General features: G+C 64.0%; 58 protein-coding genes and 1 pseudogene (1 of these 59 cut by a window edge). 29 read left to right on the top strand and 30 right to left on the bottom strand.

Translation table 11 applies throughout. The annotated features are described in order from the left end of the window. Window positions 1–27: 27 nt before the first annotated feature. From QA649_RS31035 to QA649_RS31005, 7 genes are all read right to left on the bottom strand, one after another. Window positions 28–1,434: a hypothetical protein gene (locus tag QA649_RS31035; RefSeq protein WP_283020536.1), complete on the bottom strand. Its 1,407-nt coding sequence runs from the start codon at window positions 1,432–1,434 to the stop codon at window positions 28–30. A gap of 648 nt (window positions 1,435–2,082) precedes the next feature. Further along, complete coding sequence (locus QA649_RS31030) at window positions 2,083–2,868, bottom strand: fumarylacetoacetate hydrolase family protein (RefSeq protein ID WP_283020535.1); 786 nt, start codon at window positions 2,866–2,868, stop codon at window positions 2,083–2,085. Continuing rightward, window positions 2,868–3,887, bottom strand: coding sequence for a 2-dehydropantoate 2-reductase (locus tag QA649_RS31025; protein ID WP_283020534.1), 1,020 nt, complete (start codon window positions 3,885–3,887; stop codon window positions 2,868–2,870). The genes QA649_RS31030 and QA649_RS31025 overlap by 1 nt, the downstream gene beginning before the upstream one ends. A 103-nt stretch (window positions 3,888–3,990) precedes the next feature. Then, complete coding sequence (locus QA649_RS31020) at window positions 3,991–4,419, bottom strand: CBS domain-containing protein (RefSeq protein WP_183241135.1); 429 nt, start codon at window positions 4,417–4,419, stop codon at window positions 3,991–3,993. Window positions 4,420–4,596: 177 nt separating this feature from the next. Further along, window positions 4,597–5,919 (bottom strand): oxalate/formate MFS antiporter, encoded by a 1,323-nt coding sequence (oxlT, locus tag QA649_RS31015; RefSeq protein WP_283020533.1) that lies wholly within the window; start codon window positions 5,917–5,919, stop codon window positions 4,597–4,599. A 261-nt stretch (window positions 5,920–6,180) separates the two neighbouring features. Continuing rightward, a complete protein-coding gene (gene oxlT, locus QA649_RS31010) occupies window positions 6,181–7,467 on the bottom strand; it encodes an oxalate/formate MFS antiporter (protein ID WP_283020532.1) in 1,287 nt (428 codons plus the stop codon). A 244-nt stretch (window positions 7,468–7,711) separates the two neighbouring features. Then, window positions 7,712–7,852 (bottom strand): hypothetical protein, encoded by a 141-nt coding sequence (locus tag QA649_RS31005; RefSeq protein ID WP_283020531.1) that lies wholly within the window; start codon window positions 7,850–7,852, stop codon window positions 7,712–7,714. Window positions 7,853–8,199: 347 nt separating this feature from the next. On the opposite strand from QA649_RS31005, the gene QA649_RS31000 reads away from it, so the two are divergent. Beyond that, the gene (locus QA649_RS31000; protein WP_283020530.1) at window positions 8,200–9,528 is read left to right on the top strand and encodes an Hsp70 family protein; all 1,329 of its coding nucleotides are present in this window, start codon (window positions 8,200–8,202) and stop codon (window positions 9,526–9,528) included. Window positions 9,529–9,769: 241 nt separating this feature from the next. Here QA649_RS31000 and QA649_RS30995 read toward each other — a convergent pair whose 3' ends face one another. Continuing rightward, window positions 9,770–10,213: an SRPBCC family protein gene (locus QA649_RS30995; RefSeq protein ID WP_283020529.1), complete on the bottom strand. Its 444-nt coding sequence runs from the start codon at window positions 10,211–10,213 to the stop codon at window positions 9,770–9,772. Between the two features lie 159 nt (window positions 10,214–10,372). Beyond that, the gene (locus tag QA649_RS30990; protein ID WP_283020528.1) at window positions 10,373–10,810 is read right to left on the bottom strand and encodes a DUF2147 domain-containing protein; all 438 of its coding nucleotides are present in this window, start codon (window positions 10,808–10,810) and stop codon (window positions 10,373–10,375) included. Between the two features lie 147 nt (window positions 10,811–10,957). Between QA649_RS30990 and QA649_RS30985 the strand changes: the two genes are divergently transcribed. Beyond that, window positions 10,958–11,515 carry a DUF2975 domain-containing protein gene (locus QA649_RS30985; protein ID WP_283020527.1) on the top strand — a complete coding sequence of 186 codons (558 nt, stop codon included), beginning with the start codon at window positions 10,958–10,960 and terminating at the stop codon, window positions 11,513–11,515. Window positions 11,516–11,526: 11 nt separating this feature from the next. Beyond that, a complete protein-coding gene (locus QA649_RS30980) occupies window positions 11,527–11,769 on the top strand; it encodes a helix-turn-helix transcriptional regulator (protein WP_349254083.1) in 243 nt (80 codons plus the stop codon). Between the two features lie 84 nt (window positions 11,770–11,853). Here the strand turns inward: QA649_RS30980 and QA649_RS30975 are convergent, their stop codons facing one another. The 4 genes from QA649_RS30975 to QA649_RS42990 all read right to left on the bottom strand — a co-directional run bounded on the left by QA649_RS30975 (window position 11,854) and on the right by QA649_RS42990 (window position 14,793). Then, window positions 11,854–12,543 (bottom strand): hypothetical protein, encoded by a 690-nt coding sequence (locus tag QA649_RS30975; protein WP_283020525.1) that lies wholly within the window; start codon window positions 12,541–12,543, stop codon window positions 11,854–11,856. 78 nt (window positions 12,544–12,621) lie between these two features. Beyond that, entirely contained in the window at window positions 12,622–13,101 is a 480-nt protein-coding gene (locus QA649_RS30970) for a hypothetical protein (protein ID WP_283020524.1), read from the bottom strand. Between the two features lie 52 nt (window positions 13,102–13,153). Next, window positions 13,154–14,197 carry a hypothetical protein gene (locus QA649_RS30965; RefSeq protein WP_283020523.1) on the bottom strand — a complete coding sequence of 348 codons (1,044 nt, stop codon included), beginning with the start codon at window positions 14,195–14,197 and terminating at the stop codon, window positions 13,154–13,156. Between the two features lie 326 nt (window positions 14,198–14,523). Then, window positions 14,524–14,793 carry a hypothetical protein gene (locus QA649_RS42990; RefSeq protein WP_349254038.1) on the bottom strand — a complete coding sequence of 90 codons (270 nt, stop codon included), beginning with the start codon at window positions 14,791–14,793 and terminating at the stop codon, window positions 14,524–14,526. A gap of 304 nt (window positions 14,794–15,097) precedes the next feature. Between QA649_RS42990 and QA649_RS30955 the strand changes: the two genes are divergently transcribed. From QA649_RS30955 to QA649_RS30945, 3 genes are all read left to right on the top strand, one after another. Further along, complete coding sequence (locus QA649_RS30955; protein WP_283020522.1) at window positions 15,098–15,307, top strand: cold-shock protein; 210 nt, start codon at window positions 15,098–15,100, stop codon at window positions 15,305–15,307. 113 nt (window positions 15,308–15,420) lie between these two features. Beyond that, on the top strand, window positions 15,421–15,675 hold the full coding sequence (locus tag QA649_RS30950) for a transcriptional regulator (RefSeq protein WP_283026144.1): 255 nt from the start codon (window positions 15,421–15,423) through the stop codon (window positions 15,673–15,675). 54 nt (window positions 15,676–15,729) lie between these two features. Then, on the top strand, window positions 15,730–15,954 hold the full coding sequence (locus QA649_RS30945; RefSeq protein ID WP_283020521.1) for a hypothetical protein: 225 nt from the start codon (window positions 15,730–15,732) through the stop codon (window positions 15,952–15,954). 386 nt (window positions 15,955–16,340) lie between these two features. On the opposite strand, the gene QA649_RS30940 is transcribed toward QA649_RS30945, so the two are convergent. From QA649_RS30940 to QA649_RS30925, 4 genes are all read right to left on the bottom strand, one after another. Then, on the bottom strand, window positions 16,341–16,523 hold the full coding sequence (locus QA649_RS30940; RefSeq protein ID WP_283020520.1) for a hypothetical protein: 183 nt from the start codon (window positions 16,521–16,523) through the stop codon (window positions 16,341–16,343). Window positions 16,524–17,021: 498 nt separating this feature from the next. Beyond that, window positions 17,022–18,299, bottom strand: coding sequence for a formyl-CoA transferase (frc, locus tag QA649_RS30935; RefSeq protein WP_283020519.1), 1,278 nt, complete (start codon window positions 18,297–18,299; stop codon window positions 17,022–17,024). Between the two features lie 63 nt (window positions 18,300–18,362). Beyond that, on the bottom strand, window positions 18,363–20,093 hold the full coding sequence (gene oxc / locus QA649_RS30930; protein ID WP_018647741.1) for an oxalyl-CoA decarboxylase: 1,731 nt from the start codon (window positions 20,091–20,093) through the stop codon (window positions 18,363–18,365). Window positions 20,094–20,158: 65 nt separating this feature from the next. Further along, window positions 20,159–20,854 (bottom strand): GntR family transcriptional regulator, encoded by a 696-nt coding sequence (locus QA649_RS30925; RefSeq protein ID WP_164936202.1) that lies wholly within the window; start codon window positions 20,852–20,854, stop codon window positions 20,159–20,161. A 349-nt stretch (window positions 20,855–21,203) separates the two neighbouring features. Here QA649_RS30925 and QA649_RS30920 point away from each other — a divergent pair, with 349 nt between their 5' ends. The 5 genes from QA649_RS30920 (at window position 21,204) to QA649_RS30900 (ending at window position 27,381) form a co-directional block, all read left to right on the top strand. Beyond that, the gene (locus QA649_RS30920) at window positions 21,204–23,333 is read left to right on the top strand and encodes an acetate--CoA ligase family protein (protein ID WP_283020518.1); all 2,130 of its coding nucleotides are present in this window, start codon (window positions 21,204–21,206) and stop codon (window positions 23,331–23,333) included. A gap of 142 nt (window positions 23,334–23,475) precedes the next feature. Continuing rightward, on the top strand, window positions 23,476–24,318 hold the full coding sequence (locus QA649_RS30915) for an IclR family transcriptional regulator (protein ID WP_283026143.1): 843 nt from the start codon (window positions 23,476–23,478) through the stop codon (window positions 24,316–24,318). A 113-nt stretch (window positions 24,319–24,431) separates the two neighbouring features. After that, complete coding sequence (locus QA649_RS30910; RefSeq protein WP_283020517.1) at window positions 24,432–25,400, top strand: tripartite tricarboxylate transporter substrate binding protein; 969 nt, start codon at window positions 24,432–24,434, stop codon at window positions 25,398–25,400. Then, window positions 25,397–25,882 (top strand): tripartite tricarboxylate transporter TctB family protein, encoded by a 486-nt coding sequence (locus QA649_RS30905; protein WP_283020516.1) that lies wholly within the window; start codon window positions 25,397–25,399, stop codon window positions 25,880–25,882. The genes QA649_RS30910 and QA649_RS30905 overlap by 4 nt, the downstream gene beginning before the upstream one ends. Continuing rightward, on the top strand, window positions 25,882–27,381 hold the full coding sequence (locus QA649_RS30900) for a tripartite tricarboxylate transporter permease (protein WP_283020515.1): 1,500 nt from the start codon (window positions 25,882–25,884) through the stop codon (window positions 27,379–27,381). Before QA649_RS30905 ends, QA649_RS30900 begins: the two co-directional genes overlap by 1 nt. Here QA649_RS30900 and QA649_RS30895 read toward each other — a convergent pair. Then, window positions 27,378–27,974, bottom strand: a complete 597-nt coding sequence (locus QA649_RS30895) for a LysE family transporter (RefSeq protein WP_283020514.1) — start codon at window positions 27,972–27,974, stop codon at window positions 27,378–27,380. The genes QA649_RS30900 and QA649_RS30895 overlap by 4 nt on opposite strands. Window positions 27,975–28,077: 103 nt before the next feature. Between QA649_RS30895 and QA649_RS30890 the strand changes: the two genes are divergently transcribed. The 7 genes from QA649_RS30890 (at window position 28,078) to QA649_RS30860 (ending at window position 35,906) form a co-directional block, all read left to right on the top strand. Then, complete coding sequence (locus tag QA649_RS30890; RefSeq protein ID WP_283020513.1) at window positions 28,078–28,935, top strand: LysR family transcriptional regulator; 858 nt, start codon at window positions 28,078–28,080, stop codon at window positions 28,933–28,935. Window positions 28,936–28,980: 45 nt separating this feature from the next. Continuing rightward, window positions 28,981–29,781, top strand: a complete 801-nt coding sequence (locus tag QA649_RS30885) for an NYN domain-containing protein (RefSeq protein WP_283020512.1) — start codon at window positions 28,981–28,983, stop codon at window positions 29,779–29,781. Window positions 29,782–29,866: 85 nt separating this feature from the next. Further along, window positions 29,867–31,669 carry an adenine deaminase C-terminal domain-containing protein gene (locus QA649_RS30880; RefSeq protein ID WP_283020511.1) on the top strand — a complete coding sequence of 601 codons (1,803 nt, stop codon included), beginning with the start codon at window positions 29,867–29,869 and terminating at the stop codon, window positions 31,667–31,669. A 155-nt stretch (window positions 31,670–31,824) separates the two neighbouring features. Then, a complete protein-coding gene (gcl, locus tag QA649_RS30875) occupies window positions 31,825–33,609 on the top strand; it encodes a glyoxylate carboligase (protein ID WP_283020510.1) in 1,785 nt (594 codons plus the stop codon). Window positions 33,610–33,620: 11 nt separating this feature from the next. Further along, complete coding sequence (gene hyi, locus QA649_RS30870; RefSeq protein WP_283020509.1) at window positions 33,621–34,406, top strand: hydroxypyruvate isomerase; 786 nt, start codon at window positions 33,621–33,623, stop codon at window positions 34,404–34,406. Window positions 34,407–34,518: 112 nt separating this feature from the next. Next, on the top strand, window positions 34,519–35,406 hold the full coding sequence (locus QA649_RS30865; RefSeq protein ID WP_283020508.1) for a 2-hydroxy-3-oxopropionate reductase: 888 nt from the start codon (window positions 34,519–34,521) through the stop codon (window positions 35,404–35,406). Between the two features lie 116 nt (window positions 35,407–35,522). After that, the gene (locus QA649_RS30860) at window positions 35,523–35,906 is read left to right on the top strand and encodes a DUF1236 domain-containing protein (protein WP_026312767.1); all 384 of its coding nucleotides are present in this window, start codon (window positions 35,523–35,525) and stop codon (window positions 35,904–35,906) included. Window positions 35,907–35,963: 57 nt separating this feature from the next. Here QA649_RS30860 and QA649_RS30855 read toward each other — a convergent pair whose 3' ends face one another. From QA649_RS30855 to QA649_RS30845, 3 genes are all read right to left on the bottom strand, one after another. Further along, the gene (locus QA649_RS30855) at window positions 35,964–36,326 is read right to left on the bottom strand and encodes a VanZ family protein (protein WP_283020507.1); all 363 of its coding nucleotides are present in this window, start codon (window positions 36,324–36,326) and stop codon (window positions 35,964–35,966) included. Between the two features lie 77 nt (window positions 36,327–36,403). Continuing rightward, window positions 36,404–37,000: a thiamine pyrophosphate-dependent enzyme gene (locus QA649_RS30850; RefSeq protein WP_283020506.1), complete on the bottom strand. Its 597-nt coding sequence runs from the start codon at window positions 36,998–37,000 to the stop codon at window positions 36,404–36,406. Between the two features lie 8 nt (window positions 37,001–37,008). Then, on the bottom strand, window positions 37,009–37,554 hold the full coding sequence (locus QA649_RS30845) for a thiamine pyrophosphate-binding protein (protein WP_283020505.1): 546 nt from the start codon (window positions 37,552–37,554) through the stop codon (window positions 37,009–37,011). A 242-nt stretch (window positions 37,555–37,796) separates the two neighbouring features. Between QA649_RS30845 and QA649_RS30840 the strand changes: the two genes are divergently transcribed. Together QA649_RS30840 and QA649_RS30835 are read left to right on the top strand one after the other, a co-directional pair. Further along, entirely contained in the window at window positions 37,797–38,846 is a 1,050-nt protein-coding gene (locus tag QA649_RS30840; RefSeq protein WP_283020504.1) for a hydroxyacid dehydrogenase, read from the top strand. Window positions 38,847–38,964: 118 nt separating this feature from the next. Beyond that, on the top strand, window positions 38,965–39,405 hold the full coding sequence (locus QA649_RS30835) for a flagellar basal body protein (RefSeq protein ID WP_283020503.1): 441 nt from the start codon (window positions 38,965–38,967) through the stop codon (window positions 39,403–39,405). Window positions 39,406–39,480: 75 nt separating this feature from the next. Here the strand turns inward: QA649_RS30835 and QA649_RS30830 are convergent, their stop codons facing one another. Further along, window positions 39,481–40,422: a dehydrogenase gene (locus QA649_RS30830; RefSeq protein WP_283020502.1), complete on the bottom strand. Its 942-nt coding sequence runs from the start codon at window positions 40,420–40,422 to the stop codon at window positions 39,481–39,483. A 165-nt stretch (window positions 40,423–40,587) separates the two neighbouring features. Here QA649_RS30830 and QA649_RS30825 point away from each other — a divergent pair, with 165 nt between their 5' ends. Next, on the top strand, window positions 40,588–40,800 hold the full coding sequence (locus QA649_RS30825) for a hypothetical protein (RefSeq protein ID WP_283020501.1): 213 nt from the start codon (window positions 40,588–40,590) through the stop codon (window positions 40,798–40,800). 3 nt (window positions 40,801–40,803) lie between these two features. Here QA649_RS30825 and QA649_RS30820 read toward each other — a convergent pair whose 3' ends face one another. The 3 genes from QA649_RS30820 to QA649_RS30810 form a co-directional block, all read right to left on the bottom strand. Then, window positions 40,804–41,379: a GNAT family N-acetyltransferase gene (locus QA649_RS30820; RefSeq protein ID WP_283020500.1), complete on the bottom strand. Its 576-nt coding sequence runs from the start codon at window positions 41,377–41,379 to the stop codon at window positions 40,804–40,806. A gap of 6 nt (window positions 41,380–41,385) precedes the next feature. Beyond that, entirely contained in the window at window positions 41,386–43,743 is a 2,358-nt protein-coding gene (locus QA649_RS30815) for an Orn/Lys/Arg decarboxylase N-terminal domain-containing protein (RefSeq protein WP_283020499.1), read from the bottom strand. Window positions 43,744–43,809: 66 nt separating this feature from the next. Continuing rightward, a complete protein-coding gene (locus tag QA649_RS30810; protein WP_183241221.1) occupies window positions 43,810–44,289 on the bottom strand; it encodes an Lrp/AsnC family transcriptional regulator in 480 nt (159 codons plus the stop codon). 143 nt (window positions 44,290–44,432) lie between these two features. On the opposite strand from QA649_RS30810, the gene ald reads away from it, so the two are divergent. Beyond that, on the top strand, window positions 44,433–45,548 hold the full coding sequence (gene ald, locus QA649_RS30805) for an alanine dehydrogenase (RefSeq protein ID WP_283020498.1): 1,116 nt from the start codon (window positions 44,433–44,435) through the stop codon (window positions 45,546–45,548). Between the two features lie 3 nt (window positions 45,549–45,551). Here the strand turns inward: ald and QA649_RS30800 are convergent, their stop codons facing one another. From QA649_RS30800 to QA649_RS30780, 5 genes are all read right to left on the bottom strand, one after another. Beyond that, entirely contained in the window at window positions 45,552–46,187 is a 636-nt protein-coding gene (locus QA649_RS30800) for a DsbA family protein (protein ID WP_283020497.1), read from the bottom strand. A 191-nt stretch (window positions 46,188–46,378) separates the two neighbouring features. Then, window positions 46,379–48,289 carry an NAD(P)-binding domain-containing protein gene (locus QA649_RS30795; protein ID WP_283020496.1) on the bottom strand — a complete coding sequence of 637 codons (1,911 nt, stop codon included), beginning with the start codon at window positions 48,287–48,289 and terminating at the stop codon, window positions 46,379–46,381. Continuing rightward, a complete protein-coding gene (locus QA649_RS30790; RefSeq protein ID WP_018647711.1) occupies window positions 48,286–48,927 on the bottom strand; it encodes a TetR/AcrR family transcriptional regulator in 642 nt (213 codons plus the stop codon). Before QA649_RS30790 ends, QA649_RS30795 begins: the two co-directional genes overlap by 4 nt. Continuing rightward, a complete protein-coding gene (locus QA649_RS30785) occupies window positions 48,924–49,790 on the bottom strand; it encodes an AMP-binding protein (RefSeq protein WP_283020495.1) in 867 nt (288 codons plus the stop codon). The genes QA649_RS30790 and QA649_RS30785 overlap by 4 nt, the downstream gene beginning before the upstream one ends. After that, a complete protein-coding gene (locus QA649_RS30780) occupies window positions 49,679–50,416 on the bottom strand; it encodes an AMP-binding protein (RefSeq protein WP_283020494.1) in 738 nt (245 codons plus the stop codon). The genes QA649_RS30785 and QA649_RS30780 overlap by 112 nt, the downstream gene beginning before the upstream one ends. Window positions 50,417–50,589: 173 nt before the next feature. Here QA649_RS30780 and QA649_RS30775 point away from each other — a divergent pair, with 173 nt between their 5' ends. The 7 genes and pseudogenes from QA649_RS30775 to QA649_RS30745 all read left to right on the top strand — a co-directional run. Beyond that, a complete protein-coding gene (locus QA649_RS30775; protein ID WP_283020493.1) occupies window positions 50,590–51,849 on the top strand; it encodes an ABC transporter substrate-binding protein in 1,260 nt (419 codons plus the stop codon). An 83-nt stretch (window positions 51,850–51,932) separates the two neighbouring features. Then, entirely contained in the window at window positions 51,933–52,835 is a 903-nt protein-coding gene (locus QA649_RS30770; RefSeq protein WP_018647708.1) for a branched-chain amino acid ABC transporter permease, read from the top strand. Beyond that, on the top strand, window positions 52,832–53,851 hold the full coding sequence (locus tag QA649_RS30765) for a branched-chain amino acid ABC transporter permease (RefSeq protein ID WP_283020492.1): 1,020 nt from the start codon (window positions 52,832–52,834) through the stop codon (window positions 53,849–53,851). Before QA649_RS30770 ends, QA649_RS30765 begins: the two co-directional genes overlap by 4 nt. Before the next feature lie 2 nt (window positions 53,852–53,853). Beyond that, window positions 53,854–53,952 (top strand): annotated as a pseudogene (locus tag QA649_RS30760) (ABC transporter ATP-binding protein); the annotation flags it as partial. 304 nt (window positions 53,953–54,256) lie between these two features. After that, window positions 54,257–54,577: a hypothetical protein gene (locus QA649_RS30755; protein WP_283020490.1), complete on the top strand. Its 321-nt coding sequence runs from the start codon at window positions 54,257–54,259 to the stop codon at window positions 54,575–54,577. 35 nt (window positions 54,578–54,612) lie between these two features. Continuing rightward, a complete protein-coding gene (locus QA649_RS30750) occupies window positions 54,613–54,843 on the top strand; it encodes a hypothetical protein (protein ID WP_283020489.1) in 231 nt (76 codons plus the stop codon). A 266-nt stretch (window positions 54,844–55,109) separates the two neighbouring features. Next, window positions 55,110–55,158, top strand: the 5' end (the start) of a protein-coding gene (locus tag QA649_RS30745; protein ID WP_283020488.1) for a hypothetical protein. 419 nt of this gene lie beyond the right edge of the window; only the first 49 of its 468 coding nucleotides appear in the window; its start codon is at window positions 55,110–55,112; its stop codon lies beyond the right edge, outside the window.

Here is a 55,158-nt window from a genome sequence, read left to right as displayed (position 1 = left end):
CTGCGCTCTACCCATCCTACGAGAAGATCACCCGATCCGGTTCAAACTATTCCGGATCGTCGCGAAGATGCCGCCGATGTCCTTGCGCAAGGCATCGAGCGCGTTGAAATTGTCGAAGACGCGGGCGAGGCGGTCTTCGACCTCGCGCTTGCTTTTCGTCAGCGCATCGACGCGCGAGTCGAGGGTGACGCCGGCGTTCGCCTCGATCTCGCCGACGGTCTTGGCGAGCAGGTCGCGGGTGGTGCTGACCTCGGCGATCATCGCCTCGATGCCGAACACCGGAGCTTTCAGCGGGACGAGGTCGGCCTGTGACTTCGACAGCTCGGTCTTGAAAGCGTTCAGCGTCGCCAGCGTCTCCTGCAAGGCGCCGAGGCGCTGGCGCGACTGGAGGACGAAATCGTTCAGCGCATTCTGGCGCTCGGTGAGGCTCTTGCCGTCGCCGTCGGTCTCGACCTCCGCGATCGCGCGTTCGAGCTGGCCCCGGCGCTGGCCGAGCTCCTCGAAGTCGAGCCTGATGCCTTTCAGGATGTTGAAGCCGTCGTCGATGCGGGCGAGGCGCTGCTCGATCTCGATCTTGTTCTTCGACAGCGTCTCGACGCGGCTGCCGAGCGGCGCCTCGCCGCCGGTCTCGAGCTCGTCGATGCTTTTTTCGAGGCGGTCATGGCTGAGGCTGAGCTCGCCGATCAGGGCGTTGATGCCGGCGTCGTTTGATCGTAGCGGCGCCAGCTCGGCATGGGATTTCGCCAGATCCTCCTTGTACTGGTTGAGGGTCGCGAACGTGTCCTGGACCGCGCTCACCCGCGTCAGCAGCGCCGACACGTCGCGCGCGATGTCCTTCAGGCGATCGGCGAGGTTGTTCTTGCGGTCGTCGGTCTCGAGGTCGTGCAGGGAGCGTTCGACCTGGTTCTGGCGGTCGCGAATCTCGGTGAAGACGGGCTCGACCGCGCGGCGCTGATCGGCGACCTTGCCGACCATCTCGCGCAGCGCCTGCTGGCGGCGGCGGATCTCGGCGAGCTGGTCGTGCATGTCGGCGGCTTCGTTGCGGCCCTGCTGCAGCAGCGCGCGCTGCTCGGTCTCGCCGAGCTTGTCGTGAAGGGCGGAGACGGCCTCCCGTGGATCGCTCTCGATCAGGTGCTGGACGGTGGCGTCGAGGTGGTTTTGCAGGGCATGGGCGACGACGACGTCTTCCCGGGTCTTCTTCAGGCGGTCGCGCAGCGTGTCGAGCCGCCGGTCCTGGCGCGAGAGCCGCCAGGCGGTTGCGCCGATCAGCGCCAGACCTGCAGCCAGGATCGCGCCGGCCGCGATGCGCTGCGGCACGGAAAGGGCCGCGAACCACGCCGGCAGGTGACCGACGTCGTAACCGAACGCCTGCTGGGCGAGGATCGCGATGACGGCGAGCAGGGCAAACCAGGCAACCAGAAAAAACAGCCACATCGTGAATTCCTCACGCCGGCACATTGTCGCCATATTTGCTATTGGAGAGCGGAACCGAGATCAAGGGGCGCGGGGCTTGCCGGATGCGCTTGGTCGCGCGAATCCACGACTGGTTGCGCCAACTGACGGTGGAAGGGTCTGCTGGAGTTGCCGAGTTTTCCCGAAGGCGCGAGGGCCCGTAGACCACATGAGCGCAGCGATGTGCGGGACCGCGTCACGGTCTGTCCCGTATGTCGCTCCGCTCATCATCCGGGCTACGGCGTCGTGCTCGCTCTCACTTGCCGAGGAAGTTCGAGCGCATCTTGTCGGCGAACCAGACCACGAAGATCGCAGCGAATGAGAGAGCAAAGTACAGAGCCGTCCACAAAAGTGCATTGGCGGCATTCGACATGGCGTCCTCCCTGGCATCAGAAAACCGATCTGTTGCTGGGAAGGATAATGGCGGCCGCGACGGCGCGATTTGCGCAGGATCAATATTGCCGCGCTGCGGCGAGAATAGCCGCCGAGCCTTCATTCCGGAGCACGATGCGGCTGCGCCGGCCGTAGCCTGTAGCCCGGATGGGGCGAAGCGCAATCCGTCTGTCCATCGTCATGCGAAGGCCCCGGATTACGCTTCGCTCCATCCGGGCTACGGCACTGCGTCTGCCGCTACAGCCGAAACTCGTTGGTGAGTTCGCCGATGCCGTCGATCGCAACGGTGACCGTGTTCACCGGCTCCTTCATCACGCCGACGCCGACCGAGGTGCCGACGGCGATGAGGTCGCCGGGGAGCAGGGTCATGTCGTGGGAGATCCTGCTCACCAGCTCCTGCGCGGTGAAGATCATGTCCGAGATCGGATAGTTCTGCCGCTCGGCGCCGTTGAGGATGGTGCGCACCGTAAGCTTTGCGGGATCGAGGCCGGTCGCGATCACCGGGCCGAACGGGCCGTAATCGTCGATGCCCTTGGCGCGCGCCCATTGCGGGAAGGTGGGATCGCTGGTCAGGATGTCGTTGGCGGTGATGTCGTTGACGCAGGTGTAGCCGAAGATGAAGCTGTCGGCCTCAGCCGGCGACACGCGGGCGCAGGTCTTGCCGATGACGATGCCGAGCTCGCCCTCGTAAGTCGTCTTGCCGTCGTAATAGGAGGGGCGGCGGATCACGGCGCCCGGCGTCGTGATGCTGGTGGTGGCCTTCAGCAGATATAGCGGCTCCGGCGGCTCGGGCTGGTTCAGCTTGGCCGCGAGCGCGTGGAAATTATTCCAGAGCGCAACGATCTTGCTGGGCACGCAGGGCGCGAGCAGCTCGACCTCCGACAGCGCCAGCGACCTGCCGGTCGCGGCATTGCGGCCGAACAGCTCGCCCTCGTGCACGCTGATGCCGGAGGATGTCAGCGTGCCGAAGCCGGTCGTGCCGCCATGGCGAAAGCGCAGCCAGTGCTTGATCTCGCCCGCCATCACGCCACCGCCAGTGCGCGAGGATCTGATGGCGCGGAGGTGCCGTCATAGAGGCCGGCGATGCGGGCGCGCTGGCTCACCATCGCCAGCACCGAGTCGAGCGCGGGCGTCGGAATGCCGGTGAGGCGGCCCATCTCCTGCACCACGGTGACGAGCGGGTCGATCTCCATCGGGCGGCCGCGCTCGAGATCCTGCAGCATCGAGGTCTTGTGCGCGCCGACCTTGCGGGCGCCCTCGATGCGACGCTCGACGTCGACGCGGAATTTGACGCCGAAGGTCTCGGCGATGCCTTGCGTCTCCACCATGATCGCGCGCGACAGCGCGCGCGTGGCGGGATCGGTGCAGATCACGTCGAGCGTGGCGTGGGTCAGCGCGCTGATCGGGTTGAAGCAGACATTGCCCCACAGCTTCAGCCAGATCTCGTCGCGTATGCGGTCGAGCACCGGCGCCTTCAGGCCGGCGGCGACGAAGAGATCGGCGAGGCGCTGCACGTCGGACGTGATCTCGCCGGAGGGCTCGCCGAGCGGGAAATTATTGCCGTAGACGTGGCGGATCACGCCCGGCGCCTCGATCTCGGTGGCGGGATAGACGATGCAGCCGATGGCGCGCTCGGCGCCGATCTCGCGCCATTGCCGGCCGCCGGGGTCGATGCTCTCCAGCGTCGAGTTCTCGTATTGGCCGCCGTGCTTGTAGAAGTACCAATAGGGGATGCCGTTGACGGCGGTGACGATGCGGGTGTGGGGCCCCAGCAGCGGCTGCATCTTCTCGATCACGCCGGTGATCGAATGCGCCTTCAGCGTGATGATGATGTAGTCCTGCACGCCGAGTTCGGCGGGATCGTCGGTGCAGCGCGGATGCACGGTGTGCGTCTCCTCGCCGGCGAGCAGCGTCAGGCCGCGCTCGCGCATGGCGGCGAGGTGCGCGCCGCGTGCGACCAGGCTGACGTCGGCGCCCGCGCGCGCGAGCTGAACTCCGAGATATCCGCCGATCGCGCCGGCGCCGTAGATGCAGATCTTCATGAAATCCTCGCGAGCAGAGACCGGAATTTGGGACGAAAGATCCGGTCCGGCTCGGAAGGATCCGAGCCGGGGCCGGTAGTCGCAGGGGAAGAGTTGCCGCTTGTTAGGCTGCCGCTTGCGGCGTGCCGTTGATGGCCTCGTCCATGGCAGCGGCGATGTCGCGCATGCTGATCACGGAGACGAGGCTGTAATCGTCGATGACCGGCAGGTGGCGGATATGATGCCGGTTCATCAGATGGCGAACGTGCTCGATCGTGTCCGAGGAGGTGCAGGAGACGAGCTGCTGCACCGACACGAGCTGCGAGACCTTGACGTTGACGGCATTGGCGCCGTGCTCGGCGACGGCGCGCACCACGTCGCGCTCGGTGAACATGCCGACCGCGGTGTTGCCCTCGGAGCGGACCACGTCCTTGACTACCAGCGCGCTGATATTGTTGGCGCGCATCAGCTTGGCGGCGATACCCACCGTTTCGTTCATTCGCACCGTGACAACGCGCGGCGTCTTCTTGCGCAGAATGTCTCCGACCAGCATTGCGACCTCCCTGGGTGAATGACAGGAGGAAGTGTGGTATACATAATGCCAATCGTCAAGCGCTGGATTTGGCTGATCCGAAAAATCTTGCGGCAGCAATACTGACGTTTGTCGGCAGGCCAAAAAGAAAAGGGGCGCATCGCTGCGCCCCTTTTGAAAGCTCTCGTGTGTGGCTGCTTACGCCGTCTCGGTCTTGGCGCTGCCGGTCGCCGTGTCGGCGGTCTCGGCTTCCTTGCCGAGGATGAAGGAGCGGCGCAGCGGCTTGATCACGAACAGCGCCATCAGCGCGGCCGTTGCGTTCAGCGCCACCGCCACCACGAACACGGCCTTCCAGCCGTACGTTGCCGAGATCACGCTTGCGAGCGGAACGAGCAGGGAGGCGGTGCCCTTGGCGGTGTAGAGCATGCCGTTGTTGGTCGTTGCGAACTTCGAGCCGAAGGTGTCGCCGCAGGTCGCGGGGAACAGCGAGTAGATCTCGCCGAACACGCCGAAATACACCGCCGTCGCGAGCACGAAGACAACAGGATTCTGGCCATAGGCCGACAGCGCCAGGAGCATCACCGCGGCGGTGCCGAAGGCGATGAACATGGTGTGCTCGCGGCCGATCGTGTCGGAGACCCAGCCGAAGAAGGGGCGTCCGAAGCCGTCGAAGATGCGGTCGAGCGAGATCGCGAAGGTCAGCGCCGCCATCTGGAAGCCGGCGAGCGTCACCGGCGTGTCGGCGATCTTGTAGTCGTGCGCGATCGGGCCGATCTGCGCCGCGGTCATCAGGCCGCCGGAGGCGACCATGACGAAGACGAGGTACATCACCCAGAAAATAGGGCTGCGCAGCACTTGCGGCGGGGTGAAGTCGATCTTGGTCTGCGGCAAATTGAGCTGCTTCTTCCGCGGCGGGATCGATATCCGCGGCGGCTGGATGAAGAAGGCGAGCACGAACACGATCAGGCCCTGGCCGATGCCGAAGGTGAGGAATGCCTGTTGATAGCCGCTCGATGCGATCATGGTCGCGATCGGCACGATGGTGAGGGCTGCGCCCGCGCCGAAGCCCGCGGCGGTCGCGCCGGCGGCAAGGCCGCGGCGGTCGGGAAACCATTTCAGCGCGTTGCCGACGCAGGTGCCGTACACGGCGCCCGCGCCCATGCCGCCGACGATCGCGGCCGCGTAGAGCAAAGTGAGCGAGTCGGCGTAGGAGTTGAGCACCCAGGACAGCGCGATCATCACGCCGCCGAACATGATGACGATGCGCGGGCCGTATTTGTCGACGAACCAGGCCTCCACCGGCACCAGCCAGGTCTCGGTGACGACGAAGATGGTGAAGGCGAGCTGGATCGCGGCGCGTCCCCAATGGTGCGCGGCATCGATCGGATCGACGAACAGCGTCCAGCCATATTGCAGGTTGGCGATCATCGCCATGCAGACGATGCCCATGACGAGCTGAAGCCAGCGGAAACCGGTGCGAAGAGGGGCGGCCGTGACGGCGCCGTCCGTGCTGGAAATCATCAAGAACCTCCCAACGCGCCTGATTGATTGCGACCTGGGATTGCAAGATGACCCAGTGTCGCAAATGTTGTGGCTTATCGTCGCAAGCGCGGCCGGCAGCTTGGTATACCATATTCCAGAATGCAAGTCCTAACTTGGTCCCTGCATCAAGAAATTACGAGTTCCTTTCGGGTTTTACGGAATGCCGAAAGCCCTGCTCAAAACGAAAACGCCCGGCCGTGAGGCCGGGCGTCGTGTTTGGATCAGCTGTGTTGGAGTGTGTCAGAGGGTCGATTTCGCGACCACGACCTTGCGCCAGGGTTTCAGCACCGCGATCGCCAGCAGCGACGCCAGGATGTTGGCGCCAGCCGCGATGATGAACACGCTGTCCCAGGTGCCCGACGACTGCTGCATCAGGTTTGCGACCGGGACGAGCAGCGCGGCGGTGCCCTTCGCGGTGTAGAGCAGGCCGGCATTGGTGGTCGCGAACTTGGCGCCGAACGTGTCGGTGCAGGTCGAGGGGAACAGCGAGTAGATCTCGCCCCAGGCGAAGAACACGAAGCCCGAGAGCAGCACGAACCAGACCGGATCGTGGCCCCAGAGGTAGAGCATCCAGATGCCGAAGCCTTCCATGCCGAAGGCGATGAACATCGTGTTCTCGCGGCCGATCATGTCGGAGATCCAGCCGAAGAACGGACGCGTCAGGCCGTTGAGCACGCGGTCGATGGTCGCTGCGAAGGTCACCGCGGTCATCGTCACCGCCATCAGCGTCACCGGCACGCTGTCGACCTTCCAGTCAACCGCGATCGGCTTCAGGTTCGCGGTGACCATCAGTCCACCCGCGCCGACGATCACGAACATGAAGTACATCAGCCAGAAGATCGGCTGGCGCAGCACTTCGGTCGGCTGATAGTTGCGCCGGGTCTGGATGATATTGGCATTCGCCACCACGCTCGGCACCTGACCCGCTTTCGGCGCGAGCAGGAAGAAGGCGAGGATGCAGATGATGATGCCTTGTCCGAGGCCGAAATAGAGGAAGGTGGTCTGGAATCCACTGTCCTTGATCATGGCCTGGATCGGCGCGACGGTCAGCGCGGAGCCCGCACCGAAGCCCGCGGCGGTGATGCCGGCGGCAAGACCGCGCTTGTCCGGAAACCACTTCAGCGCGTTGCCGACGCAGGTGCCGTAGACGCCACCGGCGCCGATGCCCGCGATGATCATGCCGAGGTAGTAGCCGTTGAGCGAGGTGGCCTGTGCGTTGATCGCCCAGCCGATGGCGCAGAGCACACCGCCGACGAGAACCACGATGCGCGGACCGTATTTGTCGACGAACCATCCTTCGATCGGCACGAGCCATGTCTCGAACAGCACGAACAGTGTGAACGCCCATTGGATCGAAGCGCGATCCCAGCCGAACTTCTTCTGGATGTCGGGGACGAAGAACGTCCAGCCGTATTGGTAGTTGGCGATCATCACCATGGCCGCTACACCGATCGCCAATTGCGCCCAGCGATACGTGTCGCTAACGCGCGCGGCTGTAGGGGCCGTTGCCTGCACCATGTCCGTCATAAAGCCTCCCGTGGCGCCTCTAATTTTCTGCGAGCGCTGGAGGGGCATTCTTGTATGCATTATGCCAAGCTTCAAGCGCTGGTCCGGTCACCGTGCGCAAATGCCGCAGGGCCTTGTCCGGGTGCGGCTGTGACTCAGGACAGCACAAGTAGAAATGGCCCCGTCCTGCGGGGCCATTCTTCAAAAGTCGAATGTTGAAAGTTCCGAAGCCGGCGCGCTGCCTCGGCAGCGCAAAAGCACGGGCTTAGAGGCCGAAGCGCGGCAGGTCGCCGTTGTGATTCGAGATCTCGGCGCTCGCCATCAGGAAGCGGTCGACCGCGGCCAGGAAGCGGGCGAACAGCGAGGAGGAGGAGGGGGCGAGAGCGACGGTGGCGGTCTTGGACATCGGTAATTCCTTTCTTGAGACGGTCAGTACTGCTGTCTCATTTCGAAAGGCAATCTACGTATACCAGATGCCAGTGTCTATGCATGCCATTGCATAGCAGCACGCGCTCTGCCGCATTGCAACATAATATCCCGTTAAAGCGGCCGTTCCGGACTTAAAATTGCCGGTGTGGATACAAAAACAGGGATTACGGCCTCCGGCGAGCAGAATAACCCTGTTCACGCGACCCGGCACGGCGCCCGGTGGGCTGCGAATTCCGACCGCGCTGCAACAAGCCGGCTCTTGGCAGGGCGGGCCAAAGCCGTTAGTGCTCTGCCCCCTTTTCCAATCAACTGTCAGAGTGGTTCATGTCGAGCGCCTCGCCCGCCGTCTCGATCGGCATCGATTTTGGGACCAGCAACACGGTCGTCGCGCTTGCGGCGGACGACCGCCGGGTCGAGGCCATCCGCTTCGATCACGGCGGACAGCGCCACAGCACCTATGTGTCGGCGCTGTGTTTCTGGGAGGACCGGCCGGGTGCCGGCGCCCAGGCTGAAGGCGGCCCGTGGGCGATCGAGACGTTCCTCGAGGGGCGCCACGTCCACCGCTTCCTGCAGTCGTTCAAGACATTCGCGGCGAGCAGCAGCTTCAACACCACGCAAGTCTTCCGGCAGCGCTTCAAGTTCGAGGACATCCTGGCGGCGTTCCTGCGCACGCTGGCGCGCCATGGCGGCGAGAAGTTCGGCTTCGAGACCTCCAACATCACGGTCGGCCGCCCGGTGCGCTTCGCCGGCGGCAATCCCGACGAGGCGCTGGCGATGCAGCGCTACCGGGCCGCGTTCGAGCGCTTGGGTGCCGGCCACGCGCGCTACGTCTACGAGCCCGTGGGGGCGGCATTCTCCTTCGCCCGCAGGCTCGAGCGCGATGCCACCGTGCTGGTTGCGGATTTCGGCGGCGGCACCAGCGACTTCTCGGTAATGCGGTTTTCCCGCGCGGGCGGCACGCTCCGCGCCGAGCCGCTGGGACACGCCGGCATCGGCATTGCCGGCGACACGTTCGACTATCGCATCGTCGACCACGTCGTCTCGCCGCGGCTGGGCAAGGGCTCGAGCTTCCGCTCGTTCGACAAGGTGCTGCCGGTCCCGAGCGGCCACTACACCAACCTCGCGCGCTGGCATCAGCTTGCGATGATGAAGAGCAACGGCGATCTGCGCGAGCTCCGCGAGCTGGCGCGCACCGCGCTGAAGCCGAAGCTGCTCGAGGATTTCATCACCATCGTCGACCTCGATCTCGGCTTCTCGCTCTACCGCGCCGTGTCCGACGCCAAGGTCGCGCTGTCGGGGCAGGACCAGACCGACTTCCGTTTCAAGGGCGGCGGCGTCGACATCGGTGCGACCATCACCCGCAAGGATTTTGAATCCTGGATCGCCGACGATATCGCCCGTCTGGGTGCGACCGTCGACAAGGTGCTGAATGAAGCCGGCATCACCGCGCGCGAGGTGGAGAAGGTGTTTTTGACCGGTGGCACGTCCTTCGTGCCTGCGGTCCGAAAGCTGTTCGCCGACCGCTTCGGTAACGAGCGCCTGATGTCGGGCGACCAGTTCGAGTCGATCGCCTACGGTCTCGCGCTGATCGGCCACAGTCCGGAGCCGGACCGCTGGACCGCGGATGGCGGGCTCAAGCCGAAGGGCGCGTAACGATCGTTCGCAATCGGTTGAATCTGCATTGCTGGCATTGGCAGTTCACAGGGCTCTGCAGCACCTGCCGACTCGATGCGAGTTGTTCTTTCGGAGAGTTCCTCATTCTCCGTCTTTGCGAGCGCAGCGAAGCAATCCAGAATCGTTCTGCCGAGGGACTCTGGATTGCTTCGCTGCGCTCGCAATGACGACGTAGGTGGGCACGCTGCGCTTTGCCCACCCTACGATACTGATGTCGCCGCTATTGGTTGATCTCCGGCTCCACCAGCCGCGCCAGATTCCGCAGCGACTCCTGCCAGCCGAGGTAGCAGGCCTCCGGCGGGATGACGTCGGGGATGCCGGCCTGCGTGATGTCCACTTCGGTGCCGACCGAGACCTTCTTCAGGATCACGGTGACCTGGATTTCGCCCGGCAGATTGGGATCGTCGAACCTGTCGGTGTAGCGCAGGCGTTCGCCGGGGACGAGCTCGAGATATTCGCCGCCGAAGGAGTGGCTGTTGCCCGTCGTGAAATTCCGGAACGACATCTTGAACGTGCCGCCGACCTTGGGCTCGAAATGATGCACCGTGCACGTGAAGCCGTTCGGCGGCAGCCATTTCGCCATCGCATCCGCCTCCAGGAAGGCGCGATACACTTTCTGCGGGCTGGTGGCGAGAACGCGGTGCAGGCGAACAGTGCTGGGCATGGTTGTTATCCCTGTGAACTGGGGGCTCGACATTAACGTCTGTCGCCCCTTCATGCACCGAGGACGAACGAACCGCTTCCAATCCGACACGGCATCGCAAGCATCGCAAATAAAGAGAAGCCGCCGGAACCGGCGGCCTCAGCCTTGTCGATTGCGGGCTCACCGCGTCCAGTCTTCACCTGCGCACAGCGTTCCCATGCAGCCCCGGACGTTGAGATTGCCCGACGGCAGCAGGGTCACCGTGCTTGCATAGGTCTTGCCGTCATCGGCATTGTAGATCCGGCCCGACCATTTGTTGGCGCCGGCCGCCTGCATGTCGATGAAGAGGGAGATGCCGACGATCTTCCGGCTGCGCAACGCAGGATCGGAATTATGGTCGTCGAGCTGCGCCTTCCCCGTCTTCTTGTCGATCGGATCTTTCAGCCAGACGACCCGGCCGCACAGCGCCGTCCCGCAACGGCTGACCTTGATCTTCGCATCGCCCGACTGTGTCAGCCAGACGCCGGCGGGACCGCTGACTGTTGCGGCTTCGGCATTTCCAAGCGGCGAGATGGACAACAGGGCTGCGAGCACGTGCCGGACGAGGGTGGAACGCATGGAAGCTCCATATCGGATCAATTATCATGAATTATTTCATGATAAACAATCAATATATCGCGCTTAGGGTTGAGTCAATCGCGCGGAACATGCATATTGGGGGAGGCAGGTTGCCTCGAAATTGCGGAGTGCTTGGAGATGGATGCGGTGGGGACATCGGTTCGCGAGGCCCGGCAGCGCTGGTTTCGACGTCTCGATCTTGCGTTCTGGGCGATCTGGGCCGCACTGCCGGTGGTGGTGTGGCTCGCCTATCTGCGGAACACGACCGCCTCCGCCTCGATCGCGGCCAGCCTTGGTCCCGACCAGGTGAAATGCGCAGGCCTTGTCGCCAATCCGCTCGAGATGTCGCCCCCGGGACAGCTGTTGTTCTGGGCGCTATTTGCGCTTCAGCTCTCGTTCTTCGCCGTGTTGATCGGCATCCTGCATCGTATGGTGCACCGATTCGCGCGCGGCCGGATTTTCGCGTCGGAGACGCTTCAGGGCGTGTGGTGGATGGGGATCATTCTGGTGATCTGGCCGTTCATCGACCTGATCACCAGCAACGCGGTGGCTTATGCCTTGCACGAGATCGGCGACGTCAAGTTCTTCCTGCCATCCTACAATGTCGACATCGGCACGATCGCGGGCGGGATGTTCCTGATGGCACTGAAATTCGTCATCGAGCACGCCATCCTGCTGCAGTCCGAAAACGAGCTGACGATCTGAGGTGAATGCCTGTGCCGATCGTCGTGAACCTCGATGTCATGCTAGCGAAGCGGAAGCGCCGCCTCGGTGACCTCGCCGACGCCATCGGCATTTCCATCCAGAACCTGTCGATCCTGAAGACGGGCAAGGCCAGGGCGATGCGCTTCTCGACGCTTGCCGCAATCTGCCGCGAGCTCGACTGCCAGCCCGGAGACATCCTCGAATATGTCGCGGGCGAAGAGGGAAGCGATGGGGATGCCGGCGAGGGAAGCTGAGGGCTGAATTCGATCGGTTACTCATGACGGAAGACGCCACGGAAAGGCCTCTCTGACGACCGCGCCGGCCGAACGATCGATCCGTCAGATCGCTGCCACATCCTGCGGCGTCATCGTGAAGGCGAGGCGATAGCGACCGATCGTCGGATTGTTTTGCGCACCCAGGGTGCCAAGCACCCCCGGCGAAAGCTGGTCTGCGACGACGTGTTCGACCGCATCGGCATCGTAGCCGGACAGCAGCACGATCCAGTCGGCGGCCCCGTCCTTTCCTCGAATCTGCTGTTCGGTGGTGGGCGAACTCGTCGGGGGCGTGTCGGTGAGGAGGAGATGGGCGCCGGTCAGTCCGGGCTCCTGCGCCAGGACGCCGAGTGTCTTCGAGAGACGTTCCTGCAAATCCGCCTCTCGGCCGGCCTGCGGTGAAAGCCTAAAGGTAGCGAGAGCGGCCGCGACCCCACCGCCAAAGCTGCCGACGATGCGGCACTGGCTGCGGATCATCCCGAGATGATGCGGCATCATCCTGGTTGACCACGACGTCGGCGCATTGAGGCGGTCGAGATATCCCTTCGACGTCAGCACGTCGTACTGCTCGAGCTCATAGAGCACGAAGAAGCCTTCGGCATCTGTCGTGCTGCTCCAGCGCGATCCGCGGCGGAAGCCGGCAATGCTCATCCGCTCCGGGAAGTGTTCATGGGAATGCCAGTCGCCGAACTCGGCGCGCTGCTCGGGGCGAACGCTCCACCACATCGCGACGGCGGCCTTGCCGAGCAGTGACATGGCAACTCCTCCACCCGAAAGGAAGCCCGGAATTCGCTCGCGCTGTTGAGAGCAGCGATGACGACGAGATGGGCAATATCAAAGTCTGCATAGCTTAGTGGGGCCAACGAAGCTCCAGAACTTGATATAGTGTTCGCCGCGCACGTAAACATCAATCGTCTGCGCGGTGGCTTTGACCCTGGAGCGAACGGCCTTGGTCTTCTGGGGACCCAGCACGAACTTTAGCGGCTGGCCGGTCCGGGCGTCTACCGCGCCTCTGATCTCCACACGGAATCGCGTTCCGTTGCCGGTTCTGACAGTGGTCCCGAGATTGTAGGTTCTGCCCGGTTCGGAAGGCATGGAGACCCAGTAGGGATTTCCTTGCAAGCTTCCTCCATCGCCTTCGGGCCTGAATTCGAAATAAAAGACTTCGTCGCTGCGATTGACATAAAGCCTCGCCCGGTCCGCGTCGGCTGACGTGCTCCAATCGTCTGGTTGCGCGCAGTCGTTCCGGGGAGACGCAAAGGCGCTGCCCTGCTGCAGCAACAGCATCAGTCCAAGAATGAGAAAAATGCGCATGGCGGTCCCCGTTCATGAAATGGTCAATGTCAGGCCATCGAAAGGCGATCTGTCAGTCGTCGAGTACGCCCCCTGGCCACGGAATGCCGTTGGCCTTGCCCGTTCCCAGCGCGATCAGAGCCCTCCGCTGGACGACCTGCGACTTGAAAATACCGGATTGGTCCGGCTGCCCTGCAACCTTGGGCGGCCCGTTGGCGGTCAGGGCACGAACAAAACCAAAGACAAAGAGCAACGCCCGCTCGTCGGATAGCTGCGTGCCGCTCGGGAAACGCGATCTCCAGACATCCGCATTCGCCTTGCCCTCGTCGGCCCCATAAAGGAGGCTTGAGCCTGAGGCAGGGCAGGATCTGAGCCATTTTCCCACGAAGGCGATCATGGCGCCATCATCGCCCTTGAAGCTGTCGCGAAACTGCTTGGCCTGCTTCAGCCACATGTGCCCAAGAAATCCGCCGCTAAAGACCTGATTGTCGACAAAGGTTGCGATTTCGCGCGGCGTCGGAGTTTTTGCGCCCCGCTCCTGGGCCCATTGTGCGGCCCGGCGATAAGCAGATTTGTATTCGAGGGCAACCGCTCGATCCTGAGCCGCTCTGGCTTCCCGGCTGCCCAGAAATGCCTGCAACTCGGCGATTGCGTCGGGTTTTACAATCCAGCGCTTGCCCACGTGGTCTTGCATCACAAGCACCTGCTTGATCGCGGCGCTTGGGGAGGCTGTCTTGACAGCGGCGCGGAAGACATCGCCCCATTTCGGCATCGTCGAGGCAAAGACGCCGTCGTCGACGGGGCCGAAAGTCTTCTGAATGCTGCCGCCAAGGTTGAATTGGATCAGTCCGAGCGACAGGCCCTGCCCATCGAAGTTTCCGGACACGCCGATATAGGGATCAGGAATGCTGTTCTCGATCGCAAAGGCGAGCTTCAGCGCGGCCTGGGCAACCGGGGCCTTCTCGTCGCCTTCCGTAGCAGCCTCCGCGACGGGACTGGACATGCCTAATCCGGTCGGCGAGGACTGCCGGGAGCAAACGGGCGAGATCGCGGTTTGCCCGTGTGTTGCAGAGGAGAGCACGCAGAGGAGGAGCAGGCCAAGAAGCGCTTGTTTCATATCAACTCCCAGGCGGCCAAATCAGATGGCGCGGTTCTTCGTTGGTGATGCAAATGAGACGTTCAATCTGGAGGATAATATTCGGAGCGTAAACGCTAAAATTGTAGCAACCCCGCGCCGCAATGCAATCTCCCGACACGTGTCTTTGCCGGAGGGGCGGTTGCAGTTCGTGCGACACGTCATCGCACGATGTCGTCGTTCGCATCAGTCTGGGGACCGTTGCGGGGGCGTAGATCGAATCCGGCAACAAGGCGCCGGCCGTGCAGCCTTGATCAACCGAAGCCATCGGGGGACTTTCGCTGCGCAGCAAGCTTTGGGCCTCGCCGTCATTCTTTGCCTTCCTCGCCCCGTGTTCGGCCGAGCTTGCGGCCGCCATCCCACGCATCTGCACCGACGTGCCCGCGGGCTTCGACCGGGTGGCCTTTCACCGCGAGTTCAACGCGGCAGTGTTGCAGTTTTTTCGCGAGCAACTTGGCGGTCGAGGCCGCTGAGCGCTGAGCTGAAATCAAGACGAACCGAGGCGGGGAACGGAAGGTCTCGTCCGGGCCTTCAACGAGCGCTGCGGTCAGCAGCGCCTTCTTGTTCTTCTCAAACATGCGCAGAGCTTGCGACACCAATCCGACATGATCGCGTGAGGTGATACGAATTGAGCGCAAATATCGGATCGAGGTCCGCACGGGCTCGAGTCGTTGAACCTGCAAAGGTTCCATTAAAGCTGCGCGATTAAATCTGGCCGAAGCCTTGCTAATGTCGACGGCGAGGTATAGCGTCGCTTTATTCGTTCAGCCGCTGTGCCTTGTTGAATGCGCCCGCGGGCTCCTTTTCCAGAGACATCGACGAATTGAAACGATCTGCGTGAGCGTCACGCGGACTGCGCGCTTGCGCGCTTTGGAGAAGAGAATGGCGACAGGTACAGTGAAGTGGTTCAACGGCCAGAAGGGTTTTGGATTCATTCAGCCCGACGACGGCGGCAATGACGTGTTCGTTCACGTCAGCGCGGTCGAGCGGGCAGGTCTTGCGGGTCTCGCCGAGGGCCAGAAGGTCAACTTCGAGGTCAAGGCCGACAAGATGCGGGGCAAGGTCAGCGCAGAGAACCTCTCGCTGGCTTGAACTCTGTAGCGCCGTTTCACGGATGTACTGAAACGGCCATGCGACCCGCTCGATCCCTGGGATTGAGCGGGCTTTCTCCGTTGCCGGGCAGGGTGAAAGATGAGCGCCAAAAGATGAGCGCGAAGAAAACGGCCGAACCGTCACCCGAATCCGTCGCGCGGGCCGAGCGTCAACGCCTTGCCGCCGAAGAGGGCGCGCGGGCGGTCGCGGATGTCGAAAGGCGCGCTGTCGATATCCGCAAGAACATGGCGCGGCTTCGCGAGCTGCGTGAGGCCAAGGAAGCAGCCGAGCAAGCGGCTGAGGCAAATCTTCGCGCATCGGTGCCCGCGCCTGCACCGAAGAAGCGCACAAGGAAGTCGTTGGGTTAGTCGAGTCCAATAGCGTCGACAAACAATCCGAGGGGGCCGTTCACATGCCAGAGAGTGCGGGCCGTGCCTAGGATCAAGCCGGATGACGGCGGCACAATCACCTTCTTTCTCGCGCTTGGCGCAGGCCGACAGCTATGCCGTCTTGCAACAACGTTTCAGACGCAGAGGCAGGCCTTCAGCTATCTTCAGAAGTATCGAACGGAGTTCGAGCGTATCGCGCGGGCGCGCCTTGAGTCAGGCGAGCTCGAGGACGGGGTCGTCGTCCTCTCGATGCTCTGAAGCATGATCCGGACCCGGAGGGCCGCGTTAGCGCAAGTGCGAAGCGGTTTTCCGAAAGGATCGTGCGTAACCAACAACCTGAAGCGCGATGACGATTCGTCCTAATCTCACCGCGCTTTAGGCCGAAGTCCGGGGCCGATTTCAATCGTTCGACGGCGGTCCCGAATTGAAATGCCGCCCGAAGATCAGGCCATTGTCATCGTGAACCTCGATGGCCAGACCGCGGCCGCTCGCGGACGGCGCAAGATCCTTGGCAGTATCGGCAAGAGACAGCGCGAGCTTCGATCTCGGCAGCTCTCTGCTTCGTCAGACTCAGGCCCTCTTCGTCCACAGCGAGTGCCTTGCCGCCCCAGATGTCGACGTAGTAATGCGGCACCGGCGTTGCCTTATCTGGGACGGTGTCCCTGCTTGGCCTCTCGCGCCAGTCGTTCCGCCTTCAGGCGCTCGCGATTTTCGTGATGGGATTGTTGCGCCTTCGCATAGTCGGACATCGGCTTCTTGGTCTCGACCGGCTTGAATACTTTGTTGGCCTCCCGCAGAGCCCGGGACGCGGGATGATCTCTCAACATCTTGACCTCGATTTGGGTGGACAGGCGCGATCTCGAAATGCGCCGGACCCGGCGTGTTCGGCTCGCGGGCTGGCGGCGGTCGACTTGTCGTTGGATGGCCCGCCTGCGCTCCCACGAGCGCGCCCGTGCAAGATAACGGGGCGGAACCCCGCCTGTTCCCGGGAGGCGACCTTAATTCGGTATCGATTGCTTCTCGGGAGGATCGCAGAGCCACCTGATCTGGCGCCCACAAGAAAGCCGCCGCAATCGGAGGCCGCGGGGGACGACGCCTGGGACAGGACGTTCGCTTTTTCCGATGATGGCATAATACCCCTGTTTTGCCCGACGGGTCAAAAGGCGTTTCGCGAAATCAGAAATATCCTTTGACGCCAGGGGGGTGGCTACTGTGCATGGGGTTGTTTTGCCACTTTTTAGTTTGAGCCCTGCGACTGTGCACCTTCACAAGCAAAAAGGGCCGCCCCTTCGGGCGGCCCTTTCGTCGTTCTCTGACAGACTCGCTTACTCAGCGGCCTGCTTCTGCGGCGGATCGAGCGCGCCCGACTTGTGGATGTCGGCGACCTGGTGGTCCGAGAAGCCCAGCACCGAGCGCAGGATCTCGTCGGTGTGCTCGCCGAGCAGCGGCGAACGCTCCACCTCGCTCGGGCTATCCGACAGCTTGATCGGGTTGCCGACCGAGATGTACTTGCCGCGGGTGGGGTGGTCGACCTCGACCACGGTGCCGGTCGCGCGCAGCGACTGGTCCTCGGCGATTTCCTTCATCGACAGGATCGGGCCGCAGGGGATGTCGTCCTTGTTGAGGATCTCCATCGCCTCGAACTTGGTCTTGGTCATCGTCCACTGCTCGATGCGGGCGAAGATCTCGTTGAGCCGCGGCAGACGGGCCGGCGGCTTGGCGTAGTTCGGATCGGTCTTCCAGGTCGGCTCGCCGATCACGTCGCAGATCTTCTCCCAGACCGGAGCCTGGGTGATGAAGTAGATGTAGGCGTTGGGATCGGTCTCCCAGCCCTTGCACTTCAGGATGCGGCCGGGCTGGCCGCCGCCGGAATCGTTGCCGGCGCGCGGCACGGCATCGCCGAACGGAACGCCTTCGCCGAACTGGCTGTATTCCTTCAGCGGTCCATGGGCGAGGCGCTGCTGGTCGCGCAGCTTGACGCGGGCGAGGTTGAGCACGCCGTCCTGCATCGCGGCGGTGACCTTCTGGCCCTTGCCGGTCGTGGTGCGCTGGTGGAGCGCGGCCAGGATGCCGATCGCGAGATGCAGGCCGGTGCCGGTGTCGCCGATCTGCGCGCCGGTGACAAGCGGCAGGCCGTCGCGGAAGCCGGTGGTCGAGGCGGCGCCGCCGGTGCACTGCGCGACGTTCTCATAGACCTTGCAGTCTTCATACGGTCCGGGACCAAAGCCCTTGATCGAGGCGACGATCATCCTCGGGTTGAGGCTGTGGATCTTCTCCCAGGGGAAGCCCATGCGGTCGAGCACGCCGGGGCCGAAGTTTTCCACCAGGATGTCGCACTTCTTGATCAGCTCGGTGAGGACTTCCTTGCCCTTGGGGTTCTTGGTGTCGAGCGTGATCGAGCGCTTGTTGTGGTTGAGCATGGTGAAATACAGGCTGTCCACGTTCGGGATGTCCTGCAACTGGCCGCGGGTGATGTCACCCACGCCCGGGCGTTCCACCTTGATCACGTCGGCGCCGAACCAGGCCAGCAGCTGCGTGCAGGTCGGTCCGGACTGGACGTGGGTGAAGTCGAGAATGCGAACGCCCGTGAGCGCTTTGGTCATCGTGTTGCTCCGTACTCTGTGTCTGCCCCCGCTAACCGCAGGGAGTAAAGGTTAAGGGGGGACTTACTTCTTCTTCTGCAGAACGCTCTGCGGATTGAGGTTGCCGATGCGGCCGCTCTCCGAGCCCGCGGCCGGATCGATCACCGCGTTGATGAGCGTCGGCTTGCCGGACTTCATCGCCTCGTTCACCGCGCGCTTGAGCTCGTCCGGCGAGGTCGCGTTCACGCCGACGCCGCCGAAGGCTTCCATCATCTTGTCGTAGCGCGCGCCCTTGACGAACACGGTGGTCGCCGGATCATCGTTGGCGCCGTTGACGTCGGTGCCGCGATAGATGCCGTCATTGTTGAAGATGACGACGCAGATCGGCAGGTTGTAGCGGCAGATGGTCTCGACTTCCATGCCGGAGAAGCCGAACGCCGAGTCGCCTTCCACCGCGAGCACGGGGTGGCCGGTCTCGAGCGCGGCGGCAATCGCCTGGCCCATGCCGATGCCCATCACGCCCCAGGTGCCGACGTCGAGACGCTTGCGCGGCTTGTACATGTCGATGACGCCGCGGGCGAGGTCGAGTGTGTTGGCGCCTTCGTTGACGAGGATCGCCTCGGGATACTCCTTGATGACGTTCTTCAAGACGCCGAGCGCGCCGTGATAGTCCATCGGCGACTTGTTGTTCATGAGCTTCGGCGCCATCTTGGCGACGTTCTCTTCGCGCTTGGTCGAGACGGCCTTGGTCCAGTCGGCCGGCGCGGTCCAACCCGCACCGATGGCCTGGTTGAAGGCCGAGACGACCGAGCCGATGTCGCCGACGACGGGCGCGACGATCTCGACGTTGGAGTCCATTTCCTTCGGCTCGATGTCGACCTGGATGAACTTCTTCGGCGTTTCGCCCCAGCTCTTGCCCTTGCCGTGCGACAGCAGCCAGTTCAACCGCGCGCCGATCAGCATGACGACGTCGGAATCCTTCAGCACGGTCGAGCGGGCCGCGCCGGCGCATTGCGGATGGGTGTCGGGCAGCAGGCCCTTGGCCATGCTCATCGGGAGGAACGGCACGCCGCTCTTCTCGACGAAGCTCTTGATCTCTTCATCGGCCTGCGCGTAGGCCGCGCCCTTGCCGAGAATGATGAGCGGACGCTTTGCGCTCTTGAGCACGTCGAGCGCGCGCTTGACCGAAGCGGGCGAGGGGATCTGCGCAGGGGCTGCGTCGATCACCTTGACCAGCGACTTCTGGCCGGCCTCGGCGTTCATCACCTGGCCGAACAGCTTTGCCGGCAGGTCGAGATAGACGCCGCCCGGGCGGCCCGACACCGCGGCGCGGATGGCGCGGGCAAAGCCGATGCCGATGTCCTGGGCGTGCAGCACGCGATAGGCCGCCTTGCACAGGGGCTTGGCAATCGCGAGCTGGTCCATTTCCTCGTAGTCGCCCTGCTGGAGGTCGACGATCTCGCGCTCGGAGGAACCCGAGACCAGGATCATCGGATAGCAGTTGGTGGTGGCGTGCGCGAGCGCGGTGAGGCCGTTGAGGAAGCCGGGCGCCGACACCGTGAGGCAGACGCCGGGCTTCTTGGTGAGGTAGCCGGCGATGCCCGCGGCGTAGCCGGCGTTCTGCTCGTGGCGGAAGGAGATCACGCGAATGCCGGCGGCCTGCGCCATGCGGCCCAAATCCGTGATCGGGATGCCCGGCACATTATAGATGGTGTTGATGCCGTTCAGCTTGAGCGCGTCGATGACGAGATGGAAGCCATCCGTCAGTTCCTGCTCGGTGCCCGGTGCTTCGGACTTGGTCGCGGTATTCAGCATGGGCCTTGTCTCCCTGGTCTCAAGTAACGGGGCGAATTTTTCGCCCTTCTGGTGAACGTTGCTAGTTACGTGAACAGTTCCTGGCCGTGCGCTTCGACGTAAGCGGCAAGGCCGAGGGTGTGGTCGCGGGCGCGCTTCTCGGCGAGCTCGGTGTCGCGCGCTTCCAGTGCTTCGATCATGCCGAGATGCTCGGGCAGGGACGTCGCGGTGCGGTCCTTGCGTCCGATGGTCAGCTGGCGATAGCCGCGCACGTGCAGCAGCAGGTCGTTGGTGAGATCGACCAGCACCGGCGATTCCGACAGCGAGATCAGCGCCTGGTGGAAGGCGATGTTGGCCTTGGAGTATTCCTCCACATGATCCTCGGGCAGACGGTCCTTGCCGAAATCCTTGAAGAAGTCGCGCAGCGCCGTGATGTCCTTCTTGCGCGCGGTGGTGGTGATGAGGCGCGCGGCCATGCTCTCCAGCGCCGCCCAGGCGCGGATCATGTCGACGATCTCGCTCTTGGTCCTGCGCACCACCATGATGCCGCGGCGCGGCACGGTCTTCACGAAACCGTCCTGCTCGAGCATCGCGATGGCTTCGCGGATCGGCGTGCGGCTGACGCCCAGGCGTTCGGACAGCGCGCGCTCGTCGAGCATCACCGGCTCGGGCGTCGAGTAGATGTCCATCTTGAGGATGGCTTCCTTCAAGGCGTCATACGCCTTGTTCTTGAAGCTGCTCTCCGGGGCAATACGAACGATTGCGATGTCTGCCTCGGCCATGTTCGGCAACGCCTTGGTTGGTTTCCGTAGTGACACGACGAATCTCCTCCAGTGGGAGTCGTCTTTTACAGGAATATTAACGGGAAAGTTTTTGGCATACCACATGCCAGAATGTCAAGCTGCCTATTTTTTGCGGCGTTCTAGGGTGCGCGGCGGCTTGACAAGTTGGCTTCTGGCATACCAAATGCCATCGCCAGCCATTTTTGATCCAAGCCGGCGGAGTAATCTCAGGCTTTATGCCACTCCGTTCCGCCGCATGGAACAGAGCGCGGCGAATGGCAAGCATCACGGGCGGCCGCAACACGCGCGCGCTTTGCAAAGAACGAACTTAGGTCAAGGGAGAAGCCACATGTCCAATTCCAAAGATGCCGTCCGCAAGGTGCTTGACCAGGTCAAGGCGGACAACCGCACCAGCCTGACGGCGCCGGAAGGCAAGCTGGTTTGCGACGCCTACGGCATTCCGGTGCCGAAGGAAGGCGTGGCCAGGTCGGCGGGCGAGGCCGGCAAGATGGCTTCGTCCATGGGCTTCCCCGTCGTGATGAAGATCGTCTCGCCGGACATTCTCCACAAGACCGAAGCCGGCGGCGTCATCGTCGGCCTCAAGACGGCTGAGGAGGCCGAGAAGGCCTACGAGACCATCCTCGGTAACGCCAAGAAGTACAAGGCCGATGCCAAGATCGAGGGCGTCCAGGTGCAGCAGATGCTGGCCGGCGGCACCGAGGTCATCGTCGGCTCGATCACCGACGGCTCGTTCGGCAAGCTGGTCGCCTTCGGCCTCGGCGGCGTGCTGGTCGAAGTGCTGAAGGACATCACCTTCCGCCTCGCGCCCGCGACCAAGGAAGACGCGCTCTCGATGCTCGATGGCATCCAGGCACATGAGATCCTGAAGGGCGTGCGTGGCGGTGAGCCGGTGAACCGGACGGCGCTCGCCGACGTCATCGTCAAGGTCTCACAGCTCGTCACCGATTTCCCTGAGATCGTCGAGCTCGACCTTAACCCGGTGTTCGCGACGGCGAAGAGCGCGATCGCCGCCGACGTCCGTATCGTCGTCGACTTCGCCTATGTGCCGAAGCCCAAGCCGCGTCCGACCGAAGAGATCGTGGCGGCGATGAGCCGCATCATGCAGCCGAAGGCGGTCGCCGTGGTCGGCGCCTCCGCGGAGGACGGCAAGATCGGCAACTCCGTGATGAAGAACCTCATCAACGGCGGCTACAAGGGCGAGATCTATCCGATCCATCCCAAGGCTGCCGAAATCCTCGGTTACAAGGCCTACAAGAGCGTCAAGGACGTCCCGGGCGTGATCGACACCGCCGTGTTCGCGATCCCTGCGAAGTTCGTAGCGGCGGCGCTGACCGAATGCGGCGAGAAGAAAATCCCGGGCGCGGTGCTGATCCCGTCGGGCTTTGCCGAAGCCGGTGCGCCGGAGCTGCAGGCCGAGATCGTCGAGGTCGGCAAGAAGTACGACATCCGCCTGATGGGGCCGAACATCTACGGCTTCTACTATACGCCCGCAAATCTCTGCGCGACCTTCTGCACGGCCTATGACGTCAAGGGCCACGCGGCGCTGTCGTCGCAGTCGGGCGGCATCGGCATGGCCATCATCGGCTTCTCGCGCTCGGCGAAAATGGGCGTGTCGGCGATCGTCGGCCTCGGCAACAAGTCCGACATCGACGAGGACGATCTGCTCGCCTTCTTCGAGCAGGACCCGAACACCAACCTGATCGCGCAGCACTGCGAAGACCTCAAGGACGGCCGCGCCTTCGCGGAAGCCGCCAAGCGCGTCTCCAAGAAGAAGCCGGTCGTCGTGCTCAAGGCCGGCCGCACCTCGGCCGGCGCCAAGGCGGCCTCGTCGCACACCGGCGCGCTCGCCGGCAACGACAAGATCTACGAGGACGTGCTGGCGCAGTCGGGCGTGATCCGCGCCCGCAGCCTGCGGCAACTGCTCGAATTCGCCCGCGGCGTGCCGGTGCTGCCGACGCCGAAGGGCGAGAACGTGCTGATCATCACCGGTGCCGGCGGCTCGGGCGTGCTGCTGTCGGACTCCTGCGTCGACAACGGCCTGTCGCTGATGTCGATGCCGCCGGATCTCGACGCGGCCTTCCGCAAGTTCATCCCGCCGTTTGGTGCGGCCGGAAATCCTGTGGATATCACCGGCGGCGAGCCGCCGATCACCTACGTCAACACCGTGAAGCTCGGCCTGTCGGACGAGCGCATCCATTCGCTGATCCTCGGCTACTGGCACACCATCGTGACGCCGCCGATGGTGTTCGCCCGCAACATGGTCGAGGTGAAGAAGGAGATGGAGGCTAAGGGTTTTGTGAAGCCGATCGTGGCTTCGCTGGCCGGCGACGTCGAGGTCGAGGAAGCCGCCGAATATCTCTACCAGAACGGCATCCCGGCCTACGCCTATTCGACCGAGCTGCCGGTCGAGGTCTTGGGCGCCAAGTACAAGTGGGCGCGCGGGGCAGGGCTGCTCTGAGCCTAGCTCTCCTGTCATCCCGGGGCGATGCGAGGCATCGAACCCGGGATCTCGAGATTCCGGGTCTGGTACGCCAGGCCCGCGCTGCGCGCAGTCCCGGCGCACCATCCCGGAATGACGGATGCAAAAGCGGCAGGTCGCGATGAGCAAGAACGTGATCCGGCGCAAATCGCACGAAGCCCGATCGCCATCGGAGGTCGACCACGACGCACGCGACGGCGGCGTGCAATCCGTCGATCGCGCGCTGTCGATCCTCGAAACATTGGCCGAGGACGACGAGGGCTATCGCCTCAGCGATCTCGCCGTCCGCACCGGACTGTCAGCGTCCACCGTGCACCGCCTGCTGGCGACGCTGGAAAGCCGCCGCTTCGTGCAGTTCGATCGCGCCGAATCCAAATGGCATGTCGGCGTGCGCAGCTTCACGGTGGGCGCGAGCTTCGCGCGGCGACGCAATTTCTCCACGCAGGCGATTCCTTACTTGCGCAAGCTGCGCGATCTCACCCGCGAGACCGCCAACCTGGCCGTGGTCGACGACGAGTTCATCATCGTGCTGACCCGCATGGAGAGCCGCGAGATCATGCGCTCGCTGACCCAGGTCGGCGGCCGCGTCGCCATGGTGACGTCGGGCGTCGGCAAGGCGGTGCTCGCGACCTATTCGGACGAGGACGTCGCTGCGGTCATCCGCCATCACGGTATGCCCCGCCTGACCGAAAAGTCGATCGTGCGGCCGGGCGATCTGTTCAAGGAGCTCGAAAAAATCCGCAAGCAGGGTTTTGCGCTCGACGACGAAGAGGCCTGCATGGGCCTGCGCTGTATTGCCGCAGTAGTCTATAACGACTGCGCCGAGCCACTGGCGGCGATTTCGGTCTCCGGCATGACCAGCCGCCTGACCGACGACAGATTGCCGGAAATCGGCCAAATCGTGCGCGAAGTCGCGGGCGAGCTGACCGTCGCGCTTGGCGGGGTGATGCCGGCTTCCAGCTGACCGGGAACCAGGCGCTGTCGCTGGACAGCATCGGCCGTTTTGGCTGATATGCGACCAAACGACACAATGCGGCAAACGATCAACACGTCCGCACGAGCCTGGAGAATGCCCCCATGTTTCAATTTCCCGCGCGCCTTGTCGGCGCAGCCGTCGCGCTGACCCTCGCGGCAGCCGCGCCTGCCTTTGCCCAGCAGCTCGAGCTCAAGCTGATGGCGCCGGCGGCCCCGGGCGGGGGCTGGGACCAGACCGCGCGCTCGATGCAGCAGGCGCTGGTGGCTTCGGGCGTCGCGCGCAGCGTGCAGGTGACCAACGTCCCCGGCGCCGGCGGCAGCGTCGGCATCGCGCAGTTCGTCAACGGCGCCAAGGGCGACGGCAACCAGATGATGGTCAACGGCTTTGTCATGGTGGGTGCGCTCGCCATGAACAAGTCGCCGGTCACCCTGGAGCAGGTGACGCCGATCGCCCGCCTCACCGAGGAAATCCAGGTGATCGTGGTGCCAGCGAATTCGCCGATCAAGAACGCGCAGGATCTCGCCGCCGCAGTGAAGGCCGATATCGCCAAGGTGACCTTCGCCGGCGGCTCGGCCGGCGGCGTCGACCATGTGATGGCGGCGCTGTTCGCTGGCGCCGTCGGCGCCGATGCGAAGAAGATCAACTACATCCCGTTCTCCGGCGGCGGCGAGTCGCTCGCCGCGATTCTCGGCGGCAAGGTCACCGCGGGCATTTCGGGCTTGAGCGAATATGAAGGCCAGATCAAGTCCGGCAAGCTGCGCGCGATCGGCGTGACCTCGGAGAAGCGCATCGCGGGCAGCGACATCCCGACGTTCAAAGAGCAGGGCATCGACCTCGTGATCGCCAACTGGCGCTCGGTGGTTGCGCCTCCCGGCATTACGCCGGAGCAACGCAAGACGCTCAGCGACGCGGTGGAAAAGATGGTAAAATCAGATGCCTGGAAGGAGATCCTCAAGCAGAAGGGCTGGGAGGATGCCTATCTCGGCGGCGACGCCTTCGCCGACTTCCTGAAGAAGGAAACCGTGCGCGTCACCGACGTCTTGAAATCGGTCGGCCTCGTCAAGTCATGAGCTCAGGCGATCCCGCCCAGTCGCCGCGGCGCGTCGATCGCGCCGGCATCGTCATCGCTGCATTGCTGGCGGTGCTCGCCGCGGTGCTGGTCTGGGACTCGCGCGGCCTGCAATCGACCGCGATGTACGGCATGGGCCCGGAGGCGATGCCGGTCGTGATCGCCTGCGGCCTCGCGCTGCTCGCGATCGGCAATTTCATCGACGCGCTGCGCGGTAATCTGCCGCCGCGCGAGAGCGCCGATCCTGTCCCGGTGGCTTTGATCCTCGTCGGCCTGGCATTGCTGATCGCCATCATCGGCTTCGGCGGCGGCTTCATTCTGGCGACGTCGGCATTATTCGTCACGACGTCGGCGGCCTTCGGGCGCCGTGCCGTCCTGGTCGACAGCATCATCGCCCTCGTGATGTCGACCCTCATCTACCTCGCGTTCGACCGCCTGCTGACGCTGAGCCTTCCCGCCGGCCCCCTGGAGCGACTGCTGTGATGGACACCTTTGCCGCCCTGGCACACGGCATGGCGGTCGCCATCCAGCCGATGAACCTGCTCTATGCGCTGATCGGCGTGTTCCTGGGCACAGCCGTGGGCGTGCTGCCCGGCATCGGCCCGGCGCTGACGGTCGCGCTGCTGCTGCCGGTCACCTACAAGCTCGACCCCGGCGGCTCGTTGATCATGTTCGCCGGCATCTATTACGGCGGCATGTATGGCGGCTCGACCACCGCGATCCTGATCAACACGCCCGGCGAGAGCGCCTCGATGGCAACCGCGCTCGAAGGCAACAAGATGGCCAAGGCCGGCCGCGGCGGGCCGGCGCTGGCGACATCGGCGATCGGCTCCTTCGTCGCCGGCACCATCGCCACCATTGGTCTAGCCTTCCTCGCGCCATGGCTGGTCGATTTCGCCGTGCGTTTTGGCCCCGAGGATTACTTCGCGCTGATGTGCGTTGCCTTCGTCACGGTGTCGGCGACCTTCGGCGATTCCCCGATCCGCGGCCTCACCAGCCTGTTCATCGGGCTGACGCTCGGCCTCGTCGGCATCGACAAACTGACGGGACAGGCGCGGCTGGCGTTCGGCGTCCCCGAGCTGCTCGACGGCGTCGAGGTGACGACGCTGGCCGTCGGCCTGTTCGCGGTGGGTGAGGCGCTCTACGTCGCGTCGCGCCGTCACCACAGCGAGGAGAAGCTGGAGCCGGTGCGTGGCTCGCTGTGGATGACGAAGGAAGACTGGAAGCGGTCGTGGAAGCCGTGGCTGCGCGGCACCATGTTCGGCTTCCCGATCGGTGCGCTGCCGGCGGGCGGCGCGGAGATTCCGACCTTCCTGTCTTATTCCACCGAGAAGCGCCTCACGAAACATCCCGAAGAGTTCGGCAAGGGCGCGATCGAAGGCGTCGCGGGGCCGGAGGCCGCCAACAACGCCTCCGCCGCCGGCACGCTGGTGCCGCTGCTGACGCTGGGACTGCCGACCTCGGCGACGGCCGCGATGATGCTGGCGGGCTTCCAGCAATACGGCCTCAATCCCGGGCCGCTGCTATTCGCCGAACGGCCCGATCTGGTCTGGGGCCTGATTGCCAGCCTGTTCATCGCCAACATGATGCTGCTGGTGCTCAACTTGCCGCTGGTCGGCCTGTGGGTGCGGCTGCTCGCGATCCCGCAGCCCTGGCTCTATGCCGGCATCCTCGTGTTCGCGACCATGGGCACCATCGCGGCAAAGCCGTCGGTGGTCGAATTGTCGATGCTGGCGGGCTTCGGCGTGCTCGGCTTCCTGATGCGCCGGTTCGATTTTCCGATCGCGCCCGTTGTGGTCGGCCTGATCCTCGGCCCGATCGCCGAGAGCCAGCTGCGCCGCGCGCTCGCCATCAGCCTCGGCGATCCCATGACGCTGCTGCAGAGCCCGATCTCGGCGACGCTGCTTGGCATCGCGTTGATCGCGCTGCTGGCTCCCTTCGTGCTGAAGGGGCTCGGGCGGTTCAAGGCGAACGAGGATTAGACGAACGCCAATCCGGCGGCGATCAGCACCGTCAATCCGAGCGCGATGTTGAGCACGCGCTCGTTCCTGGACGACAGCGACAATCCGCGCAGGAAGGCTCCAATGTAGAGCCAGATGATGTCGACAATGATCATCACTGCGATCAGCAACATCCACTTGGTGAAGGCATCGTGCGGCGCGTTGTCCTTGATCAGGGTGTACGATGCCAGCAGCGAGGCGAACGCCAGGTAGGCTCTCGGATTCGTCACGCCGAGTAGAAATCCCATCGCAGGCGAAGCGTGCGCGCCGTTGTATGTTCTTCCTTCTCCGATCGGGGACGACGCGATGCTCCAGGCGAGATAGACGAGATAAACTGTGGCTGCGATCGTCATCGCGTGTAGCGCCGACGGGAATGTCGCCAGCAACGAAAACAATCCCGCGGCCGTGATGCCGGCGGCCATGGCCAGACCGAGCTGAAGACCCAGGAAATATCGCAACCCGCCGGCAAAGCCGCGGGCGCGACCGACCGCGAGTAGCGCAGCGATCGCCGGCCCCGGCGATCCCAGCAATCCGACCGCCGCTGTCAGGAATAAGCCCGTTGCAACCGTGTCCATCGCGACGCTCCTCGCATCCGTCAGGACTAGCCGGCTTGTCATCAATAGAAAAACTAATTATTCAAATGGAAGCTATTGGTATTCTTAATTGCAGGAATCTCCGATGGACGACATCGACGTCAGCTTGCTGCGCTCCTTCGTGGCGGTGGCCGAGACCGGTCGCATGACAACGGCCGCAAAGGTCGTGAACCGGAGCCAGGGCGCGGTCAGCCAGCAGATCAAGCGTCTGGAAGATCTGTTCCGTACGCCGCTGTTCGAACGCCACGCCGCCGCCGTGCGGCTGACCCGCAGCGGCGAGCGATTGATGGTTGCCGCCCATCGCATCATCGCGCTGAACGACGAGGTGATGAGCCAGATGCTGGCGGTCGAATTTGCAGGTGAGGTGCGGCTCGGCGTCCCCCATGACGTGGTCGGCATGCTGATGCCGCCGATCCTGCGATTGTTTCGGCAGGATCATCCGAACGTACTGGTCACGCTGGCCAGCGATACCAGCCGCGCCCTGAAGCGCGGCCTCGTCGAGGGCAACGTCGACCTGACGCTGCTCACCGAGCCGCAGCCCGGCGAGGGCGACCGGCTGCTGTTGTCGGACAGGCTGGTCTGGGTTGGCGCCAAGGGTGGCGATGCCCACAAGCGCGATCCATTGCCGATCGCGCTCGGGCAAGAGGACTGTGGTTTTCGCGCTGCAGCGGTGCAAGCCCTGACCAACGCTAAGGTCGAATGGCGGGCGATCTGTCAGGTGGGCAGCCTGGAGCCGGTCTTTGCCACGCTCGAGGCCGACATGGCGATCGCGCCGTTCCTGTCGAGGACGGTCCCCGACCGCCTTGCCGTGTTGACCGGACCCCATTTGCCAAAACTGCCAAGGCAGTTTGTCAACCTGAGGCTTCCTTCGACGCGCGTCAGCGCGCTTACGAAAGAGTTCGCGCGCTATATTCGCGAGGGCTTTCACAAGCGTCACGGCTGAATTGGCGCTATCGTCCGATCTCGAATCCATCCCGTGGGGAACGTCATGCCGTCGGAAATTCGCTCGCCCCGTCTCGCTGTCCTGATCGATGCGGATAATGCCTCCGCAAAAATCGCGGATGGGCTGTTCGAGGAGATTGCCAAGATCGGCGAGGCCAGCGTTCGTCGCATTTACGGCGATTTCTCCAACGCTCGGTCCAGGGGATGGGCTGATATCCTGTCGAAGCATGCGATCATCCCGCAGCAGCAGTTCGCCTACACGACGGGAAAGAATGCATCGGACATAACTCTGGTCATTGACGCAATGGACCTGCTTCACAGCGGCCGGTTCGATGGCTTTTGCTTGGTGTCATCCGATAGCGACTTTACCCGTCTCGCCGCCCGCATCCGGGAGCAGGGCGTCGATGTCTTTGGGTTCGGCGAGCAGAAGACACCGGAAAGCTTCAGGCAGGCTTGCCGAAGGTTCGTCTATACTGAGAACCTGCTCGCGGGCACCGCGACCACCCAGGATGCCCCCTCGAGATCTGCGCCGCTTCAGCCGCCCGATGCGGCCACGCCGATTATCAAGAAGGTTATCACCCAGATGGAAAGCGAGGACGGTTGGGTCGCGCTCCGTGAACTCGGGCAGCGGCTTGCCAACCTGGCTTCCGATTTCGATCCAAGAACGTTCGGTTTTCGCAAACTGAGCGACCTTGTCCGAAAGACGAATTCGTTCGAGATCGATGAGACAAACGGCCGGTCGGTGCGGATCAGGGTCAAGGCCGCTGCCGCGCCACCATCGACAGCACAGAAGTCGCGCAGACGTCCAAGGTCGAGGGCGGCAAGCGGTTCGGCGCCTAAGGCGTAAGCAGGGCCTGCCGTTATATTTGAGTTTGCCCGGTCTGGCGCAGGGCGTAACTATCGCCCGGCCGTAACGCCAAGCGAGGGTTCCCATGACCAACCTCACCCGTTTCTCCGTCGCGCCGCTGCACAGCATGACGCGGCGCCTCGCCGACGTCGCCTCGGCGCGCGTCGTGCCTGATCTCGTCATATCGGGCGCGCGGGTGCTCTCGACCTATTCTGAGCGTATCCATCCGGGGCGGGAGGTCTGGATCACAGGCGGCCGCATCGCGGCGGTGAAGCCGGCGGGCGCGGCCAGGAAAGCCTGGAGCGAGGTTCTGCTTTACGACGCGGCAGGCGGCATCATCGCGCCCGGCCTTGTCGATCCGCACATCCACATCGAATCCTCGATGGTGACGGCCTGCGCCTATGCCGAGGCCGCGCTGCTCAACGGCACCACGACGATCTTCTGCGACAGCCACGAGATCGGCAACGTCATGGACGTCGCCGGTGTCGAGGCAATGCTGGAGGACGCGCGCGAGGCGCCGCTCTCGATCTTCCTGACGGTGCCGAGCACCGTGCCGGCGACGTCGGCTGCGCTGGAGACGGCGGGCGGCGATCTCACGCCCGACAAGATCGCCGGCCTGTTCGACCGCTGGCCCGAAGCCGTCGCGCTCGGCGAAAAGATGGACTTTGTGCCTGTTACAATGGGCGACGAGCGCAGCCACGCGATCCTCGCGGCCGCCTTGAAGCGGGGACGTCCGGTGTCCGGCCATGTCTACGGTCGTGAATTCGTCGCGGCCTATGCGGCATCCGGCGTCACCGACACCCATGAGGCGATCGACCGCGACATCGCCGACGATCTGCTCGATGCCGGCGTCTGGGTGTTTTTGCGCGGGGGACCGCCGACCACGCCCTGGCATTCCCTGCCGCAGGCGATCCGGACGATCACGGAACTCGGGGCCTCGCACAAGCGCACCGCCGTCTGCACCGACGATCGCGACGCCGACGATCTGCTTCTGTTTGGCCTCGACTGGGTGGTGCGCGAAGCCGTGAAGGCGGGGATGTCGCCGGAGCAGGCCTGGTCGATGGGCTCGCTGCATGGCGCCACGCGCTTCGGCATGGAGGGCGACATTGGCGGCCTCGGCGGCGGCCGCCGCGCCGATCTCGTGCTGATGGACGATCAGCTCAAGCCGCAATGCACCTGGTATGGCGGCGAGCTCGTGGTCGAGCACGGCAAGATCACGCCGCGTCTCGATCAGGCGCTGTCGCAGCGCTACCAATATCCGAAGGCGGCCTATGCGACCGTGAAGCTCCCTGAGAAGATGAAGCTCACGCCGGAGCTGCCCGCGAAGGCCTGCACCGTCAACGCCATCAAGACCGCGCTGCCCGGCATCACCTTGATCCACGAGAAGGTGGCGATCGAACCGGCCAAGGACTGGCCGTCGCTGTTCGCGCGTTACGGCCTGTGCTTCGTCACGGTGGTCGAGCGCCACGGCAAGTCGGCCGGCAATGTCGCCTATGGCCTGCTCAAGGATTTCGGCCTGAAGCGCGGCGCGGTGGCTTCCAGCGTCGGCCACGACAGCCACAATATCATCGTCGCCGGCACTAACGAGGCCGACATGCAGATCGCCATTGCAGCGATTAGGGAGCAGCAGGGCGGCGTCTGCGTCGTCGCCGACGGCAAGGTGAGGGCGCTGGTTCCGCTGCCGATCGCGGGGCTCCTGTCCGACAAGCGCGTCACGGAAGTTGCCGAGGAGGTCAAGGCGCTCAAGAAGGAATGGGCCGAGGCCGGCTGCACCATCCCCTACATGGGCTTCAATTTGATTCCGCTATCGGTCATTCCGGAAATTCGCATCACCGACAAGGGCCTCGTGCTGGTGCCGCAGATGGAGCTGGCGCCGCTGTTCGAGTGAAGCGACTTTCATGGATATCTTGATCTAACTGATTGAGACCACCCACGATTTTTCCACTGCTGCCGCATCGTGGAAAATAAAATCGATCTCGTTGAGATCAAAGCGCCTGCCATCGATGATCTCGCTCGCTGACTTAAACCTGAGCGAGGTCCGATATGGCGAAGATGCGAGCTGTCGATGCGGCCGTGCGTATCCTGGAGAAGGAGGGCATCTCGACTGCCTTCGGCGTTCCCGGAGCTGCGATCAATCCGCTTTACTCGGCGCTGAAGAAGCGCGGCTCGATCCGCCACATCCTGGCGCGGCATGTCGAGGGCGCCTCGCACATGGCGGAGGGCTACACCCGGGCCAAGGCCGGCAATATCGGCGTCTGCATCGGTACCTCCGGGCCGGCCGGAACCGACATGATCACCGGGCTCTATTCGGCGATCGCCGATTCCATTCCGATCCTCTGCATCACCGGCCAGGCGCCGCGGGCTCGCCTTTACAAGGAAGACTTCCAGGCCGTCGACATCGAGTCGATCGCCAAGCCCGTGACCAAATGGGCGGTGACGGTGCGCGAGCCGGCGCTGGTGCCGCGCGTGTTCAGCCAGGCCTTTCACATCATGCGTTCCGGACGGCCGGGACCGGTGCTGATCGACATGCCGCTCGACGTGCAGCTCGCCGAGATCGAGTTCGATGACGAGACCTATGAGCCGCTGCCGGTCTACAAGCCCGCCGCGACCCGCAAGCAGGTCGAGAAGGCCCTGGAGATGCTCAACACTGCCGAGCGGCCGCTGATCGTCGCGGGTGGCGGCATCATCAACGCCGACGCCTCGGACCTGCTGGTCGAGTTCGCCGAGATCGCCAACGTGCCCGTCGTGCCGACGCTGATGGGGTGGGGCGCGATCCCCGACGATCACGTGCTGATGGCCGGCATGGTCGGCCTCCAGACCAGCCACCGCTACGGCAACGCCACGCTGCTCGAATCCGACTTCGTGCTCGGCATCGGCAACCGGTGGGCCAACCGTCACACCGGTTCGGTCGAGACCTACACCAAGGGCCGCAAGTTCGTTCACGTCGACATCGAGCCGACCCAGATCGGGCGCGTGTTCAATCCCGATCTCGGGATCGTCTCGGACGCCAAGTCGGCGCTCGAGCTGTTCGTTGCCGTCGCCAGGGAGTGGCGGCGGTCAGGCAGGCTTCGCGAGCGCCAGGCGTGGCCCGCTGCCTGCCGCGATCGCAAGAAGACGATGCTGCGCAAGAGCCATTTCGACAACGTTCCGATCAAGCCGCAACGCGTCTATGAGGAGATGAACAAGGCGTTCGGCCGCGACACCACCTATGTCACCGTGATCGGCCTGTCGCAAATCGCCGGCGCGCAGTTCCTCGGCGTCTACAAGCCGCGCAACTGGATCAACGCCGGGCAGGCGGGCCCGCTCGGCTGGACGCTGCCGGCGGCGCTCGGTGTGCGCGCGGCGTGCCCGGACCGCGAGATCGTCGCGCTGTCGGGCGATTACGACTTCCAGTTCCTGATCGAGGAGCTCGCGGTCGGCGCGCAGTTCAATCTGCCCTACATCCACGTCGTTGTGAACAATTCCTATCTCGGCCTGATCCGCCAGGCCCAGCGCGGCTTCGACATGGACTACCACGTCCAGCTCTCCTTCGAGAACATCAACGCGCCCGAGATCGGCGTCTACGGCGTCGACCATGTCACGGTGGCCGAGGGCCTCGGCTGCAAGGCGATCCGCGTCACCGACCCGAAGGACACGCAGGCCGCATTCGCCACCGCGCGCGAATTGATGGCCAAGCACCGCGTGCCCGTGGTGGTCGAGTTCATCCTCGAGCGCGTCACCAACATCGCGATGGGCACGGAGATCGACAACATCGTCGAGTTCGAGGAGGTGCTGGATCTGCCGCTCGACGAGGTCGGCACCACGCGCGTGCTGCAGCCGGCGGAATAAAGGAGAGCATCATGCCGAAATTTGCCGCCAACCTCACCATGCTCTTCAACGAGATGCCGTTCCTCGACCGCTTTGCCGCGGCGAAAGCGGCGGGCTTTGCCGGGATCGAATATCTCTTCCCCTATGATTTCGACAAGGCGCAGCTGCGCGAGCAGCTGGAGGCCCATGGCCTGACGCAGGTGCTGCATAATCTTCCGGCCGGCAACTGGGCCGGGGGCGAGCGCGGCATCGCGATCCTGCCCGACCGCACCGCCGAATTCCGCGACGGCGTCTTCCGCGCCATCGATTATGCCAAGGCGCTCGATTGCGACCAGCTCAATTGCCTTGTCGGCATCGCGCCTTCTGACGCCGATCCGCGCGAGCTTCAGGAGACGCTGGTCGGAAACCTGCGCTTCGCCGCCTCGACGCTGGCGCGGGAGAACATCAAGCTGCTGGTCGAGCCGATCAACACGCTCGACATTCCCGGCTTCTATCTCAACGGTACCGAGCAGGCGGTGCAACTGATCTCCGAGGTGCGCTCGAACAACCTCTTCATCCAGTACGACATCTATCACATGCAGATCATGGAGGGCGATCTCGCCCGCACCATGCAGGAATATCTGCCGCAGATCGCCCACATCCAGCTCGCCGACAATCCCGGCCGCCACGAGCCCGGCACCGGCGAGATCAACTATCCTTTCCTGTTCCGCCATCTCGACGCGATCGGCTATCGCGGCTGGATCGGCTGCGAATACAAGCCGCGCACCACGACGCTGGAAGGCCTCTCCTGGCACGCGGCACAGACTTTCGAGACGTGAGATTTGGGGCCAGATGCGGCCGCGATGACGGTGCGCTCCCTCTCCCGCAAGCGGGGGAGGTGCAGCGAGCGCGCGGATGAATTTTGCTACTCCAACTGTGAGACATCAAACCATGATCGACATCGGCTTCATCGGACTTGGCACCATGGGACGGCCGATGGCCGGCCACCTCCTGGCTGCGGGCCATCGCGTGTTCCTGCGTGACGTCGCGCCGGTCGCGGCTGAGCTGATCTCTGCGGGCGGCATCGCCTGCAAATCGGCCAAGGAGGTGGCAGAGCAGGCGGACGCCGTCATCATCATGGTGCCGGATACGCCGCATGTGGAGGCGGTGCTGTTCGGCAAGGACGGCGTCGCGAGCGGCATCTCCAAGGGCAAGATCGTCGTCGATATGAGCTCGATCTCGCCGCTGGCGACGAAGGAATTTGCGAAGAAGATCGAGGCGCTCGGCGCCGACTATCTCGACGCACCTGTCTCGGGCGGCGAGGTCGGGGCGAAAGCTGCGAGCCTCACCATCATGGTCGGCGGTCCCGAGCGGGCCTTTGGCACCATGAAGCCGATCTTCGACAAGATGGGCAAGAACGTCACGCATGTCGGCGCCAATGGCGACGGCCAGACCACGAAGGTCGCCAACCAGATCATCGTCGCGCTGACCATCGAGGCCGTGAGCGAAGCGTTGCTGTTCGCGTCCAAAGCCGGTGCGAACCCCGCGCTGGTGCGCAAGGCGCTGATGGGCGGCTTTGCCTCGTCGCGGATTCTCGAGGTGCATGGCGAGCGCATGGTGAAGCGCAATTTCGATCCGGGCTTCCGCATCGAGCTGCATCAGAAGGATCTGAACCTCGCGCTCGAAGGCGCGCGCGCCCTCGGCCTTTCGTTGCCAAGTACGGCGGTGGCGCAGCAATTGTTCTCGTCCTGCACCGCGCATGGCGGCAAGGCCTGGGATCATTCCGCGATGGTGCGGGCGCTGGAACTGATGGCAGGCCACGAGATCGCAGCTAGCTGAACTGTTACGCGGTAACAGTCTCCAGACATGTGATGCATCTTTCGTCGCAGGGGAACCGGAACATGATCCGACCCCGCGGGTTGAAGATCCACAACAATCACTGGAGGCGTAAGGATATGAAAACCCGTCTTGCGATTACGTTGGCTGCCGCGTCGCTGCTGGCCTCGAGCGCAGCCTTTGCCCAGTCGACCACCGAACAGGGCGCTCGGGACGGCGCGCGCGCGGGTGGGGACATTGGCGGACCGGTCGGCGCGATGGTCGGCGGCACCGTCGGTGCAGCCGTCGGCGCGGGCCTCGAAATTCCGAATGCGGTGCTCGGCGGAATCCCGCGTAGTGACTCCGTCGTGATTCACGAGCGCGTCGTCGTCGGTGAGCCGCTGCCCCCGACCGTGGTGCTGCGGCCCGTGCCGAACTACACCGAGTATCGCTATGCGGTCGTGAACGATCGCCGTGTGATCGTCGAGCCGCGTACGCGCCGCGTCGTCAAGATCATCGACTGATCGGCGTAGCGTCGCATTGTTGAGATCGGGCCCTGCGGAGCGTCGCTCCGCGGGGCCTCAGCTTGTCAGGGCCGAGCTTGCCCGAAACCGGGTCATGACCCAATCGCCGACGGCGGCGAGGGCAAAGCCGATGCAGGCGGTGCCGGCATCGACCAGAAAATCCGCCAGTCGCGCATGACGCCCCGGCGCCCAGAACTGCATCAGTTCGAGCAGGCCGATCAGGATCACCGCGACGGTCACCACGGCCAGGCGCCGCTGCCGGTAGGCGAGGCCGAAGGCCAGCCCGACTAGGATGAAGGCGAGCGCATGCTCGCCGTCCTGGCCGAGGTCGGAATGGGGCCGCAGGCCCGGAGGTCCGAGCGTTGCAAAGGTGACGGCGGCGGCGAGCAGCCAGGCAAAGAAACGAACAAAAATGGACATCCGGCGGCGATAGCACGGAATCGCGACGGCCTGTTGCGGTGCGAGGATCAGATCGCCGTGTAGTTAATGACCAAACGTTAAAGCGGCTCACGCACGCCGAGGCCGTGCATGAAGCGTTCCCGGATCTGCACGGGATCACGCCTTGTGGTGCCGACGCCCGGCTTGTCGTCGATACGGACTGCGATCAGGCTCGGCTCGGAGGCCGACATGGCCTCGTCGACCAGGCGCTCGAAATCCTCCTCGTCCGCGGCCCAGGAACTCCTGACGAGCCCCGACGCAGTGGCAATGCCGACGATGTCGGCGACGCTCGCTGCCGGCGTCGGCTGCGCGCCGGTGATCTGGTAGATGCCGTTGTCCATCACGATCATGATCAGGTTCTGCGGCTTCAGTGCCGCGATCGTCGAGAGCGCGCCGAGCTGCATCAAGAGCGAGCCGTCGCCTTCGAGCGCGAAGACGCGGCGCTCGGGCTGCGCCAATGCCACGCCGAGTGCGATCGGGAAGGCGAGACCCATGCTGCCCAGCATGTAGAAATTCTGCGGGCGGTGGCCGGCGGCCCAGAGGTCGAAATTGGTGTTGCCGATGCCGCCGATCACGGCTTCCTCGTGCTTGAGCTTTGCGATCAGGCGCGAGGTGATGTCGAAGCGGTTCATCACCTTGGTGTTGCGATTATCCATGGCCCGCCTCACTTGTCGAAGACCTTGCCGCCCGTGAGCAGCGGGTTGAGGATCAGGGCCACCGGCGCTTGCGTGGTGACGGCCTGCTTGATCGAGCGGTCGACGATGAATTCGAGCTCATCGAGCCGGGTGATGGTGTGGTGCTCCAGCGCCAGTGAATCCAGCACAGGGCGCATGGTGCGGCAGACCAGCGACTGGCCGTAGTTGAACTCGCCGAGCGTGCCGCGCTCGGAGACGAACATGATCAGCGGGATCTGGTAGGGCACGGCGAGCGAGGCCAGCACGTTGGCGAGCGTGGCAAAGCCGGAGGTCTGCATCAGCACCGCGCCGCGCCGTCCGCCCATCCAGGCGCCCGAGACGATGCCGACGGCCTCCTCCTCGCGGGCGGTGGCGAAGGTGGTGAAGAAGGGATCGGCGTGCAAATTCTTGATCAGCGGCGTCAGCACGCGGTCGGGCACGTAAGGGATCAGGCTGATCTCGTTCCGCTTCAGGGTCTGCAGGACGATGCCATGCCAGGTTATGTCGCTGGTCGCCTGCTGTTCCGCAATTGCCATTGCGTTCTCCCATCAGCCGCGCATGCTTCTTGGTTCTGGCCGTCGCGGCGGTCTGCCGAACTTGACGGAGCGGGCGGGATTGTCAACATGTCCGGGCCGGCACCGTGATCTGCGCCAGACGGCCTGCCGTGGCCGGCACCGCCATGGCATAAGCGGCTACAAGCAGAAAGCGGGAGGGGCACGGACGGGCGCGCATCGCGCTGACCTTGCGGATCTCCCACGAGAGAGCCGGAAGGGTCCTGATGTCCGTCAACAGCAAGCGCGTCGTCTACTCCAACTATTTGGCCAATCCGATCTATATCGACATCCTGAAGGCGCGGCCCGACGTCCGGCTCGATCGCATAGAGAACGGCAGCCCCGAAGATGTCTATGCGCCGCTCCTCGCCGCTACCCATGTCTACCAGATCGGCGCCGCGCGCGACGAGCTTGCCCCGCATTTCCATGTCGATGCCGCGTTCCTGAAGCGCACGCCGAATTTGCTGCTCGTCTCCAGCAACGGTGCCGGCTTCGACCCGGTCGATGTCGAGGCCTGCACGGCCGCCGGCGTCGTGGTCGTCAACCAGTCCGGCGGCAACGCCCATTCGGTCGCCGAGCATGCGCTGGCGATGATGCTGACGCTGTCCAAGCGCATCATCCAGTCCGACCGCCGCCTGCGCCGCGAGCGCGACGTCAACCGCAACGAGCTCGTCGGCAACGAGGTCGAGCACAAGACGGTCGGCATCATCGGCCTCGGCAATGTCGGCCGCCGCATCGCCGCGCTGTGCAAGGGCCTGCTCGGCATGAAGGTGCTGGCCTATGATCCGTATCTCACCGCCGAGGTGATGGCCGAGCGGGGCGGCGAGAAGGTCGAGCTCGACGAGCTCCTACGCCGCGCTGACTTCGTCTCGATCTCCTGTCCGCTGAACAAGGGCAGCCGCAACATGATCAGCACGCGCGAATTCGCGTTGATGCAGCCGCATGCGTACTTCATCACCACCGCGCGCGGCTTCATCCACGACGAGGACGCGCTGCTGCAGGCGCTGCGCGACAAGCGCATCGCCGGCGCCGGCCTCGACGTCTGGTCCAAGGAGCCGCCGCCGCCGGAGCATCCGCTGCTCCAGCTCGACAACGTGCTGGCGAGCCCGCACACCGCCGGCGTCACGATCGAGGCGCGCCAGAACATGGGCCGCATCGCCGCCGAGCAGGTGCTGGAGACGCTCGACGGCAAGCGCCCACCGCGCATCATCAATCCCGAGGTCTGGCCGGTCTATGCCGAGCGCTTCAAGCAGGCGTTTGGCGTGATGCCGGGGTAGGGGGCGCGCGAAGTCCAATCGCGTGCCGATCGTTGGTTACGAGGACGACAACAGAAAGCGGCGGATTTTACCGATGCCGTGAATGAACGCGTATGACTTGTCCTGTAGATCGGGGAGCATGAGCATACTTTCGATTGCGACATCCGGACTTTCTGCGGCGAGCCTGCGCGTGAACGTGGCCGCGAGCAACATCGCCAACATCAGCACGACCGGCCCGCTGCCGGCATCAGGTGGATCGAGCACATCGACCGGTGCGGGCATCGCTCCGACGTTTCCGGCCGCCTATGTGCCGCTGCGGGTCGATCAGGTCTCCCAATTGAGCGGTTCGACGCCGGGCGGGACCAGCGCGACCGTGTCGACGGTGTCGCCGAGCTATACCGTGCAATCCGACCCGAGCGCTCCCTTCGCAAACCAGGACGGCCTGGTCGCCGCGCCAAACGTCGATCTCGCCAGCGAATTCGTTGAGCTGGCGACCGCAAAGTACAGCTTCATTGCCAATGCGAAGGTGATTCAAGCCTACGCCGAGACCGAAGACACGCTCCTCGATATCAAGGCGTGATGGCTGATGCCGGCCCTGACTTGCCGGCATCCCGTTCGTTCGCCTCCACCGGCATAGCGCGCCGGGGGTAGGGCGCTACCCCAGCTTTGCGCCGAGCTGCTCGAACACGGCCTCGCAGGTCATGAGATCGAGATGACCGCCCCCCGCATTCTTGAAGAACGTGATGTCGGACGGTGACGTCCGCCCCTGCACCCGGCCACCGGCGAGATCGTAGAGGTCGCCGAGCACGTCGGCTTCGCTGATCGCGCCACTCGCGATCGGCTGCATGATGTCGCCGACGCCGTGGAAGGCGGATTCCCGCCGGTCCACGAAGACGCGCGACATCTTTGCCGCCTCGTCATCAGCCTCACGCGTTTGCGGCGTGTAGCCCCCGACGAGGTCCAGATGCGTGCCCGGCTGCAAATTGCGACCCTTGATCAGCGGCTGATGCGCGCGGGTGCAGGTGGTGATGACGTTGGCCTCGCGCGTCGCGGCGTCGATGTCCGTGACCGTTTCCACCTTGACGCCGTCCTTCGCCAAACGCTGAGCGAGATCCGCGGCCCGATCCAGGCTCCGATTCCAGATCAGCACGCGCTCGAGCGATGGCCGGACGGTACGATGCCCCCGGATCAGCCATTCGGACATCTCCCCGGCGCCGACGCAAAGCAGCGTCTCGGGATTGGGCGGAGCGAGCAGTTTCGTGCCCAGCGCGGAATCGGCTGCGGTGCGCCAGTGCGTGATCTCGGTGCCGTCCATCGCCGCCAGCGGCCGTCCGTTGGTGCCGTCGAACAGCACGCACACGGCCTGCACCGCCGGCATCTTGCCTTCGGCCAGATTGGCAGGGAAGCTGGTGAACATCTTGCTCGCCATGTAGCGGCCGGGATCGACGGCGCTGCGGATGACGTACTGCCCTTTCTCGTCGCCGAGGAAGGCGTCAAGCACCTCCATCTTCGGCCGGCGGTGCGCTTCTTCCAGCGCCGCAATGAGGATCGGAAAGGTCAGAACGTTCGTGACTTCGGTATCGGAGACAAAGTGCAAGGGGGAATTCCTCATGGGCGATCGGCACTTGCCCATAAACCCGCGCGGTGGGTTCCGCAACGAATCTTCCGCTCGGACGCGACAGCCCTTGATCCGCGTCAAAATCTCCTTCCCCCGTCCGGCCTAAATGGGATTAGAGTGCCGCCGGGGCAGCAGGGAGGTCCCATGACAACTTTTGTGGTCAAGTTCATGAAGGATGTGCTCGGCCAGTACGGCCGCGAGATCGAGGTCTGCCAAGGCACGCTCGAGATCGATGCCGCCGACGAGGACGAGGCCAGGGAACGTGCGAAAGTGAAGTTCTGCAAGGACCAGGCGTTGCATCATTGGTCGCTGCATGCCGATCGCATCCACGTCAGACCGGCTGACTTTCCCTCGTAAGGCCTAGCGCCCGGGCGCCGTGACCGGCGGGGGCGCCGTCGGCCCCGCGCCGAGCGAGCGTTGCACCATGACAGTATCGGACCAGCGGCCGTGGCGATAGGCAACGCCGCCGAGCAGGCCGGCGCGCGCGAAGCCGAACTTCTCGTGCAGCGCCAGCGAGGGGGCGTTGTCGGCATCGATATAGCCGATCAGTTGGCGAAAACCTGCCGCGGCACAGGCATCGATCATTGCCCCCAGCAAAAGCCGTCCCACACCACGGCCGAGATGTTCGTGGTGCACATAGATCGAGTGCTTGGCGGTGTAGCGATAGGCCGGGCGCTTGCGGAACAGCACGGCATAGGCATAGCCGACGACCTCGCCGCGCCAGGTTGCAACCAGATGCGGCAGGCGGGTCTGCTTCAGGTTCTTGCGCCGGTCGCGCAAATCGTCCGGTTCCGGCGCACCGGTTCCCTCGACGTCGCGGGGCACGCCAGTGCGGACGTGATGGCGGTAGATCGCCAGCATCGCCTCGACATCGCTCTCGCGTGACGGCCTGACCAGGACCGGTTCGTCACTGGTGCGCGCAGCTGCTTCGTTCATCGGCACCTACTCGGCAACGACGTAAGTATAGAGCCCGATGCGCCCCTGGGCATCGATCTCCTTGTAGACGCCCTGGATCTCGACGTCGAAGCCCGGGAACGTATTGAAACAGGTCTCGAACATTTTGAGGTAATCGATCATGGGCTTGGCCCGTTCCGTCAGCCGCTCGCCGGGCACGATGGTGGCGATGCCGGGCGGGTAGACCACGAAGGGCGTGGTGGCGATGCGGCCCGCGATCGCCTCGATCGGGAGGTAGTCGACGTCGTTCTTGAACAGATAGCGCGCGGCATCGCGTGGCGACATCGCGATCTCGGGCATGTGCTCGGGCATGAACTGCCGCGCCTGGAGCGCGCTGACATCGGCGGCGCGGAAGAAGCGGTGCATGTCGCCGCAGAGGTCGCGCAGGCGCACGCCGGCATAGCGCGCCTGCCGCCGCTGGTAGAATTCCGGAATCGCGTCGGCCAGCAGCGCATTGTCGTCATGCAGCCGCTTGAACGCGACGAGACCGGAGATCAGCGTGCCGGCCTTGCTCGCCTCGACGCCGGGGGTGAGGAGGAAGAGCATGGAGTTGAGATCGTTCTTCTCGGGCACGATGCGGTTCTCGCGCAGATATTGCGCGACGACTGGCGCTGGGATGCCATGCTCGGCATAGGCGCCGGTAGCGCGATCGAATCCGGGTGTGAGCAGCGTCAGCTTGTTCGGATCGGTCATGGCAAAGCCTTCCGCAAGATCGGGAAAGCCGTGCCAGTTGGTATCCGGAGAGAGCTGCCACAGCGCAGGATTGGTCGCGAGCTCGTCGGTGGAGAGCGTCTCCCAGGCGACGTTGTGGACCGCACCAGGGCGGCTGACATCGGGAATGGCGACGCGATCGGGAACGAAGGGCTCGAAGAACCAGCGGCGATCCGGATTTTGCTCCTTCTCCTCGAACTCCCGGCGCATCGCGCGGACCTTCTTGCGCAGCTCGATGCCGAGCCGGATCGTGTCGTCCCACAGCACTTCGCCGGAGCGCCCCTTCATCATCTGCGCGCCGACGTCGAGCGAGGCGAACAGCGGGTAGAAGGGGGAGGTCGAGGCGTGCTGCATGAAGCTCTCGTTGAAGCGGCGGTGCTCGACGCGCCGCTTCTGGCCGCGGATGTGGCGGTCCTTGATGTGGATCTGCGAGGCCTGCGAGAAGCTCGCGAGCTGCTTGTGGGTGGACTGCGTCGCGATGATGCCCGGTGCTTCAGGGGCCAGGTTTGCAAGGCCCATGGCGAAGCGGCCGGCATAGAGCGGGTGGAATTTCATGAAGCCGGCCCAGGCCTCGTCGAACAGGATGTAGTCGCAGAGATGGCCGATGCGCTTGATGATCATCTCGGCGCTGTGGATCGAGCCGTCATAGGTGCACTGCTCGACCACGGCGACGCGGAACGGCCGCTCCTTGCGCCAGGCATCGCGATCCTTCACGAGCGGATGGTTGCGGATCGCCTCGCGCAGGGTCTTCTCGTCGAGCATGTCCCAGCGCATCGGGCCGATCAGGCCCCAGGCGTTGCGGACGGTCGGGACGTAGACCGGAATGCCGCCATTGATCATCAGCGCGCCGTGATGGGCGGCCTTGTGGTTGTTGCGGTCGAACAGCACGAGGTCGCCGTCGGTGACGAGGGCGCCGAGCGCGACCTTGTTGGAGGTCGAGGTGCCGTTGAGCACGAAATAGGTCTTTTCCGCGCCGAAGATCGCCGCCGCCTCCTTCTGCGCCTTCAGCGCCGGGCCTTCATGGGTGAGGAGGTCGCCGAGGTCGAGCACGGAATTGTCGAGGTCGTCGCGGAACACGGATTCGCCGAGATGCTCGACGAACACGCGCCCGATCGGGCTGCGGTTGTAGAACACGCCGCCATTATGGCCCGGACAGGTCCAGAGCTGGTTGCCTTCCTCGGCATAGTCGACCAGCGCGCCGAAGAACGGCGTCTTCAGCGTCTCGGCATATTGCTTGAGACGGCTGATCAGGTTCTTGGCGATGAAGGGCGGCGTTTCTTCGGACAGGAAGACGTAGCCGTCGATGAAATCGAGCACCTCGACCGGCAGGTCCTCGAACCGCTTGCGCCGGATCAAGAGGATGATCGGGAAGTCGAGGCCGCGGCGCCGCATCAAATTGATCAGCGCCGAGGTCTTGCCCTCCAGGCCTTTCTTGCCCCAGTCCACCACCATGCAGCCGATCGCGGCGTCGGTCTGCACCGCCATCTCGGCATCCTCCAGCTTGCGGGCGCGGACGACCTCGAAGCCGGAGCGCTGGATCTCCTCGATGATCTGGTTGAAGCGGACGCCTTCGAGGTCGTCGGCGTCGAACATGGGGGCTGCGAACAGGAAGTTGAAGCGCTTGAAATAGTCCATTGTCGGTCCCGAATATGCTGAAGACACAGCTCTCGGCACATTCGATGACAGTTGGATGACAGAGAGCTATCGCTTCGCCTCGCCGAACACGACGGTCGGCACGGCGCGGTTGACGACCTCGCGCAATGCAAAACTCGATTGCACCCGCGCGACGCGCGGCAGGCGCGACAGCTCGGTGCGATGGATGCGCTCGAAATCCTGGATGTCGCGGGCGAGCACGATCAGGATGTAGTCGTCGGTGCCCGACATCAGGAAGCAGCGCACGACGGAGGGGCATTTCCCCACCTCCGCCTCGAACGCCTTGAGCGCCTCGTCACTCTGGCTCTCCAGCGCGATGCGGACCAGCACGGTCGTCGTGAGGCCGAACTGCGTCAGATCGAGCGCGGCCTGGTAGGCCTGGATGTAGCCGTCGTCCTCCAGCGCCTTCTGCCGCCGCGCCAGCGCCGTGCTCGATAGCCCGACCTTGTTGGCGAGCTCGGTGTGGCTGGCCCGCGCATTGGTCGTGAGTTCCGCGAGGATGGCGAGGTCTTTCCGGTCCAGGGCCAAGGTTTTGTTTCCGGCGTGAAAGGATGTTTCCGCGCCGGAAACCGGCGCGCGAGGTCCGAAACTAGCGGATATTTGCACGAAACCAAACCGGCCCTCTCGCTACGATCAACAACGGAATCAATTCGTTGGCGATGGAGCGGAAGATGGACGTCGGTGTTCCCAGGGAGATCAAGGTGCAGGAATATCGCGTCGGGCTCACGCCGGGCGCGGTCCGTGAATATGTCGCCGCCGGGCATCAGGTGACGGTCGAGACCGGCGCCGGCAGCGGCATCGGCGCGTCCGACGAGGTCTATCGGCGGGCAGGGGCTGCGATCGCCGACGGTGCCCGCGACATCTTCGCCAGGTCCGACATGATCGTGAAGGTGAAGGAGCCGCAGCCAAGCGAATGGGCTCAACTCCGCGAAGGCCAGATCCTCTTTACTTACCTTCACCTTGCGCCGGATCCCGAACAGGCCAAGGGCCTGCTTGCTTCCGGTTGTACGGCGATCGCCTATGAAACCGTCACCGACGCGGCCGGCCACCTCCCCCTGCTCGCGCCGATGAGCGAAGTCGCCGGCCGCCTCGCCATCGAGGCAGCCGGCGCCGCGCTCAGGCGGTCTGCCGGCGGCCGCGGTCTGCTGCTCGGCGGCGTCCCCGGCGTGCAGCCGGCGCGCGTCGTCGTGCTCGGCGGCGGCGTGGTGGGAACGCAGGCCGCGCGTATGGCTGCCGGCCTCGGCGCGGAAGTCACCGTGATCGACCGCTCCATACCCCGGCTGCGGCAGCTCGATGATCTCTTTATGGGACGCGTGCGGACGCGCCTTTCGACCATCGAGTCGGTCGAGGAGGAGGTGTTCGCCGCCGACGTCGTGATCGGCGCAGTGCTGGTGCCGGGCGCCAGCGCGCCAAAGCTCGTCACGCGCGCGATGCTCAAATCGATGCGGCCGGGTGCGGTGCTGGTGGATGTCGCGATCGACCAGGGCGGCTGCTTCGAGACCTCGCACCCGACCACGCATACCGATCCGACGTACGAGGTCGACGGCATCGTGCATTATTGCGTCGCCAACATGCCGGGTGCGGTGCCGGTGACCTCGAGCCAGGCGCTGAACAACGCGACGCTGCCGTTCGGCCTGATGCTCGCGAACAAGGGTTTTGCCGCGGTGCTGGAGAACCCGCATCTGCGCAACGGCCTCAACGTGCATCGCGGCCGCATCACCAACAAGGCGGTGGCGGAGAGTCTGGGGCTGGAGTTCGCACCGGTGGAGAGCGGGCTGGCGGCGTAACGTTCATGTCGACTTGCGATGACGGCTGCCGAGCGCAGCTTCGATCGTCTCGGGCTTCTCGATGCGTTCGATCAGCATGTCGATGCGGTCACCGCCCCAGAACAGTTCGCCGTTGAACACCATGGTTGGCACGCCGAACACGCCGAGCGCCTCGGCCTCATCGATGATGCGGTCGTGCTCGGCGCGGGCAGGGCCGTGGACATAGGCCTCGAATTCGTCGGCTGAGCCGCCGCACGAGGTGATGACATCGGAGATCGACGCGAGATCGTCGATCTCCAGTTCATGGCTCCAGAACTTACGAAACATCGTGTCGTGGTACGGTCGAAAGAAACCGTGCCGTTGCGCGAACAGCATCCCGACGCTGGAATAGAACGCGTCGTAGATCCGCCGCGGCCCCTTCATGACGAGCCCCTGCGCATTGGCATAGCGCCGCGCGTCCATATAGGCATAACGCACCTTGCGCCAGAAATGCGGCGTGCGCTCCTCGACCTTGCCCATGAACTCGGCAATCCGTAGCGTGTAGGGCAGCCATTCCAGCGCGACGCCGTGCGTCTGTTCGAGCTCGAACAGGCGCCTGTTCGCCACGAACGCGTAGGGGCTTTTGTAGTCGGTGTAGATGCGGACGATCGGCTTGGGCATGGCGGCTCCTTTCGAACGCGCGGCGTTGCCTGAGGTGCGGGAGGCTCATGCCGCATATTCCGTCATTGCGAGCGTAGCGAAGCAATCCAGAATCGTTCCGCGGAGACAGTCTGGATTGCTTCGCTGCGCTCGCAATGACGATGTGGTGAGAGTGCGGCACTAGCGCTACAGCCGATCCGCGGCGACAATCATTAGCCCTTCGTCAGCCTGTACTGGCGAAGATCCGGATCGTGCGTCATGCGCCAATAATCGACGAACCGCCACGGCATCGCCGAGAACACGCGGCCGCTCGAATTGCGGTAGTAGGTCGTCATGCCCGGATGGGTCCAGATCATCGCCTCGTGCTCGGCATCGACCTTGCGGACATAGTCGTCGAGCACGTCCGGGCGGACGTCGATCGCGGCGACGTTCTGCTCGATCATGTTGGCGAGACACGTCGAGATGTAGCGGCTCTGGCATTCCGACTGGAAGATGACGCTGCCGCCATGGGCGGGCCCCGAGTTCGGGCCGAGCATGCAGAAGAAATTTGGAAAGTCCGGCACGGTGAGGCCGAGGAACGCGGTCGGATTGTCGTTGCCCCAAGCCTCGCGCAAATCCTTGCCGTCGCGCCCGGTGATGTTGAGGCGCGCCGCCATCTCCGTCACCTTGAAGCCGGTGGCGACAACGATGATGTCGGCGGGACGGTGCTTGCCGTCGGCGGTGACGATGCCGCTTTCGTCGAAACGGTCGATCGCGTCGATGACGAGCTCGACATTGTCCCGCGCGAGCGTCTTGAACCAGTTGTTGTCGAGCAGGATGCGCTTGCCATAAGGCGGATAGGTCGGCACACACTTTTCGATCAGGTCGGGCCGGCCTTGCAATTCGGACAGGATGAAGTCGGTCAGCTCCTGCCGGTGCCGGTCATTGCCCTTGTTGACGGCGCGCTCGGGATGCGGCCAGGCCGGGTCCTTGCGCAGGAACGGCAGCAGGCCGTCGCCGTAACGCCAGAACATGTTGAAGCGGTACCACTGCACATAGAACGGCAGGTGCGCGAGCAGCCAGCGTGCGCCCTCGCTGATCGGATCGGAATAGCCCTTCACCGGCCGCGCCCATTGCGCGCTGCGCTGGTAGACCGTGACGGATGCGACGCGGCCGGCGATCGACGGCACAAGCTGCATCGAGGTCGCACCGGTGCCGATCACGGCGACATGCTTGCCGTCGAGCTTGATATCGCCGGACCATACCGCCGAATGCAGGATCGTGCCCTTGAAGTTCTCCTCGCCCTCGAAGTGGGCGCGGGAGGGATCGTTGAGCTGGCCGATGGCTGAGACCAGCGCGGTGGATTCAAAAGTCTCTTCGCCGTCCCTGGTCTTCAGTGTCGAGATCCAGCGCCGCTTAGCCTCGTCCCAGCGCGACGAGGTCAGCTCGGTGTTGACGCGCAGATGCTTGCGGATGCCGTATTCGTCCGCGACCTTCAGCAGATAGCCGAGCAGCTCCTCGCGCTGGCAGAAGTAGCGCGTCCACGCATTGCGCGAGCCGAACGAATAGGAATAGGAGTGGTTCGGCGTATCGACGCCGCAGCCGGGATAGCGGTTGATCCACCAAGTGCCGCCGAGCTCGTCGTTCTTCTCGACGATGGTGTAGGGGATGCCGAGATGGCCGAGCGCCACGCCGAGCGCGATGGCGCAGACGCCGGCACCGACGATCAGCACGTGCTGCTCGGTAAGCTTCTCGTTTGACGGCTGCTTGGTCCAGCGCGCCTCGCGCGGCACAAAACCCATCTCCTCGCGCATCAGGGGCGCGTATTCCGGCGCGACGTTCTCGCCGAGGCAGGCGCGCATCATCCTCAGCAGCAAGCCGTCGCCGGGGTCGGTGATGACAGGCTTTGGTGTGCCGTCTGCGAACAGCTTGACCACGGCGGCGCGGATTTCGTCTTGGACCTCGCGGGGCACGCCCGCCTCGGGATCGGGAATGAGGCGGATGTCGCGCTTGGGCAGGTACGGCGGCTCGAGCCATTTCTCGTCGCCGGTCATGTGCACCAGCACCATCAGCAGGCAACGGATATCGCCCTCGGCAATGGCCGAGGCGAGGTCGAGCGGCTTGTGCGGAGATTCGATGTTCATGGCGTGTCCTGATCTCCGGGGGAGCTGAAGAGCCCGCGCGTCATCAGCTTGCGATAGGCGGAGATGACGTGGTCGGGCACGGCGGTGACGCCGCCTTGCGAATAGGAGTAGCGGCGGCTGAGATAGCCGCGCGCGCCCATCAGCATGTGGACGATCGCCTCGAATTCCTCGTCGCTGTAATCCTCGATGGCGCCGGCAAGGCGGGCGCGGCGCAGGATGCGGACATAGGCGACCGAGATGTTGTCGAGATGCTTCTGGTAGCCGTGAGGCGCGAAGAACTCGGCCTCGTTGAGGATGCGCAAAAATTCCGGGACCTCGCGGATGAAGTCGAAGAAGGCGGAGAAGCGCTCGATCTCCTGCCGCGCCGCGTGCGCATTGCCGGTGCGGGCGCGGATGAACTCGACCATGTCGAGGCCGATCTTGGGCAGCAACTGGTCGAGCAGCTCCTGCCGGTTCTCGAAATGATTGTAGAAGGTGCCTTGCGCGACGCCGGCCTGTTCGGTGATGCGGGCGACGGAGGCTTCGGCATAACCATATTTGCCGACGACTTTCGTCGCGGCGTCAAAGATCTTCTGCTTGGTCCAGGCGTTGCGCTCGACGCGGTTGAGCTTTGTCACCTTGGCATTCACTTGCGTCATTCAGACGTCTCCAGCTCGGCGCGCAGCACGCGCTTGAGGATCTTTCCACTCGGGTTGCGCGGCAGGCTGTCGCGAATGATCAGCTGTTTCGGCACCTTGAAGCTCGCCAGCCGCGCGCGGCAGTGCTCGGTGAGGGCAGGGAGCTCGAGGCGCGCGCCTTCGGCGAGCACGACGATCGCGACGGGACGCTCGCCCCAGCGCGCATCGCGGAGGCCAATCACCGCGACCTCGCGCACCTCGGATAGCTCGTAGATGACGCGTTCGACCTCGGAGGAGGCAATGTTCTCGCCGCCGGAGATGATCATGTCCTTCTTGCGGTCGGTCAGGTACAGAAAGCCCTCGTCGTCGAGATAGCCGACGTCGCCGCTGCGGAACCAGTCGCCGAAGAAGGCGGAAGCCGTCTTCTCCGGATCCTTCCAGTAGCCGCGCGTGATCTTGGGTCCGCGCAGGCAGATCTCGCCATTGACGTTCGGCGGCAGTGTCTTGCCGTCCTCGTCGCGGATCTCGATTTCGACATGGGCGATGGCGCGGCCCGTGGAGCCGATCTTCTCGATCTCGCGGCCGGCCTCCATGAAGGTGTCGCCGCCGACGGTCTCGGTGAGGCCATAGGCATCAATGTAGCGCGCGTTGCGGAAATATTCGGAGAAGGCGCGGATGCGAGCCTCCGGCGTCTTCTCGCCGCCGCCGATCGCCCATCTCAAACTCGAGACGTCATAGCGATCGCGGGTGGGGCAGGTGAGCATCGCCGTGGTCATGACCGGCGCGAACCAGGCGGCGTTGAGCTTGTCCTCCGCGATCGCAGCAAGTGCGGTCTCGGGCTCGAAATTGCGCTCGATGCGGATGAAGCCGCCATGCCAGAGCACGGCGATGCCGGGCAGGTTAGCGCGCCGACGTGATAGAGCGGGCCGACCACGAGAAGCCGCGTCTCGGCAGTGAGGCCGAGCGCGATGGTCTGGTCGGCCGACTTCCAGTAGAAATTATCGTAAGTGAGCATCACGCCCTTGGGGCGGTCGGTCGTGCCCGACGTGTACATCAGCCGCATCAGGTCCGATGGCTGACGGACATGCATGGAGGCGGGCGGTGCGCCGCCTGCCAGATGCGTGACGCTCTGCTGCGCGGCCTCATTGAGCACGACAATCCTCGCGCCCGCTGCGTTCGCCGCCAATTCTTCATCGACAATCAGCAGGCGCGCGCCGGCATTGCCGGCGATGTAACCGACCTCGTCGAGCGAAAGACGAAAATTGATCGGCAGGAACACCGCGCCGAGATGGCTGGTGGCGAAGACGAGCTCAAGAAAGGCCGCGCTGTTCTTCATCAGCACCGCCACGACATCGCCGGCGCCGATGCCCTGCGCGGCGAGCCAGCCGGCCGCTTTCCGGATGCGCGCGTCGAGCGTGGCGTAGGAAATCTCCTCGCCGCGGTATTTCAGCGCGGGCCGCTCCGGCGTGCGCCGGGCATGAAAGCCGATGAAGCTCGACAGATTGATCATTTTCGCTGGTTTCAGGCCAGTTGCCGGCCTCGTTTCCTCTCCTATGAATTCTGACTCATAATTCATGTTTGGCTTGACGTCACCCCCTCCCTCTGAAATCCTTGGGAACACGGAGACGAGACGATCTCCGGCAAGGGACCAGGAAAACGCCGACCCGAAAGAGGGAGGGGAAAATGACGAGAACCCGCACGCCGGGCATCAGCCGCCGTTCAACACTGGCGCTGATGGGCGCCGGTGCGATGACATTTGCCGCGCCCTGGGTGGCGCGCGCTCAGGCCAAGACCATCAAGATCGGCATGCCGACGATTTTGTCGGGACGCGTCGCGCAACTCGGCACGTCCTCGCGCAATGCGGTGATGCTCGAGGTCGAGAAGGTCAACGCCGCCGGCGGTCTCGCCGGCCGGCAGATCGAGATGGTGATCCGCGACTCCAAGGGACAGCCGCAGGAAGCCGCCCGCGTCGCGCGCGAGCTCGTCAACACCGACGGCTGCGAGCTGATGATCGACGCCGAAGCCTCCTCCGGCGCCTTCGCGGTGCACGAGGTCGCGCGCGATCTCGGCGTGTTCTGCATCCACACCAATTCGGAGACCTCGGCGCTGACCGCGGATCCCAAGCAGCACATTCCCAACGCCTTCCGTACCGCGCGGCAGGGCGTGCACGATTCCATCGTCGGCGGCAGCTATGCCGCGGCGATCGCCAAGGCGAAGGGCTTGAAGAAATGGGCGACCTGCTCGCCCGACTATGCCTATGGCCGCGACACCACCGCGGAATTCACGCTCTACCTGAAGCGCTTCGCGCCCGAGGTCGAGATGATCAGCGAGTCCTGGCCGAAGCTGTTTCAGCCCGACTATACCGAGGTGGTGACGAAGATCCTGCAGGCCAAGCCGCAAGCGCTCTACTCCTGCCTGTGGGGTGGCGATCTCACCTCCTACATCGACCAGGCCAACATCTACGCGATGTTCGGCCAGATGGAGGTGTTCGCGGTCAACATGGCCGACTACACCGCACTCACCGTGGTGAAGAACCTGCCCAAGGGCATCCACTCCGGCAACCGCTACATCAAGACCTTCCCGACCACGCCGGAGAACGCCGCCTGGGGCGACGCCTACAAAGCCAAGTACAACGAATATCCGACCAACTGGTCGTGGGAGAACGCCACCGCCATCATGCTGATGGCGGAAGCTGCGAAGAAGGCGAACTCGGCCGACGGCAAGAAGATCGCGGAGGCGCTGAAGGGCCTCACCATCAAATGCCCGTTCGGCGCCGACGGCACCGTGACGATGCGCGGCGACGACCACACGCTGGTCGGCTACGCCATCGGCTGGGGCACCACGATCCCGCAGGAACCATACGTGCCCGAGGTCAAGGCCGGTGACTGGAAGACGATCTTCGAACTCGAAGCCGAGTGGAAGAAGAGCAAGGGCTACACCTGATCTGATGCGCGGCGGAGGCGGGCGACCGTCTCCGCCATTTGTTTTCCGCGCCACACCTCGCGCGCTGTAGTGAAAGTGCTCCCGTGGACCTCGATGCGCTTGCCGGCTGCCTTTCCAGCTCCGCCTGCCTGGTGACGCAAACCACCAGCGGCCTCATCATCGGCATGCTGCTGTTCCTGGTTGCGGTCGGGCTGACGCTGATCTTCGGCGTGCTCAAGGTGGTCAATTTCAGCCACGGCGCCTTCTATATGTTCGGCGCCTATTTTGCGATGACCGCCTATCAGCTCACGGGAAGCTTCGCGCTGGCGATGCTGGCCGGTGCGGCCGGCACTGCGATCCTCGGCCTCATCTTCGAGCGCGTCTTCATGAGCCGCGTCTATGGCGCCGACGTCCTGATGCAGCTGCTCGTCTGCTACGCCTTCGTGCTGATCTTCGACGATGTCGTGCGCATCATCTGGGGACCGGAGTTCAAGGCGATGGGCATGCCGTCGGCGTTCCAGGTCATGCCGCTGTTCATCGCCGGCGGTGTGGTGCCGCCTTATTACCTGCTGCTGATCGGCGTCGCGCTGGTCGCGGCCATCGTGCTCGGTATCGGATTGTCGCGGAGCCGCATCGGCAAGGTGATCCGCGCCGCCGCCCATAATCCCGGCATGGTCTCCGCCCTCGGCATCAACACCGGCCTGATCTATGGTGGCGTGTTCGCGCTCGGCGGCATGCTGGCGGGCCTTGCCGGTGCGCTGGCCGCTCCCGTGCGCTCGCTGACGCCAGGCATGGGATTCTCGGTGCTGATCGAATCCTTCATCGTCACCGTGATCGGCGGCATGGGCTCGATCCTGGGCGCGCTGATCGGTGCGCTGCTGCTCGGTCTCATCAGGTCGTTCGGCTCGCTCGGCTTTCCCCTGTTCACCGAAGGCCTGATGTATCTGTTCATGGTGATCGTGCTGGTCTCCAAACCCACCGGCCTGTTCGGCAAGGAGGCGGCATGACCGAGGTCGAGGCCGGGCGCGCGCAGACGCTGGCGCCGGCCCGCAGCGGCGCCGCGTTGCAACGCTATCGCGACGTGCTGATCGCACTGATCGCCTTCGCCGTGCTGGCGAGCCTGCCGCTGTTCACCGGCAGCAAGGCGCTGCTCGATTTCGTCATCCGCTGCTCGGCCTATGGCCTGTTCGCAACCTCACTCAATCTCTTGGTCGGCTACACCGGCCTGACCTCGTTCGGCCACGGCATGTTCTTCGGCCTTGGCGCCTACAGTTTTGGCCTGATCATGCAGAAGCTCGGCGTGCCCATTCCGGTCGCCTTCGTCGCCACGCTCGCCATCACGGCCCTGATCGCCGCCATCATCGGCGCGATCTGCGTGCGGCTGAAGGAGATCTATTTTGCCTTCGTCACGCTCGCCTTCCAGATGCTGATCCACTCGACCATTTTGTCCTGGGCGTCCTTCACCGGCGGCGACCAGGGCCTGCGCGGCGGCATTCCGCGACCCGCCTTCCTCGGCATCAACCTGGCCAACCACGTCCATCTCTATGTCGTGAGCTGCGCGCTGCTGATCCTCGGCCTGCTCGCGATGCGCCAGATCGCGCAATCGCCGTTCGGCTACACCTTGCGCATGATCCGCGACAATGCCGCGCGCGCGAGCTTCCTCGGCATCGACGTCTGGCGCGCAAAGCTCACCGTTTTCGTGCTGGCGGCGCTGTTCGCCTCGATGGGCGGCATGGTGATGGCGCTGTTCGTCTCCGGCGCCTATCCGGAATTCGCTTATTGGACGATCTCGGGCGAAGCCATCTTCATCAACATGCTCGGCGGTGTCTCGACCTTCCTCGGTCCGATGGTCGGCACCGTTCTGCTGCTCCTGCTCAACGACACCGTGACCCGGTTCACCGAGTACCACGGTATCGTACTCGGCGTGGTCATCCTGTTCTTTGCGCTCGGGCTGCGCAAAGGCCTGCTCGATTTCGTCGCCGATTGGTATGCGCACCGGCGCGAGACAGGCGAGGGGCGCTAGCCATGCTCGAAATCCGCAACCTCGCAAAATCCTTCGGCGGCGTGAAGGCAACCAACGACGTCTCGCTCGACTTTCCCGACGGCTCGCTCACGGCCGCCGTAGCCGAAGCTTTGCTTCGGCGTCCTTAAGAACGGCGGCCAAAGGCCGCCTACGCCGCCTTCTCACAAGGGGAGAAGGAAGAGGGGTAGACACGGGCTCACTCGGGTGAGGGGTCTGTCTCCCCAGATGCCCTCTATCCTTCCTGAGCAGCCTAGTGCCGGATGAACCGAGCGTAGACGTCGGGAAGCCGTAAACAAGATGCAGGCCTTGGATCGGCTGCGACCGCGGTCCGCGCAGCGCCGACAGCGGCGTTCGTGATGCGCGCCTGTATCCCAATTCCCACACTTGCCAGCAAAAGAGATCCGTTTGTCGCTTTTCGAACAGACGGAAAAAGCCCGCTTCGTTCCAATTCCCCAACGATCAAAAAAAGTCATCGGTGGGGGAAGCGAAATGGAACGTTCCCTGTTAGTTGAGATGGCGCGCGATAAATATGTCGAGCGTTGCAAGCAACGGGCCTTCGATCATCTGGACCGAGGCGATCTCAAGAACGCGGTCGCCTCGTTTGTCGGCAGTATGAACGCGCGTCCCGATTGCGAACTGCCGTTCCACCTGGCAGCGCTTGGCGCTTTGCTGCTGACGGCGAACGATGCGTTCGGCTGGAAAATGCTGATTGAAGGATTGAGGTGATGATCCGATAAACGCGGGCGTAGGGAGACTTGGGGATGGCTCACTACCGGGCTTATCTTTTGGATCAGCACCGCCACGTTATAAGCGTGGCGAAATTGCAGTGTGCCGACGAGCAGGAAGCACGAGAACGTGCTGCGCAACTGGTTGATGTCAACGACGTCGAGCTATGGCAACTCGATCGCCGGATTGCGGTCTTTGAGGCCCCGGCAAGCCGAACCTCGCAGCCTACGGGAAAGGAAAAGCCGCGGCGCCCTAAAGACAAATGAGGCGTGCATGTCAGTGCACGAATCCAGCGAGTTGAGTTCGCGGAGACAACCCCTCATCGGCGGCGTCCGTGGATGTTTTCGGCCAAGTGCTTCCGGTTCCTGTCGGGAACTTATGTGATCATCCTCGCTGCGCGCTGGCCGCTTGATTTGGATCAAGCGCGAGACAACGAAAAGCCAAATGCATGCGTTGGTGCCGTCGCCGTTGGCGCGGGCATCACTCGCGGAAGCCAGCGGATCGATGGCGCCTCACCATCAGGAGGAAGCTCATGGTTCGCTATGGTCTGATTGGTTTCGCGGCAGCCATCCTCGTCGCTG

Origin of the sequence: Bradyrhizobium sp. CB1717 (assembly GCF_029714325.1) — a bacterium.
GTDB lineage: Bacteria > Pseudomonadota > Alphaproteobacteria > Rhizobiales > Xanthobacteraceae > Bradyrhizobium.
Note: the sequence above shows the minus strand (reverse complement) of the source record. Positions and strands in the feature narration are given on the sequence as shown.

Bases quoted from the DNA above. Each gene is read 5' to 3' on its own strand.
- QA649_RS31035 (WP_283020536.1), bottom strand. From the start codon at position 1,434: ATGTGGCTGTTTTTTCTGGTTGCCTGGTTTGCCCTGCTCGCCGTCATC.
- QA649_RS31030 (WP_283020535.1), bottom strand. From the start codon at position 2,868: ATGGCGGGCGAGATCAAGCACTGGCTGCGCTTTCGCCATGGCGGCACG.
- QA649_RS31025 (WP_283020534.1), bottom strand. From the start codon at position 3,887: ATGAAGATCTGCATCTACGGCGCCGGCGCGATCGGCGGATATCTCGGA.
- QA649_RS31020 (WP_183241135.1), bottom strand. From the start codon at position 4,419: ATGCTGGTCGGAGACATTCTGCGCAAGAAGACGCCGCGCGTTGTCACG.
- oxlT (WP_283020533.1), bottom strand. From the start codon at position 5,919: ATGATTTCCAGCACGGACGGCGCCGTCACGGCCGCCCCTCTTCGCACC.
- oxlT (WP_283020532.1), bottom strand. From the start codon at position 7,467: ATGACGGACATGGTGCAGGCAACGGCCCCTACAGCCGCGCGCGTTAGC.
- QA649_RS31005 (WP_283020531.1), bottom strand. From the start codon at position 7,852: ATGTCCAAGACCGCCACCGTCGCTCTCGCCCCCTCCTCCTCCTCGCTG.
- QA649_RS31000 (WP_283020530.1), top strand. From the start codon at position 8,200: ATGTCGAGCGCCTCGCCCGCCGTCTCGATCGGCATCGATTTTGGGACC.
- QA649_RS30995 (WP_283020529.1), bottom strand. From the start codon at position 10,213: ATGCCCAGCACTGTTCGCCTGCACCGCGTTCTCGCCACCAGCCCGCAG.
- QA649_RS30990 (WP_283020528.1), bottom strand. From the start codon at position 10,810: ATGCGTTCCACCCTCGTCCGGCACGTGCTCGCAGCCCTGTTGTCCATC.
- QA649_RS30975 (WP_283020525.1), bottom strand. From the start codon at position 12,543: ATGTCACTGCTCGGCAAGGCCGCCGTCGCGATGTGGTGGAGCGTTCGC.
- QA649_RS30970 (WP_283020524.1), bottom strand. From the start codon at position 13,101: ATGCGCATTTTTCTCATTCTTGGACTGATGCTGTTGCTGCAGCAGGGC.
- QA649_RS30965 (WP_283020523.1), bottom strand. From the start codon at position 14,197: ATGAAACAAGCGCTTCTTGGCCTGCTCCTCCTCTGCGTGCTCTCCTCT.
- QA649_RS42990 (WP_349254038.1), bottom strand. From the start codon at position 14,793: ATGTTTGAGAAGAACAAGAAGGCGCTGCTGACCGCAGCGCTCGTTGAA.
- QA649_RS30955 (WP_283020522.1), top strand. From the start codon at position 15,098: ATGGCGACAGGTACAGTGAAGTGGTTCAACGGCCAGAAGGGTTTTGGA.
- QA649_RS30950 (WP_283026144.1), top strand. From the start codon at position 15,421: ATGAGCGCGAAGAAAACGGCCGAACCGTCACCCGAATCCGTCGCGCGG.
- QA649_RS30940 (WP_283020520.1), bottom strand. From the start codon at position 16,523: ATGTTGAGAGATCATCCCGCGTCCCGGGCTCTGCGGGAGGCCAACAAA.
- frc (WP_283020519.1), bottom strand. From the start codon at position 18,299: ATGACCAAAGCGCTCACGGGCGTTCGCATTCTCGACTTCACCCACGTC.
- oxc (WP_018647741.1), bottom strand. From the start codon at position 20,093: ATGCTGAATACCGCGACCAAGTCCGAAGCACCGGGCACCGAGCAGGAA.
- QA649_RS30925 (WP_164936202.1), bottom strand. From the start codon at position 20,854: ATGGCCGAGGCAGACATCGCAATCGTTCGTATTGCCCCGGAGAGCAGC.
- QA649_RS30920 (WP_283020518.1), top strand. From the start codon at position 21,204: ATGTCCAATTCCAAAGATGCCGTCCGCAAGGTGCTTGACCAGGTCAAG.
- QA649_RS30915 (WP_283026143.1), top strand. From the start codon at position 23,476: ATGAGCAAGAACGTGATCCGGCGCAAATCGCACGAAGCCCGATCGCCA.
- QA649_RS30910 (WP_283020517.1), top strand. From the start codon at position 24,432: ATGTTTCAATTTCCCGCGCGCCTTGTCGGCGCAGCCGTCGCGCTGACC.
- QA649_RS30905 (WP_283020516.1), top strand. From the start codon at position 25,397: ATGAGCTCAGGCGATCCCGCCCAGTCGCCGCGGCGCGTCGATCGCGCC.
- QA649_RS30900 (WP_283020515.1), top strand. From the start codon at position 25,882: ATGGACACCTTTGCCGCCCTGGCACACGGCATGGCGGTCGCCATCCAG.
- QA649_RS30895 (WP_283020514.1), bottom strand. From the start codon at position 27,974: ATGGACACGGTTGCAACGGGCTTATTCCTGACAGCGGCGGTCGGATTG.
- QA649_RS30890 (WP_283020513.1), top strand. From the start codon at position 28,078: ATGGACGACATCGACGTCAGCTTGCTGCGCTCCTTCGTGGCGGTGGCC.
- QA649_RS30885 (WP_283020512.1), top strand. From the start codon at position 28,981: ATGCCGTCGGAAATTCGCTCGCCCCGTCTCGCTGTCCTGATCGATGCG.
- QA649_RS30880 (WP_283020511.1), top strand. From the start codon at position 29,867: ATGACCAACCTCACCCGTTTCTCCGTCGCGCCGCTGCACAGCATGACG.
- gcl (WP_283020510.1), top strand. From the start codon at position 31,825: ATGGCGAAGATGCGAGCTGTCGATGCGGCCGTGCGTATCCTGGAGAAG.
- hyi (WP_283020509.1), top strand. From the start codon at position 33,621: ATGCCGAAATTTGCCGCCAACCTCACCATGCTCTTCAACGAGATGCCG.
- QA649_RS30865 (WP_283020508.1), top strand. From the start codon at position 34,519: ATGATCGACATCGGCTTCATCGGACTTGGCACCATGGGACGGCCGATG.
- QA649_RS30860 (WP_026312767.1), top strand. From the start codon at position 35,523: ATGAAAACCCGTCTTGCGATTACGTTGGCTGCCGCGTCGCTGCTGGCC.
- QA649_RS30855 (WP_283020507.1), bottom strand. From the start codon at position 36,326: ATGTCCATTTTTGTTCGTTTCTTTGCCTGGCTGCTCGCCGCCGCCGTC.
- QA649_RS30850 (WP_283020506.1), bottom strand. From the start codon at position 37,000: ATGGATAATCGCAACACCAAGGTGATGAACCGCTTCGACATCACCTCG.
- QA649_RS30845 (WP_283020505.1), bottom strand. From the start codon at position 37,554: ATGGCAATTGCGGAACAGCAGGCGACCAGCGACATAACCTGGCATGGC.
- QA649_RS30840 (WP_283020504.1), top strand. From the start codon at position 37,797: ATGTCCGTCAACAGCAAGCGCGTCGTCTACTCCAACTATTTGGCCAAT.
- QA649_RS30835 (WP_283020503.1), top strand. From the start codon at position 38,965: ATGAGCATACTTTCGATTGCGACATCCGGACTTTCTGCGGCGAGCCTG.
- QA649_RS30825 (WP_283020501.1), top strand. From the start codon at position 40,588: ATGACAACTTTTGTGGTCAAGTTCATGAAGGATGTGCTCGGCCAGTAC.
- QA649_RS30820 (WP_283020500.1), bottom strand. From the start codon at position 41,379: ATGAACGAAGCAGCTGCGCGCACCAGTGACGAACCGGTCCTGGTCAGG.
- QA649_RS30815 (WP_283020499.1), bottom strand. From the start codon at position 43,743: ATGGACTATTTCAAGCGCTTCAACTTCCTGTTCGCAGCCCCCATGTTC.
- ald (WP_283020498.1), top strand. From the start codon at position 44,433: ATGGACGTCGGTGTTCCCAGGGAGATCAAGGTGCAGGAATATCGCGTC.
- QA649_RS30800 (WP_283020497.1), bottom strand. From the start codon at position 46,187: ATGCCCAAGCCGATCGTCCGCATCTACACCGACTACAAAAGCCCCTAC.
- QA649_RS30795 (WP_283020496.1), bottom strand. From the start codon at position 48,289: ATGAACATCGAATCTCCGCACAAGCCGCTCGACCTCGCCTCGGCCATT.
- QA649_RS30790 (WP_018647711.1), bottom strand. From the start codon at position 48,927: ATGACGCAAGTGAATGCCAAGGTGACAAAGCTCAACCGCGTCGAGCGC.
- QA649_RS30780 (WP_283020494.1), bottom strand. From the start codon at position 50,416: ATGATCAATCTGTCGAGCTTCATCGGCTTTCATGCCCGGCGCACGCCG.
- QA649_RS30775 (WP_283020493.1), top strand. From the start codon at position 50,590: ATGACGAGAACCCGCACGCCGGGCATCAGCCGCCGTTCAACACTGGCG.
- QA649_RS30765 (WP_283020492.1), top strand. From the start codon at position 52,832: ATGACCGAGGTCGAGGCCGGGCGCGCGCAGACGCTGGCGCCGGCCCGC.
- QA649_RS30750 (WP_283020489.1), top strand. From the start codon at position 54,613: ATGGCTCACTACCGGGCTTATCTTTTGGATCAGCACCGCCACGTTATA.